General features: G+C 57.4%; 70 protein-coding genes (1 of these 70 only partly in view). 21 read left to right on the top strand and 49 right to left on the bottom strand.

All coding sequences use genetic code 11. From position 1 onward, the window contains the following. Both ABJH13_RS00545 and ABJH13_RS00540 read left to right on the top strand, forming a co-directional pair. Window positions 1-768, top strand: the 3' portion of a protein-coding gene (locus ABJH13_RS00545) for a TauD/TfdA family dioxygenase (RefSeq protein WP_348404259.1). Its footprint begins 501 nt before the window's first position; only the last 768 of its 1269 coding nucleotides appear in the window; the start codon falls outside the window, past its left edge; the stop codon is at window positions 766-768. A 61-nt stretch (window positions 769-829) separates the two neighbouring features. After that, entirely contained in the window at window positions 830-2020 is a 1191-nt protein-coding gene (locus ABJH13_RS00540) for an MFS transporter (protein WP_348404258.1), read from the top strand. Window positions 2021-2121: 101 nt separating this feature from the next. On the opposite strand, the gene ABJH13_RS00535 is transcribed toward ABJH13_RS00540, so the two are convergent. The 8 genes from ABJH13_RS00535 to crcB all read right to left on the bottom strand — a co-directional run bounded on the left by ABJH13_RS00535 (window position 2122) and on the right by crcB (window position 9607). Continuing rightward, entirely contained in the window at window positions 2122-2892 is a 771-nt protein-coding gene (locus tag ABJH13_RS00535; RefSeq protein WP_348404257.1) for an amino acid ABC transporter ATP-binding protein, read from the bottom strand. 49 nt (window positions 2893-2941) lie between these two features. Further along, the gene (locus tag ABJH13_RS00530; protein ID WP_348404256.1) at window positions 2942-4240 is read right to left on the bottom strand and encodes an amino acid ABC transporter permease; all 1299 of its coding nucleotides are present in this window, start codon (window positions 4238-4240) and stop codon (window positions 2942-2944) included. Between the two features lie 5 nt (window positions 4241-4245). Beyond that, a complete protein-coding gene (locus ABJH13_RS00525) occupies window positions 4246-5466 on the bottom strand; it encodes an ABC transporter permease subunit (RefSeq protein WP_348404255.1) in 1221 nt (406 codons plus the stop codon). A 132-nt stretch (window positions 5467-5598) separates the two neighbouring features. Further along, window positions 5599-6615 (bottom strand): amino acid ABC transporter substrate-binding protein, encoded by a 1017-nt coding sequence (locus tag ABJH13_RS00520; protein WP_348404254.1) that lies wholly within the window; start codon window positions 6613-6615, stop codon window positions 5599-5601. Window positions 6616-6805: 190 nt separating this feature from the next. After that, on the bottom strand, window positions 6806-7522 hold the full coding sequence (locus ABJH13_RS00515; protein ID WP_348404253.1) for an ATP12 family protein: 717 nt from the start codon (window positions 7520-7522) through the stop codon (window positions 6806-6808). After that, window positions 7519-8193 carry an HAD-IA family hydrolase gene (locus tag ABJH13_RS00510; RefSeq protein WP_348404252.1) on the bottom strand — a complete coding sequence of 225 codons (675 nt, stop codon included), beginning with the start codon at window positions 8191-8193 and terminating at the stop codon, window positions 7519-7521. The genes ABJH13_RS00515 and ABJH13_RS00510 overlap by 4 nt, the downstream gene beginning before the upstream one ends. After that, window positions 8193-9230, bottom strand: coding sequence for an RluA family pseudouridine synthase (locus ABJH13_RS00505; RefSeq protein WP_348404251.1), 1038 nt, complete (start codon window positions 9228-9230; stop codon window positions 8193-8195). The genes ABJH13_RS00510 and ABJH13_RS00505 overlap by 1 nt, the downstream gene beginning before the upstream one ends. Then, window positions 9227-9607, bottom strand: coding sequence for a fluoride efflux transporter CrcB (gene crcB / locus ABJH13_RS00500; RefSeq protein ID WP_348404250.1), 381 nt, complete (start codon window positions 9605-9607; stop codon window positions 9227-9229). Before crcB ends, ABJH13_RS00505 begins: the two co-directional genes overlap by 4 nt. Window positions 9608-9752: 145 nt before the next feature. Between crcB and ABJH13_RS00495 the strand changes: the two genes are divergently transcribed. Then, window positions 9753-11078 (top strand): replication-associated recombination protein A, encoded by a 1326-nt coding sequence (locus ABJH13_RS00495; RefSeq protein ID WP_348404249.1) that lies wholly within the window; start codon window positions 9753-9755, stop codon window positions 11076-11078. Window positions 11079-11221: 143 nt separating this feature from the next. Here ABJH13_RS00495 and rplQ read toward each other — a convergent pair whose 3' ends face one another. The 20 genes from rplQ to ABJH13_RS00395 form a co-directional block, all read right to left on the bottom strand. Beyond that, window positions 11222-11641, bottom strand: coding sequence for a 50S ribosomal protein L17 (gene rplQ / locus ABJH13_RS00490; RefSeq protein ID WP_348404248.1), 420 nt, complete (start codon window positions 11639-11641; stop codon window positions 11222-11224). Between the two features lie 132 nt (window positions 11642-11773). After that, a complete protein-coding gene (locus tag ABJH13_RS00485) occupies window positions 11774-12790 on the bottom strand; it encodes a DNA-directed RNA polymerase subunit alpha (RefSeq protein WP_348404247.1) in 1017 nt (338 codons plus the stop codon). Between the two features lie 113 nt (window positions 12791-12903). Further along, window positions 12904-13293, bottom strand: a complete 390-nt coding sequence (gene rpsK / locus ABJH13_RS00480; RefSeq protein ID WP_159974560.1) for a 30S ribosomal protein S11 — start codon at window positions 13291-13293, stop codon at window positions 12904-12906. 15 nt (window positions 13294-13308) lie between these two features. After that, a complete protein-coding gene (gene rpsM / locus ABJH13_RS00475; RefSeq protein ID WP_348404246.1) occupies window positions 13309-13677 on the bottom strand; it encodes a 30S ribosomal protein S13 in 369 nt (122 codons plus the stop codon). Between the two features lie 273 nt (window positions 13678-13950). Beyond that, on the bottom strand, window positions 13951-14595 hold the full coding sequence (locus ABJH13_RS00470) for an adenylate kinase (protein WP_348404245.1): 645 nt from the start codon (window positions 14593-14595) through the stop codon (window positions 13951-13953). Next, entirely contained in the window at window positions 14592-15959 is a 1368-nt protein-coding gene (gene secY / locus ABJH13_RS00465) for a preprotein translocase subunit SecY (RefSeq protein WP_348404244.1), read from the bottom strand. Before secY ends, ABJH13_RS00470 begins: the two co-directional genes overlap by 4 nt. 122 nt (window positions 15960-16081) lie before the next feature. Then, the gene (rplO, locus tag ABJH13_RS00460) at window positions 16082-16564 is read right to left on the bottom strand and encodes a 50S ribosomal protein L15 (RefSeq protein ID WP_348404243.1); all 483 of its coding nucleotides are present in this window, start codon (window positions 16562-16564) and stop codon (window positions 16082-16084) included. Window positions 16565-17151: 587 nt separating this feature from the next. Then, window positions 17152-17340 (bottom strand): 50S ribosomal protein L30, encoded by a 189-nt coding sequence (rpmD, locus tag ABJH13_RS00455; RefSeq protein ID WP_348404242.1) that lies wholly within the window; start codon window positions 17338-17340, stop codon window positions 17152-17154. 2 nt (window positions 17341-17342) lie between these two features. Continuing rightward, window positions 17343-17909 carry a 30S ribosomal protein S5 gene (gene rpsE / locus ABJH13_RS00450; RefSeq protein WP_348404241.1) on the bottom strand — a complete coding sequence of 189 codons (567 nt, stop codon included), beginning with the start codon at window positions 17907-17909 and terminating at the stop codon, window positions 17343-17345. 99 nt (window positions 17910-18008) lie between these two features. Further along, entirely contained in the window at window positions 18009-18368 is a 360-nt protein-coding gene (gene rplR, locus ABJH13_RS00445; RefSeq protein ID WP_348404240.1) for a 50S ribosomal protein L18, read from the bottom strand. 11 nt (window positions 18369-18379) lie between these two features. Further along, entirely contained in the window at window positions 18380-18913 is a 534-nt protein-coding gene (gene rplF, locus ABJH13_RS00440) for a 50S ribosomal protein L6 (protein WP_348404239.1), read from the bottom strand. A gap of 10 nt (window positions 18914-18923) precedes the next feature. Then, on the bottom strand, window positions 18924-19316 hold the full coding sequence (gene rpsH, locus ABJH13_RS00435; RefSeq protein ID WP_348404238.1) for a 30S ribosomal protein S8: 393 nt from the start codon (window positions 19314-19316) through the stop codon (window positions 18924-18926). Between the two features lie 11 nt (window positions 19317-19327). Further along, complete coding sequence (rpsN, locus tag ABJH13_RS00430) at window positions 19328-19633, bottom strand: 30S ribosomal protein S14 (protein ID WP_348404237.1); 306 nt, start codon at window positions 19631-19633, stop codon at window positions 19328-19330. A gap of 16 nt (window positions 19634-19649) precedes the next feature. Then, window positions 19650-20213, bottom strand: a complete 564-nt coding sequence (gene rplE / locus ABJH13_RS00425; protein WP_348404236.1) for a 50S ribosomal protein L5 — start codon at window positions 20211-20213, stop codon at window positions 19650-19652. Then, a complete protein-coding gene (gene rplX, locus ABJH13_RS00420) occupies window positions 20213-20518 on the bottom strand; it encodes a 50S ribosomal protein L24 (RefSeq protein WP_348404235.1) in 306 nt (101 codons plus the stop codon). Before rplX ends, rplE begins: the two co-directional genes overlap by 1 nt. Before the next feature lie 2 nt (window positions 20519-20520). Beyond that, window positions 20521-20889 carry a 50S ribosomal protein L14 gene (gene rplN, locus ABJH13_RS00415; RefSeq protein WP_007118848.1) on the bottom strand — a complete coding sequence of 123 codons (369 nt, stop codon included), beginning with the start codon at window positions 20887-20889 and terminating at the stop codon, window positions 20521-20523. Between the two features lie 69 nt (window positions 20890-20958). Further along, window positions 20959-21198, bottom strand: coding sequence for a 30S ribosomal protein S17 (rpsQ, locus tag ABJH13_RS00410; RefSeq protein WP_013963208.1), 240 nt, complete (start codon window positions 21196-21198; stop codon window positions 20959-20961). A gap of 11 nt (window positions 21199-21209) precedes the next feature. After that, window positions 21210-21416, bottom strand: coding sequence for a 50S ribosomal protein L29 (gene rpmC, locus ABJH13_RS00405; RefSeq protein ID WP_348404234.1), 207 nt, complete (start codon window positions 21414-21416; stop codon window positions 21210-21212). A 264-nt stretch (window positions 21417-21680) separates the two neighbouring features. Beyond that, entirely contained in the window at window positions 21681-22301 is a 621-nt protein-coding gene (locus ABJH13_RS00400; protein ID WP_348404233.1) for a TIGR02466 family protein, read from the bottom strand. A gap of 104 nt (window positions 22302-22405) precedes the next feature. Continuing rightward, window positions 22406-23296 carry a LysR family transcriptional regulator gene (locus ABJH13_RS00395; RefSeq protein ID WP_348404232.1) on the bottom strand — a complete coding sequence of 297 codons (891 nt, stop codon included), beginning with the start codon at window positions 23294-23296 and terminating at the stop codon, window positions 22406-22408. Window positions 23297-23397: 101 nt separating this feature from the next. Here ABJH13_RS00395 and ABJH13_RS00390 point away from each other — a divergent pair, with 101 nt between their 5' ends. After that, window positions 23398-24381 carry an aldo/keto reductase gene (locus ABJH13_RS00390; RefSeq protein WP_348404231.1) on the top strand — a complete coding sequence of 328 codons (984 nt, stop codon included), beginning with the start codon at window positions 23398-23400 and terminating at the stop codon, window positions 24379-24381. Continuing rightward, window positions 24378-24764, top strand: a complete 387-nt coding sequence (locus ABJH13_RS00385) for a carboxymuconolactone decarboxylase family protein (protein ID WP_348404230.1) — start codon at window positions 24378-24380, stop codon at window positions 24762-24764. The genes ABJH13_RS00390 and ABJH13_RS00385 overlap by 4 nt, the downstream gene beginning before the upstream one ends. A 7-nt stretch (window positions 24765-24771) precedes the next feature. Here ABJH13_RS00385 and ABJH13_RS00380 read toward each other — a convergent pair whose 3' ends face one another. The 7 genes from ABJH13_RS00380 to ABJH13_RS00350 all read right to left on the bottom strand — a co-directional run bounded on the left by ABJH13_RS00380 (window position 24772) and on the right by ABJH13_RS00350 (window position 30186). Beyond that, window positions 24772-25692 carry a lysophospholipid acyltransferase family protein gene (locus ABJH13_RS00380; protein ID WP_348404229.1) on the bottom strand — a complete coding sequence of 307 codons (921 nt, stop codon included), beginning with the start codon at window positions 25690-25692 and terminating at the stop codon, window positions 24772-24774. Window positions 25693-25735: 43 nt separating this feature from the next. Continuing rightward, window positions 25736-26005 (bottom strand): HPr family phosphocarrier protein, encoded by a 270-nt coding sequence (locus ABJH13_RS00375; protein WP_348404228.1) that lies wholly within the window; start codon window positions 26003-26005, stop codon window positions 25736-25738. Beyond that, the gene (locus ABJH13_RS00370; protein ID WP_348404261.1) at window positions 26002-26415 is read right to left on the bottom strand and encodes a PTS fructose transporter subunit IIA; all 414 of its coding nucleotides are present in this window, start codon (window positions 26413-26415) and stop codon (window positions 26002-26004) included. Before ABJH13_RS00370 ends, ABJH13_RS00375 begins: the two co-directional genes overlap by 4 nt. 5 nt (window positions 26416-26420) lie before the next feature. After that, the gene (gene rapZ / locus ABJH13_RS00365; protein ID WP_348404227.1) at window positions 26421-27308 is read right to left on the bottom strand and encodes an RNase adapter RapZ; all 888 of its coding nucleotides are present in this window, start codon (window positions 27306-27308) and stop codon (window positions 26421-26423) included. Beyond that, complete coding sequence (locus ABJH13_RS00360; RefSeq protein WP_348404226.1) at window positions 27308-27718, bottom strand: HPr kinase/phosphatase C-terminal domain-containing protein; 411 nt, start codon at window positions 27716-27718, stop codon at window positions 27308-27310. Before ABJH13_RS00360 ends, rapZ begins: the two co-directional genes overlap by 1 nt. Window positions 27719-27754: 36 nt before the next feature. Further along, window positions 27755-29332 (bottom strand): sensor histidine kinase, encoded by a 1578-nt coding sequence (locus tag ABJH13_RS00355; protein WP_348404225.1) that lies wholly within the window; start codon window positions 29330-29332, stop codon window positions 27755-27757. 152 nt (window positions 29333-29484) lie between these two features. Next, a complete protein-coding gene (locus ABJH13_RS00350) occupies window positions 29485-30186 on the bottom strand; it encodes a response regulator transcription factor (protein ID WP_348404224.1) in 702 nt (233 codons plus the stop codon). Window positions 30187-30506: 320 nt separating this feature from the next. Between ABJH13_RS00350 and ABJH13_RS00345 the strand changes: the two genes are divergently transcribed. Further along, a complete protein-coding gene (locus ABJH13_RS00345; protein ID WP_348404223.1) occupies window positions 30507-32105 on the top strand; it encodes a phosphoenolpyruvate carboxykinase in 1599 nt (532 codons plus the stop codon). Window positions 32106-32125: 20 nt separating this feature from the next. Here the strand turns inward: ABJH13_RS00345 and ABJH13_RS00340 are convergent, their stop codons facing one another. Together ABJH13_RS00340 and ABJH13_RS00335 are read right to left on the bottom strand one after the other, a co-directional pair. Then, the gene (locus ABJH13_RS00340) at window positions 32126-32857 is read right to left on the bottom strand and encodes a hypothetical protein (protein WP_348404222.1); all 732 of its coding nucleotides are present in this window, start codon (window positions 32855-32857) and stop codon (window positions 32126-32128) included. Between the two features lie 54 nt (window positions 32858-32911). Next, on the bottom strand, window positions 32912-33832 hold the full coding sequence (locus ABJH13_RS00335) for a LysR family transcriptional regulator (RefSeq protein ID WP_348404221.1): 921 nt from the start codon (window positions 33830-33832) through the stop codon (window positions 32912-32914). A 166-nt stretch (window positions 33833-33998) separates the two neighbouring features. On the opposite strand from ABJH13_RS00335, the gene ABJH13_RS00330 reads away from it, so the two are divergent. The 4 genes from ABJH13_RS00330 to ABJH13_RS00315 all read left to right on the top strand — a co-directional run bounded on the left by ABJH13_RS00330 (window position 33999) and on the right by ABJH13_RS00315 (window position 37393). Beyond that, window positions 33999-34358 carry a helix-turn-helix transcriptional regulator gene (locus ABJH13_RS00330; protein WP_348404220.1) on the top strand — a complete coding sequence of 120 codons (360 nt, stop codon included), beginning with the start codon at window positions 33999-34001 and terminating at the stop codon, window positions 34356-34358. Between the two features lie 298 nt (window positions 34359-34656). Then, complete coding sequence (locus ABJH13_RS00325) at window positions 34657-36342, top strand: acyl-CoA dehydrogenase family protein (RefSeq protein ID WP_348404219.1); 1686 nt, start codon at window positions 34657-34659, stop codon at window positions 36340-36342. Window positions 36343-36467: 125 nt separating this feature from the next. Then, complete coding sequence (locus ABJH13_RS00320; RefSeq protein WP_348404218.1) at window positions 36468-36989, top strand: TetR/AcrR family transcriptional regulator; 522 nt, start codon at window positions 36468-36470, stop codon at window positions 36987-36989. Further along, a complete protein-coding gene (locus tag ABJH13_RS00315; protein WP_348404217.1) occupies window positions 36986-37393 on the top strand; it encodes an META domain-containing protein in 408 nt (135 codons plus the stop codon). The genes ABJH13_RS00320 and ABJH13_RS00315 overlap by 4 nt, the downstream gene beginning before the upstream one ends. On the opposite strand, the gene recO is transcribed toward ABJH13_RS00315, so the two are convergent. From recO to rpoZ, 11 genes are all read right to left on the bottom strand, one after another. Continuing rightward, window positions 37368-38102, bottom strand: a complete 735-nt coding sequence (gene recO / locus ABJH13_RS00310; protein WP_348404216.1) for a DNA repair protein RecO — start codon at window positions 38100-38102, stop codon at window positions 37368-37370. The genes ABJH13_RS00315 and recO overlap by 26 nt on opposite strands. After that, window positions 38102-38431: a DUF1491 family protein gene (locus tag ABJH13_RS00305; protein WP_348404215.1), complete on the bottom strand. Its 330-nt coding sequence runs from the start codon at window positions 38429-38431 to the stop codon at window positions 38102-38104. Before ABJH13_RS00305 ends, recO begins: the two co-directional genes overlap by 1 nt. Before the next feature lie 62 nt (window positions 38432-38493). Further along, entirely contained in the window at window positions 38494-39402 is a 909-nt protein-coding gene (gene era / locus ABJH13_RS00300) for a GTPase Era (RefSeq protein WP_348404214.1), read from the bottom strand. After that, window positions 39399-40085 (bottom strand): ribonuclease III, encoded by a 687-nt coding sequence (gene rnc / locus ABJH13_RS00295; protein WP_348404213.1) that lies wholly within the window; start codon window positions 40083-40085, stop codon window positions 39399-39401. The genes era and rnc overlap by 4 nt, the downstream gene beginning before the upstream one ends. After that, window positions 40082-40921: a signal peptidase I gene (gene lepB / locus ABJH13_RS00290; RefSeq protein ID WP_348404212.1), complete on the bottom strand. Its 840-nt coding sequence runs from the start codon at window positions 40919-40921 to the stop codon at window positions 40082-40084. Before lepB ends, rnc begins: the two co-directional genes overlap by 4 nt. Window positions 40922-41082: 161 nt before the next feature. Then, on the bottom strand, window positions 41083-41484 hold the full coding sequence (gene acpS, locus ABJH13_RS00285) for a holo-ACP synthase (protein ID WP_348404211.1): 402 nt from the start codon (window positions 41482-41484) through the stop codon (window positions 41083-41085). Continuing rightward, window positions 41481-41621: a hypothetical protein gene (locus tag ABJH13_RS00280; protein ID WP_348404210.1), complete on the bottom strand. Its 141-nt coding sequence runs from the start codon at window positions 41619-41621 to the stop codon at window positions 41481-41483. The genes acpS and ABJH13_RS00280 overlap by 4 nt, the downstream gene beginning before the upstream one ends. Beyond that, entirely contained in the window at window positions 41618-42367 is a 750-nt protein-coding gene (locus ABJH13_RS00275; protein ID WP_348404209.1) for a pyridoxine 5'-phosphate synthase, read from the bottom strand. The genes ABJH13_RS00280 and ABJH13_RS00275 overlap by 4 nt, the downstream gene beginning before the upstream one ends. 13 nt (window positions 42368-42380) lie before the next feature. Then, on the bottom strand, window positions 42381-43052 hold the full coding sequence (locus ABJH13_RS00270) for a DUF2062 domain-containing protein (protein WP_348404208.1): 672 nt from the start codon (window positions 43050-43052) through the stop codon (window positions 42381-42383). A gap of 90 nt (window positions 43053-43142) precedes the next feature. Then, window positions 43143-45302, bottom strand: coding sequence for a bifunctional (p)ppGpp synthetase/guanosine-3',5'-bis(diphosphate) 3'-pyrophosphohydrolase (locus tag ABJH13_RS00265; protein WP_348404207.1), 2160 nt, complete (start codon window positions 45300-45302; stop codon window positions 43143-43145). A gap of 33 nt (window positions 45303-45335) precedes the next feature. Beyond that, window positions 45336-45689, bottom strand: coding sequence for a DNA-directed RNA polymerase subunit omega (gene rpoZ, locus ABJH13_RS00260; protein WP_348404206.1), 354 nt, complete (start codon window positions 45687-45689; stop codon window positions 45336-45338). Between the two features lie 184 nt (window positions 45690-45873). On the opposite strand from rpoZ, the gene ABJH13_RS00255 reads away from it, so the two are divergent. Continuing rightward, the gene (locus tag ABJH13_RS00255) at window positions 45874-46548 is read left to right on the top strand and encodes an SDR family NAD(P)-dependent oxidoreductase (protein ID WP_348404205.1); all 675 of its coding nucleotides are present in this window, start codon (window positions 45874-45876) and stop codon (window positions 46546-46548) included. On the opposite strand, the gene folK is transcribed toward ABJH13_RS00255, so the two are convergent. Further along, entirely contained in the window at window positions 46528-47151 is a 624-nt protein-coding gene (folK, locus tag ABJH13_RS00250; RefSeq protein WP_348404204.1) for a 2-amino-4-hydroxy-6-hydroxymethyldihydropteridine diphosphokinase, read from the bottom strand. The two genes, ABJH13_RS00255 and folK, sit on opposite strands and share 21 nt — an antisense overlap. Before the next feature lie 96 nt (window positions 47152-47247). On the opposite strand from folK, the gene ABJH13_RS00245 reads away from it, so the two are divergent. From ABJH13_RS00245 to ABJH13_RS00200, 10 genes are all read left to right on the top strand, one after another. After that, entirely contained in the window at window positions 47248-47802 is a 555-nt protein-coding gene (locus ABJH13_RS00245) for an NYN domain-containing protein (RefSeq protein ID WP_348404203.1), read from the top strand. Window positions 47803-47907: 105 nt separating this feature from the next. Further along, entirely contained in the window at window positions 47908-48858 is a 951-nt protein-coding gene (gene ispH, locus ABJH13_RS00240; RefSeq protein ID WP_348404202.1) for a 4-hydroxy-3-methylbut-2-enyl diphosphate reductase, read from the top strand. 118 nt (window positions 48859-48976) lie between these two features. Continuing rightward, complete coding sequence (locus ABJH13_RS00235) at window positions 48977-49429, top strand: DUF3429 domain-containing protein (protein ID WP_348404201.1); 453 nt, start codon at window positions 48977-48979, stop codon at window positions 49427-49429. After that, window positions 49426-50016 carry a class I SAM-dependent methyltransferase gene (locus ABJH13_RS00230; protein ID WP_348404200.1) on the top strand — a complete coding sequence of 197 codons (591 nt, stop codon included), beginning with the start codon at window positions 49426-49428 and terminating at the stop codon, window positions 50014-50016. The genes ABJH13_RS00235 and ABJH13_RS00230 overlap by 4 nt, the downstream gene beginning before the upstream one ends. After that, window positions 50009-50470 (top strand): ribonuclease HI, encoded by a 462-nt coding sequence (gene rnhA, locus ABJH13_RS00225; protein ID WP_348404199.1) that lies wholly within the window; start codon window positions 50009-50011, stop codon window positions 50468-50470. Before ABJH13_RS00230 ends, rnhA begins: the two co-directional genes overlap by 8 nt. Then, the gene (locus ABJH13_RS00220) at window positions 50463-50864 is read left to right on the top strand and encodes an NUDIX domain-containing protein (RefSeq protein WP_348404198.1); all 402 of its coding nucleotides are present in this window, start codon (window positions 50463-50465) and stop codon (window positions 50862-50864) included. Before rnhA ends, ABJH13_RS00220 begins: the two co-directional genes overlap by 8 nt. Next, window positions 50861-51484 (top strand): trimeric intracellular cation channel family protein, encoded by a 624-nt coding sequence (locus ABJH13_RS00215; RefSeq protein WP_348404197.1) that lies wholly within the window; start codon window positions 50861-50863, stop codon window positions 51482-51484. The genes ABJH13_RS00220 and ABJH13_RS00215 overlap by 4 nt, the downstream gene beginning before the upstream one ends. A gap of 198 nt (window positions 51485-51682) precedes the next feature. Beyond that, on the top strand, window positions 51683-52651 hold the full coding sequence (locus ABJH13_RS00210; protein WP_348404196.1) for a tripartite tricarboxylate transporter substrate-binding protein: 969 nt from the start codon (window positions 51683-51685) through the stop codon (window positions 52649-52651). Then, window positions 52651-53139: a tripartite tricarboxylate transporter TctB family protein gene (locus ABJH13_RS00205; RefSeq protein ID WP_348404195.1), complete on the top strand. Its 489-nt coding sequence runs from the start codon at window positions 52651-52653 to the stop codon at window positions 53137-53139. Before ABJH13_RS00210 ends, ABJH13_RS00205 begins: the two co-directional genes overlap by 1 nt. Before the next feature lies 1 nt (window position 53140). Continuing rightward, a complete protein-coding gene (locus ABJH13_RS00200; protein WP_348404194.1) occupies window positions 53141-54646 on the top strand; it encodes a tripartite tricarboxylate transporter permease in 1506 nt (501 codons plus the stop codon). The last annotated feature ends 65 nt before the right edge of the window (window positions 54647-54711 follow it).

The raw sequence follows: 54711 nt of genomic DNA, 5'->3' as shown, positions 1-54711 counted from the left end.
TTGCTTTCATCGCAAGACGCTCTTCGAAACTGGCTCGATAGTTACCTGTTGTCAGGCTGGTCCATTGTCGTTGGCGTGCCACATGAGGATGGCGCAGCTGTCAAGCTCGGCCAACGTATTGGCACCGTTCGGTCAAGCAATTTCGGCTTCAGTTTCGACGTCAAATCTAAGGCAGAACCAATTTCGAACGCCTACACATCGGGGTTCTTACCGCTGCATACTGACCTGCCGCACTATCAAATGCCGCCCGGTTTACAAATACTACACTGCCTTCAAAACGAAGCCGAAGGAGGTGAGTCGCTGCTTGCAGATGGCCTTGCAGTCGCCGATTTATTGGCCCGAGAAGAGCCCGAAACATTCAGGATTTTAACAAACACAACGGTGCCGTATCGCTTTCAGGACGCCGATAGCGACTACATCACGCGCCATCCGATCATTGAATGCGACGAGACCGGGCACCCCGTGTATATCAACTGGTCCAACAGTACGATCGCCCCGCTCGATACCCCCTTTGATGCGATGCCCGCACTACGGGCTGCAATTCGGCGATTTGTAACGCTGATCGAATCCCCCCGCTTTTTGATCGAGCGCAAATTGCGACCGGGGGAAGCGTTGGTTTTTGACAACCGGCGCATGTTGCATGGCCGGACGGCCTTTCAACCCGAAACGGGCGCGCGCCATCTACAAGGGTGCTACCTCGATACCTCCGAAGTTTTAAGCCGCCGCGAAGTCCTGACGCGTCGCAACTCAGACCTCGCGTTCGCATAATATCAACGGAAGCACCTTGCACTGGCAAGATGCTTCTCCCCTGCCATTGGAGGCAAATTCAATGTCCATGACATCAACATCAACGTCTGTCCCAGAACAGGCGAAACTGCCCGAAATCATCCGTGTTTTCAGCTTTATACTATTCGGCGTCCTCGCCTTTGGCCTCGCAACAGGTGGGCTATTTCCGATCATCGGACTGCGCCTTCAAGAAGACGGTGCAAGCGATCTTGTGATCGGCCTGATCACGTCTGTATTCTTTGCAGGCACATTCGCGGGATCAATCCTAACCGAACGCATCCTCGCCCGCATTCGACACATTCGCACATTCTCGCTCCTTGCGGCCACGGCTGGGATCAGCACAATCGCATTGGCGCTTACTGATCTTCCAGCTGCATGGATCGGCTTGCGGTTCGTAACAGGCTTTTGCCTCGGCGGTTACTACGTCGTTGTTGAAAGCTGGATCAACTACGCCTCAACCAATAAAACCCGCGCCCGTAGCATGTCTGTCTATGAGGCGACCCGCATGCTTGGCATCGCTATCAGCCCATTTATTCTTGGGTTCGGCCTTGGTGGACAACCTTACATTTTGGCCGGGCTGTTGTTCGTTATCGCCGTCGTTCCGCTTGTTTTGTGCCCCTTGGACGAACCGCACCAAAACCCACCCGGCACGTTGCCATTCATGCGGCTCATCGCAGGCGCACCCCTTGGTGTGTTGGCGTGCTTCGTCTCAGGAACCGTGAATGCAGCGTTCTATGGGATGTCAGGCGTCTATGGTGAAAGAGCAGGCCTATCCACGACCGAGATCGCGATCTTCATCGCCGCCATGCTTATCGGCCCAACCTTCGCACACCCGATCATGGGCGCAGCTGCGGATCGCATAGGCCGATTGCCAATGCTGTTTTTGGCATCTGCTGTGTCGGCAACGGCCGCAATTTGGATCGCCGTCGCAGGCCCGGGCTTTCTCGGCTTGGTCGTGTTCAGCTTCGTTTTAGGCGGGTTCAGCCACCCGGTCTATTCGATTGGCGTTGCATACGTGAATGACAGGCTCGACCCCGGCGATTTTGTGCGCGCAGGTGGCGCGCTCCTTATCGCCTTCTGTCTCGGGACAACCGTTGGTCCAACAGCGGCCGCCATAACGATGTCCATATTGGGTGACGCAGGGCTGTACATCTTTCTCGCGGCTATCTTGATAACTGTCGCCATAGGTGCCGCATTCGCGGTGGCAAAGTCAGACAACACCGTCAGAGCATAGCAGTGTACGACCGGTAAAAAAACTTCGGCTGGCGCAATGGCCAGCCGAATATTTGTATCCTACCACATGCCGAGCCAAGTTTCCCCCGGCTGCGCGCGCGGTTAGTGCCCCAAAATCTGGCTCAGGAACAATTGGGTCCGTGGGCTTTGTGGGTTGTTAAAGAACGCCTCTGGCTCGTTCTGCTCAACGATTTGGCCCGCATCCATAAAGATCACACGGTTGGCGACCTGACGGGCAAAGCCCATTTCGTGGGTCACACACAGCATCGTCATGCCTTCTTCGGCCAGCTCGATCATCGTATCGAGAACTTCCTTGATCATCTCCGGGTCCAAGGCCGACGTGGGTTCATCGAACAACATGATCCGTGGCTTCATGCACAGGCTGCGCGCGATGGCGACACGTTGCTGTTGGCCCCCCGACAACTGTCCGGGGTATTTGTTCGCCTGATCCGGGATCTTGACCTTTTCAAGGAAATGCATCGCCGTTTCTTCGGCCTCTTTCTTGGGTGTTTTACGTACCCAGATCGGCGCCAAAGTGCAGTTTTCCAAAATTGTCAGGTGCGGGAACAGGTTGAAGTGCTGAAAGCACATGCCCACCTCAGACCGGATCTTGTCGATGTTTTTCAGGTCCGACGACAACATCGTACCATCCACTTCGATAGAGCCCTGCTGGTGCTCTTCCAATGCGTTGATGCACCGGATCAACGTCGATTTCCCTGACCCCGACGGGCCACAGATCACGATACGTTCGCCTCGGTTTACGGTCAGATCAATGTCGCGCAGAACGTGGAACGTCCCGTACCACTTGTTCATCTTGTTGATCGTGATCGCGATCTCGTCCGAGACCTTCATTTGTGTTGCTTGTTCAGCCATTGGACTGGCCTCCTATATATGCCCGAGCGCTGTGCGCCCTAGGGAAATGTTAACGGTGATCTGTCGCGAGGCGACGTTCCAACCATTGCGAATATTGCGAGATGCCGTAGCAAACGATGAAGAACAGCAGGGCCGCAAAGCCAAAGAGTTCCCAGTAAACACCGTTCCATTCGGTCGAGGCCAAGATCGGCCCGCGGACCATGCCCACAAGATCAAACATCGAGATCACCGAGACCAATGTGGTGTCTTTGAACAGCCCCACGGCCACGTTTACGATCCCCGGAATGGAGATTTTCAACGCTTGCGGCAGGATGATCAGACGCATCGCTTGGGGGTAATCCAGGCCAAGGCTATCGGCGGCTTCGTACTGCCCCTTGGGCAAGGCTGCGAGACCACCGCGGATGACTTCGGCAATATAGGCCGCCGAGAACATCGTGATCATGATCACAACCCGCAAGAACAGATCCACGCCAGAACCGGGCGGGAAGAAATACGCCAGCATAACGTTTGCAACAAACAACAGTGTAATCAGCGGCACGCCCCGGATGAATTCGATGAAGACCACGCAAACCCATTTGATCAACGGCATGCTAGACTGACGCCCCAACGCCAACACGATCCCCAACGGCACCGACAGTGACACGCAGGTCACCCCCAACATCATGTTGAGCATAAAGCCCCCCATGTAGCGGCTGGGCACGGCTGTCAGCATCGCAGTGTCAGATGCCGTGTCTGGGATCAGCCAACCGCCGATCGTCCAGATGACAAAGGCCGCCACAATGCCCCCGAAAAAGCCCGCCGCAAAGCTGCCTTTGACCAGACGTTGGTAGACGACATAGCCGCCTGCCACCCCAACCAGCGCGAGGATCGGAACGAAAATCGTACCGCCCCACAGCAGATAATAGGCAATGAACGGATAAAGCGCCGTGAACGCCAGCAGCTTGCGCGGCAGGTCGAAAAACAAAACCGGGGCGATCGCGACGAACATCAGCACAAGCGCCAGTGTCGGACGCCAGTATTGGTCCTCGGGGTATTGGAACCCGAAAATCAACTGGTTCCAGCGTTCGGACAGTACGGCAAAACAAGCCGCAGATTCCCCGCCCAGGATCTCGCGGCAGGCTGCAAAGCTTGGCGCATCCCAGATGCCGCCTGCGATCCATGGCAGGACCGCCGATAGGACAGTATAGATAAGATACAGCGCGACCAACGTCAGCAGGCCGTTGAGCGGCGTGGAAAAGAGCTGATCTTTGATCCACTTGGTCACCCCTGCCGCGTCGTTGGGCGGTGGGGCTGTAGGGACCTCTTGGGTCCGCACGAAAGCGACGGAATTTGCATGTATATCTGACATGGTTCTCAGCGCTCCTTCAGCTTGACGGAGTTATTGTAGACATTCATCACCGCAGAAATCAGCAACGAGATTGTCAGATAGAATAGCATCATCAAAACGACGCATTCGATGGCCCGACCTGTCTGGTTCAAAGTGATCCCGCCCAATGTCGCCGTGACATCAGCGTAGCCCACCAAAATCGCCAGCGATGAGTTTTTGGTGATGTTGAGATATTGCGAAATCAGCGGCGGAATGATCACCCGCAACGCCTGTGGCAGCACCACAAGGCTCATGACTTTGCCAGACCGCAACCCCAGCGCCGAGGCCGCTTCGGATTGCCCACGTGACACCGCCTGAATACCCGCACGCACGTTTTCAGCGATAAAAGCACCGGTGTAGATCGACAGCGCGAACCAGATCGCGATCAACGGGGCGCCGATTTGGATCCCTCCACGCAGGTTGAACCGGTTGGCCAGCGGATCCGGCATATCCAACCCGATGGGTTGCCCCATCACGAAAAACGTAAGGATCGCAGGCACAAACAAGATCGCCAAAGACGGCCACCCCATGGGCAACAATTTACCCGTTCTATAGAGCAGTTTCGTCGCATAGCTCCGGTAGACAAACACCGCCGCAATCGACAAAAAGAACACCGCAACCACCACCTTCGATCCGGGGCCCCAGATCGGCGCGGGCGCGTAAACGCCACGGTTGGTAAAGGCGAACATCCCAAACAGCATGTCGATTTCTGGATCTTCGCCCAGATAGGGCCGCGCGCCCGGCATCGACACCGTCATGATGCCGAAGATAATCAAGATCCAGATCAGCACTGGAATATTGCGGAAAATCTCGACGTAAAACGCCATGACCTTGGACACCAACCAATTGTTGGACAATCTCAAGACACCGGCCAAAACCCCAAAGACCGTCGCCATCAAGCAAGCCAGAACCGCCACCAGCAACGTATTGAGAATACCGACCACAGCAGCACGCGCATTCGAATCCTGGCTGCCGTATTCGATCAGACGTTGGTTAATGTCGTAGCCTGCGGTCGACTGCAGGAACGAAAAGTCGATCCTTAGGCCTTGCGCCTGAAGGTTCGCGGCCACGTTGCTATACAGATAGCCAAATGAGAGCGCCAAAACGATGAAGGCGATCACCTGAAATGTCATCGATCGATAGCGTGTATCGTTGATCAACATAGACAGATGGAACGACGCCCGTGGTGGGTCGGTCAGTGTCGTCATTGAGATTTTCCCCGTGGTTCCGACCTTGAGTTAACGGGTGTTTTGCACACCTCGGTGGTCGGGATTTGGTTTTATTGGGTCGTCAAAAACTAAGGGCGCAGGAATGTCCCTGCGCCCTTGGCGGTGTGTATTTTAGCGGAAGGGCGGAGAGTAGATCAGCCCGCCGTCAGTCCACTGGCCGTTCAACCCGCGGGCCAGACCAATCGGCGTTTCTTCGCCGATGTTCTTGGCAAAGACTTCACCGTAGTTGCCGCCTGCCGCGATTGCGCGCATGGCCCAATCTGCGTCAAGGCCCAGCATCTCGCCCAAGGTGCCTTCGGTACCCAACAAGCGCGCAACTTCGGGGTTACCCGTATTGGCGGCCATTTCGGTGACGTTCGCAGAGGTCACGTCCAGCTCTTCGGCTGTCATCAGCGCGTTCATTGTCCAACGGACAACGTCAGCCCATTCATCATCGCCGTGGCGCACAAGCGGGCCGAGTGGCTCTTTTGAGATGATTTCAGGCAGCAGAACGTGATCACCTGGTGTTTCGAATGTGGCACGTGTAGACGCCAGACCCGATGCATCTGTTGTGTAGGTGTCGCATGCGCCGGCAAGGTACTGCTGCTGGCCTTCTGCGTTGGTTTCGATTGGCACGGGCTCATAGCTGATGTTGTTGGCACGGAAGAAATCCGCCAGGTTCAGCTCTGTTGTTGTGCCGGTCTGGATACAGACAGTCGCGCCGTCCAGTTCTTTTGCAGAAGACACGCCAAGCGATTTAGGAACCATAAAGCCCTGACCGTCATAGTAGTTCACACCAACAAAGGTGAACTTCAGGTCAACGTCGCGGCTAAACGTCCAGGTGGTGTTACGCGCCAACATGTCCAGTTCGCCGGACGCAAGCGCCGTGAACCGTGTTTTGGTGGTTGTCGGGATAAACTCAACCGCGGTTGGGTCGCCCAAAACGGCAGCTGCAACAGCGCGGCAAACCGCAACGTCAAAGCCTTTCCATTCGCCATTCGCATCTGGTGCCGCAAAGCCAACCAAGCCGGTGCTTACGCCACAGTTCAGTTTGCCACGTGTTTTCACATCGTCCAATGTGCCGGCAGCAGCCGCGGTGGCCGATAGGCCCGCAACGGTCAATGCGCCGAGAATTACTGTTTTTTTCATTTTTACCTCTTCCTGATTTTCCACGCAATTCACGCGGTTCAACCGGCAATCGTTAAGCCGGAGGCTACATGCAGAGTTAGCCCCTACAAGTGGCAAACATATTGGTCTCAATCAGTCAAAAAGGTCAAGTGCACGAAGCTGAAAATGGGGTCAGGTCAAAGGCGACGTAAAGGAATGCCCAATGCGGATGCTATAGGCCCACATTTGAGAGATCGAAAACAACCTTAGCGTGTTTAAAGTCTCCGAATTTCACAGCAACAGCGGCTTCTGCGTCGTCATCGCGCCCCCATTGCTCACTTTGCCATATTTCATCCAGACGGGAAATGTCCCAAATCCGCGCGATATCGTATAAATCTTGCGCGGCGGCAAAGCCTAGAATCAGCGATCCAGACAGGCTCACAAGATCGTGAAACGCCGTCAGTTGGAAAACGGGCAACGCCTGCACACGCGCCGATAGCCGCGCCAAGGCAGCCGCGTCTTGTGGCACATGCATCACCCCCGACCGGGCTGCCAGCCGCGCATCCAATTGCATCTCGGCCCAGTCCAAGATCGGGTCCCAGTGTTGGGCCTGCCGCGCGACCAATTCCACCGGCTGTTCCGCGCGATAACACAGCAAATCACTGTCGCCATATGCGGCCAACATCTCGGCAACTTCGGCGTGCTGAACGGTCACTTTATCCAGCGCCGCATTTGCGGTGCGGGTAAAGGGCATCGCCTGCGGGTCGATCGCATCGTCTTGCGCATCCCATTCGGCAGCCACAGCGTCTGCCAAGGGCCGAGTGGGCACGGTCAACGCGCGTTTGGCTGGTGTCTTGACGGCCCGGCCATCCAACGTGATCGCGAAACCGTCGGCCGTGTCCTCAATGGCCACGGTCGTCCAAAACCGCTTTGTTTTCCATTCGCTCATGCCGGGATCCCCCACTGTGCGTCCAACGCACCGTCCAAATCGTCAAAGTTATGCAAGATAGTTTGCGCGGCCCCCAAGGCGGTCACCGGGTGGTACCCCCAGCTGACCCCAAACCCCGTCACGCCCGCAGACGCCGCCATATCCATGTCAAAGCTGGTGTCCCCGATCATCACCGTTTGCGCAGGCGTCACGCCAGTTTCGGCCATCGCCTCAAGGATCATCGAGGGGTGCGGTTTGGAGGGGTGAAAATCCGCGACCTGCTGGGTCACGAATATGCCCTGCAGATCGTGGGCCTCGATCAGCTTGTCCAAACCGCGCTTGGATTTCCCCGTCGCCACCCCAAGCAACACATTGGGTTGCTGATGCACCCTGTCTAGTGCCGCGCGCGCACCGGGGTATAACGGCGAAGATTGCGCCGCGCCCGATTTGGCACGCAACGCCACATAGGCGTCTTTGTAGGCCTCAACCATGCGGCCGTGATCCGCACCGGGGGCTAGTCGGGCCATCGCAACATCCAGCGACAACCCAACAATCCCCAAAACGCGGGCCCGGTCGGGGGACGGCAAATCAACGGCTGCAAACGCGCCCGCCATCGCCGCTAATATATCAGCCTGACTGTCCACCAACGTGCCGTCCACATCGAAAATCACCAACCGCAAGTCGTTGGGCATCACAAGGCCTCGAACGGGTCTTCCGCAGCCAGATCTTCTGTCCAACCGAAGGTATCCCAACTACCCGCCATATGGTCGGGCAACGGCGCCGTGACCGTGATGATCTTGCCAGTTTCGGGCTGTTGAAACCGCATCATCCGCGCATGCAAGTGCAGCTTTTTGGAAATGATCCCGCCCAGCTGTGCGCCCCATCCGTCGCCAAGGTTTTCCTGGCCAGACCCACCGTATTTGCCATCGCCAATGATCGGATGCCCGATTTCGGCCATATGCGCACGTAGCTGATGCGTGCGTCCGGTGATTGGTTCCATCGCGACCCAAGAGGCGCGCGCGCCCACCCGGTAGAGCGTCGCATAAAGCGAATGCGCCCGTTTGGCCCCCGGCGTGCTGTCAATTTCGCGCGGATGAACCGCGATCATCTTTTCGCCTTCGCCGCCCGCACCACGGCCCGCTGCCTTGACCAACCCAAACCGAATCTCGCCCAAGTACGGCGTTGGCACACCTGCCACCAAAGCCCAATAGATCTTGCGCGTTTCTTTGTGGCGCATCGACGCCGTCAACGCTTTGGCCGCCAGCCGCGTGCGCGCCAACAGCAACACACCCGATGTATCCTTGTCCAACCGGTGCACAAGGCGCGGTTTTTCATCAAACCCAAAGGTCAATGCCTCGGCCATACCATCGACGTGACGCGTCTGTTTTGAGCCGCCTTGCGTCGGCAACCCCGGCGGTTTGTTGAGCGCAATCACATGATCATCGCGGTAAATCACGCAAGATTGGATAAGCTTGGTGTCCGCATCTGACAGGGTCTTCCGGTCTGGCATCGGCGCTGCGGTGTCGGGCAACGGCGGCACGCGCACCTCCTGCCCCGCCTCAAGACGTGTGGCCGCCTTGACGCGCCCGCCATTCACGCGGATCTCGCCTTTGCGACACATCTTTTCGACGCGCCCCTGCGGCACATGCGGAAACATCCGCCGAAACCAACGGTCCAACCGTTGATCTGCATCATCGGCCCCAACGGTCAGTGTCTGAACCCGGCTCATACCCATACCCCGCGCGCCAACCAGAGCCCCAGCATCAGCCCGCCAATCGACAGCCCAACAGAGGCCAGCACATAGAGCGTCGCCGCCCCGATATCGCCGCGTTCAATCAAGGTCACAGTCTCCAGTGAAAAGGTCGAGAACGTCGTGAACCCGCCCAGCATACCTGTCATCAAAAAGGGGCTCATGTGGGTCAGACCCTTGTGTGCAGCCAACACCACAAAGACCCCCATCAAGATCGACCCCAAAATATTCGCCATCATGATTGCCAGGGGAAATTCCGATGGCCCAACCAAACGAAACACGCCAACGCCCCACAGATATCGCAGGGACGCACCAAGCGCCCCACCGAGCGCGACAAAGATCACAGAATGCATCATGGGCGGTCTGTCCCGCACATACCCGTGATTGTCAAGTTTCGCGCCCGTATCCGCCTATCTACTGGGGTCGTCCAAAACACAGCTTCGCCATCATTTGTCATGATCGGAATTTCCATACATCAAAGTCTAGGCTACATATCTGCACATGACTGATCTTTTCGGCGCCCCGCCTGACCAACCCCAACCCGCAACGCCGCAACCCCGCGACCGTCCTTTGGCGGACCGCCTGCGCCCGGCCCAGCTGGCCGACGTCATTGGCCAAGACCACCTGTTGTCGCCGGACGCGCCACTGGGGGCCATGTTGGCGGCTAATGCGCTGTCGTCGCTGATATTTTGGGGGCCGCCCGGTGTCGGAAAAACGACGATCGCCCGGTTGCTTGCCGATGCGTCAGACCGAGCCTTTGTGCAAATCAGCGCGATTTTTTCAGGCGTGGCCGAACTGCGCAAGGTCTTTGAGGCCGCAAAAACGCGGGCGCGTATTGGGCAAGGCACCCTGCTGTTTGTCGACGAAATCCACCGGTTCAACAAAGCCCAGCAAGACGGCTTTCTGCCACACATGGAAGACGGCACCATCGTTTTGGTCGGCGCCACGACGGAAAATCCGTCATTCGAGTTGAATTCAGCTTTGTTGTCGCGGTCGCAGGTGTTGGTTTTGCGTCGTCTCGACAGCCCGGCATTGGCCGAATTGATGACGCGCGCAGAACATATGTTAGGGGTGGACCTGCCGCTGGCCCCCGACGCCCGCACCACGCTGCTGGATATGGCAGATGGCGATGGTCGCGCCTTGTTGAACCTGATCGAACAGGTCTCTACGATCACGACCGACACCCCGCTAAAGCCCAAAGAGCTCGCCGATCGGTTGCAGCGCCGTGCCGCCCAATATGACAAATCAGGCGACGGACATTACAATTTGATTTCGGCGTTGCACAAATCGGTTCGCGGGTCAGACCCGGATGCGGCCATGTATTGGTTGGCCCGGATGTTGACCGCGGGCGAAGACCCACGGTTTTTGGCGCGCCGCATCACACGCATGGCCGTCGAAGATATTGGTCTCGCAGATCCGCAAGCCAACCGTCTGTGTTTGGATGCGTGGGCCACCTATGAACGCCTCGGGTCGCCCGAAGGGGAATTGGCGCTGGGGCAGGCTGTCGTGTACCTTGCCTTGGCCCCCAAATCCAACGCGGCCTATGTTGCGTTCAAGCAAGCGATGAAATTGGCCAAACAAACGGGGTCTGAACCGCCCCCCAAACACATCCTAAACGCACCAACCTCGTTGATGAAAGACCAAGGCTATGGGGATGGCTATGCCTATGATCACGATGCCGAAGATGGGTTTTCTGGGCAGCACTACTTCCCCGATGATATGGAACGCCCGGTTTTGTATGCCCCGCCAGAACGTGGCTACGAACGGGAAATGAAAAAACGCGTGGAGTATTTCGAAAAGCTTCGAGACAAGCGCAAAGCAAAATGAGATCTCGCACGTGATTTATCGGGCGGTGTTTGCAAGGGGTGACACATGCCTTGCGAAAACGGCCAGTGCCCGCATATCTCCCCCGAAATGCAAAAGGCCCCCGCATCCGCGAGGGCCCTTTCACCACATCCAATGGACGGGTCTTATTCTTCGGCTGCGTCCTCGGCTGCCAGACGTGCTTTGTCAGCTGCACCTTTGGCATCGCGGTCACGATCAACAAATTCGATGATCGCCATAGGCGCCATGTCACCATACCGAAAGCCTGCTTTTAGCACGCGCACATAACCACCTTGGCGGTCCTTATAGCGTGGGCCAAGCACGTCAAACAATTTGGCAACGTATTGGTCTTGCTTCAATTTCGATGCGGCCTGACGACGGGCGTGCAGATCGCCACGTTTCGCCAATGTGATCATTTTTTCAATGATCGGGCGCAGTTCTTTTGCTTTTGGCAAGGTTGTTTTGATTTGCTCGTGCTCAATGAGCGAGCCCGCCATGTTCGCCCAAAGCGCCTTACGGTGCTCATGTGTGCGGTTTAGACGGCGGTATCCACGTGCGTGACGCATAGTATTTCTCCTAATGTGCCCTCTACGGGCGATTTTGCTTTGTCTGACCGGGTGATGCGTGTCACCCGGTTCTCCTTGGGGCCTGATGGCCCAATATGTCCCCGTTATGTGCGGGCATTCGAGAAGATCCCTTTAAAAGGAATCTTCGAATTTCTTGGCCAGATCTTCGATGTTGTCTGGCGGCCAGTCCTCGACGTCCATGCCAAGGTGCAAGCCCATACCCGACAGCACTTCTTTGATCTCGTTCAAAGACTTGCGGCCAAAGTTCGGCGTGCGCAGCATTTCGGCTTCGGTTTTCTGGATGAGATCGCCAATATATACGATATTGTCGTTCTTCAGGCAGTTCGCCGACCGGACAGACAGTTCCAGCTCGTCCACTTTCTTGAGCAGCAGTGGGTTGAACTCAAGACCGTCGTCTTCGTCCGCACGGGATGCGGATTCAGGCTCGTCAAAGTTCACAAAGATGCCCAGCTGGTCTTGCAAAATGCGCGCTGCAAAAGCGACCGCGTCATCCGGTGTGATCGACCCGTCTGTGTCCACTTTCATGGTCAGCTTGTCGTAATCCAAGACTTGACCTTCACGGGTCGGTTGCACGTCATAGCTGACCTTTTTGACCGGCGAATAGATCGCATCAATTGGAATCAGACCAATGGGCGCGTCTTCCGGCTTGTTCTTTTCAGCCGAAACATAACCTTTACCCTGGTTCACGGTCAGTTCCATGTAGAGGTCGGCGCCGTCATCCAAGTGGCAAATCACATGATCGCGATTCAATACCTCAATGCCTGCACTTTCGGCGATATCACCAGCCGTCACCACACCTGGACCCTTGGCAGAAATCGACACACGCTTGGGCCCTTCGACCTCCATGCGGATGCTCACACCTTTGAGGTTCAAGATGATGTCGGTGACGTCTTCGCGCACACCAGCAACAGAAGAAAATTCGTGCAGAACGTTGTCGATCTGTACGGATGTGATCGCAGCCCCCTGCAACGACGACATCAAAACGCGGCGCAGCGCGTTGCCCATCGTCAAACCAAAGCCGCGCTCCAGCGGTTCGGCTGTGACTGTCGCCTGACGTGCCGGATCGTTGCCCGGTTTAACGTCCAGCTGTTGTGGCTTGATCAATTCAGCCCAATTCTTATGGATCATGCGTCCCTCCATTCTTGTCCAAGCCCCATGTCCCAAAAGGCGAAGACTCTCGAGGTTTCAAAAAAGCGTGTTGGGGCCGCGAGAAAACCCGCAACCCCAGTCGTAAAATCAAATTAAACGCGGCGACGCTTTGGTGGGCGGCAGCCGTTGTGCGCCATTGGCGTCACGTCACGGATCGACGTGATGTTGAACCCGGCAGCCGCCAACGCGCGCAATGCGCTTTCACGGCCAGACCCTGGGCCCTGCACTTCAACTTCGAGCGTTTTTACGCCGTGCTCTTGTGCCTTACGGCCCGCATCTTCCGCAGCCATCTGTGCCGCGTAAGGTGTGGATTTCCGCGAGCCCTTAAAGCCCATGGTGCCCGCAGACGACCATGAGATCGCATTGCCTTGCACATCAGAAATCAGGATTTTTGTGTTGTTAAAGGAGCTGTTCACATGCGCCACACCTGCGGCGATGTTCTTGCTGGCCTTTTTCTTAACGCGTACTCTATCACGTGCCATTGGTCAGACCCTCCCTTATTTCTTCTTACCAGCAATGGCCTTTGCGGGGCCTTTGCGAGTGCGTGCGTTGGTGTGGGTACGCTGACCGCGGACCGGCAAGTTGCGACGGTGACGCAGGCCACGGTAGCAGCCCAAGTCCATCAGACGCTTGATGTTCATCTGCGTGTCACGACGCAGGTCACCTTCGACGGTGTAATTCGCGTCGATGTGCTCGCGGACGGCCAAAACTTCGGCGTCAGACAATTCATTGACCCGGCGGGTCGCGGCGATACCAACAGCTTCGCAAATCGCTTTTGCAGAAGTGTTGCCGATACCAGTGATATAAGTGAGGGCGATTGGGACCCGCTTTGCAGTCGGGATGTTTACGCCGGCGATACGTGCCACGTGTCATATTCCTTTTCGTTGCGGGTCCGTAGTTCCAGACCCTTTTTTCACAACATAAGCCCGGAGCATCGACAGCACCGGGCGTCAGCTGATCAGGTGATCGTGCGCAGCAGGAATATCCCGCCTTGCATCTTGATTCTCGTCAGAGATAGCGCGTGTTATGGGCTTTTGGGAACAACGTCAAGCCATCTCCCAAAGCCGCCTTCACCACGCCACCATCTGTGCGCATTTGATACGACGCGCGCCGCAAACCCACAACCCATGGCGGTGAATTCAGGCGTCCAAAACCGCCGCAATCTGGTTTTGCACATCATCAATCGCGGCCAGACCATTCACCCGCGACAGTTTCTCTTTGGCGTAATAGTAGCCAATCAGCGGTGACGTCTGTTTGTAGTATTCCATCAGACGCGTCTTGAGGCTTTCCTCATTGTCATCCGCACGGCGTTTGAATTCTGTGTGGCCGCAGTTCGCGCATCTGCCATCCAACGGGATCGGTTTGGTGTTGTCGTTGTAAACTTCACCACAACCGGCGCAGGTTGACCGGGCCACAATACGGGCGACCAACGCGCTGTCATCGACGCGCATTTCGATGACGTGATCCAACGTCTGACCTTCGTATTGCAGCAGCTCACCCAACGCATCCGCCTGCGCAAGCGTCCGTGGAAAACCGTCAAAGATAAAACCAGAAGGTTGTTCCGCCGCAAGCTTTTCACGAATGAGCCCAATAACGATGTCATCGGTGACCAAAGCGCCGCGCGCCATGACATCGGCAACAACCTTGCCCATCTCCGTGCCGCTGTCTTTGGCATCGCGCAGCATGTCGCCTGTGCTTAGCTGCATCATGCCGCGTGTCTCAACAAGGTGACGCGCTTGCGTCCCTTTGCCAGCCCCGGGAGGCCCCAGCAAAATAATATTCATCGGCGGACGGGGCTCCGTTTTTTGCGTGGTTTTCCGCCAGTTTTACCGCGCAGTTGCGACTTTTCAAGCAGACCTTCGTATTGGTGGGCCAACAAATGGCTTTGCACCTGTTGGATGGTATCCATGGTCACAGAAACCACGATCAATACCGATGTCCCACCAAAGTAAAACGGGATAGCGAACTGCCCGCGCAGGATCTCGGGCAACAGACAAACAGCGGCCAAATACGCAGCACCCAACACCAGAATGCGGTTCACAACGTATTCCAGATATTCGGCGGTCTTTTTACCGGGCCGGATACCGGGAACAAAGCCGTTTTGGTTTTTCAGGTTATCCGCAACATCATCGGGTTTGAACGAGACATTGAACGTGTAGAAATATGCGAAAAACACGATCATCGCGACAAAGAACAACAGGTAAAGCGGCTGTCCCGGACCGAAGTTTGCCAGCAACCACGACATGATCGGATTGGTCGAATTTCCCGAGAACGTGCTGATGGTCACAGGCAGCAACAGCAGCGACGATGCAAAGATCGCGGGGATAACGCCGGCTGGGTTGACCTTGACGGGCAAGTGGCTGGAGCCGCCGTCATAGACCTTCATCCCAACCTGTCGGCGCGGATACTGAATATGGATCTTACGCAACGCGCGTTCCATGAACACCACAAACATAATGGTCGCGATCACCATCAAGATCACGCCAATGATCACAGCGGGGCTAAGCGCGCCCGACCGACCAGATGCGAGGAATTGCGCCAGTGCGGCCGGCAGTTCGGCGATGATGCCCACAAAGATGATCAGCGAAATACCGTTGCCGATGCCGCGTGCGGTGATCTGTTCACCCAACCACATCAGGAACATCGTACCGCCCACCAGCGTGATCACGCAGGCCGCCCGGAAGAACATGCCCGGATCCGTGACGATATCGCCTGCTTCTAGGCTGACGGCCAAGCCATAGGCCTGCAACGTCGCCAACAACACAGTGCCGTACCGTGTGTATTGGTTGATCTTCTTGCGCCCTTGTTCGCCCTCTTTCTTGAGCTGCTCAAATTTGGGCACCATCGAGGTCAACAACTGCACGATGATCGACGCGGAAATATACGGCATGATGCCGAGGGCAAAAATACCCATCCGCCCAAGCGCGCCACCGGTGAACATGCTGACCATGCCGCCGATCCCCTGCCCCGCCTGATCCATGAATTGGCGCAATGCGACGCCGTCAATACCGGGCACAGGGATAAACGTCCCCAGACGGTAGACGATCAACAGACCAAGCGTGAAAAGAATACGGTTACGAAGGTCCGTCGCCTTACCCAGCGCAGACCAGCTGGTGTTGGCGGCCATATTTTCGACGGCAGATACCATGGACGGGGCTCTCTTTTTATACAAATACGCCGCCCGTGCCGTTTTCCGGCGGGCGGCGTCTGGGAAAACTCAAGTGACTGTGTAAGCGGCGCGGACGCCGCCCACAAGCCTGAAGTCAGGTCTTAAGCTTCTGACGTTTCCGCGACCGCCGCAGTGACGGTCAAAGACCCACCTGCTTTTGCGACTGCATCAACCGCAGATTTGGACGCACCTGTCACAGACAGGTCCAATTTCGACGTGACATCGCCCTTTGCGAGCACACGGATACCGTCGCGCTTGCGACGTACCAAACCGCTTTCGATCAAAACGTCTTCGGTGATCGCAGTTTTCGCGTCGATTTTACCAGCATCGATGAATTTCTGGATCAGGCCCAGGTTCACAACGGCAAATTCTTTGCGGTTCGGCTTGTTAAAGCCACGCTTTGGCAGACGTTGGTACAAGGGCATTTGGCCGCCTTCGTATCCATTGATCGCCACACCCGAGCGGGATTTTTGACCTTTGATACCACGGCCACCCATTTTACCGGTGCCGGAACCCGGACCACGGCCAACGCGCTTGCGTTTTTTGGTGGCGCCTGCGTTGTCAGACAGTTCATTCAGTTTCATTGTCGCTTCTCCTTTTGCCGGATGTACCCCCCAGCGACGGGAGCGGGTAAACGCGGCGTTTCGATTCGATATCACCCTTGGGATGATCGTGGGCGTATAGACGGACGCAGGCACGGGATCAAGTACCCAGTGCCCCCGAGTTAACATCTGGGGTCAATGGAAGTGACACGGCTTCTTGCCACCGTGTGCAATCACGCGCCCAGTACCAGAACCGAAAATGGGGCTTGCAGCGACTGGCGGGGCGCCCGTCGTAACAACAAAAACAAGCGCTATTCTTAGCAAAGTCATATTATTTCCAATTTAAAAAGCCCATGCATCCGATCCTAAATCCTGTGTCGCGCTTCAAATAATTAGCACGGCGCAAACATCCCACACAGATAATTGATTAAGAAACTCTACCGTTTCACCGCATGCTGAACCCTCTAAGACGCAGTACGTTCAGGTTTCCATTGCCGTTGTCGAGCCCTTCTTCAAGGCGCAAAAAACCGCCCCACAGTCATCTGTGGAGCGGTTTCGGAATTCTTAAAAAGAGCGTCATTCGCACCCTAGTCAAACGCAAGATCTATTCGTTTTCCTAGGGTAAGACTTTAGCCCTTTTCTTCGACGATCTCGACCATGTGGCTGATCGAGTTGATCATGCCGCGGACGGAAGGTGTGTCTTCCAGTTCACGGGTTTTGTTCATTTTATTGAGGCCCAAACCAATCAGCGTCGCGCGTTGCTTGGCGGGGCGGCGGATCGGCGAACCGACCTGCTTGATCACAAGTGTCTTGGCCATGCTTATGCCTCCTCAGCCGCGGGTGCAGCTTCTTCGCGCTTGGGCAGAATGTCCGCCACTTTTTTACCGCGACGTTGTGCGACAGACCGTGGGCTAGACTCTTTACGAAGCCCGTCCATGGTCGCGCGGATCATGTTGTAAGGGTTCTGCGAACCGATGGATTTGGACACAACGTCCTTCACACCCAACATTTCGAACACAGCACGCATTGGACCACCGGCGATGATACCAGTCCCCTCTGGGGCTGCGCGCATAACCACTTTACCGGCACCGTGACGGCCTTCCATGTCGTGGTGCAACGTCCGACCTTCGCGCAATTGTACACGGATCATCTGACGTTTTGCTTGCTCGGTGGCTTTGCGAATGGCCTCGGGGACCTCTTTCGCTTTACCTTTGCCAAAGCCAACGCGGCCTTTTTGGTCACCAACAACCACGAGGGCCGCGAAGCCAAAGCGCTTACCACCTTTAACGGTCTTGGACACGCGGTTGATCGCGACCAGACGGTCAGCAAATTCCGGTGTTTCGTCACGATCACGGCCACGGCCGCGACGGTTTTCACGTTCTGCCATTGAGAACATCCTTTGTTATCTGGGCAAGCGCCCGTTTGTCTCAATCCTGGTGGGCACATTGCCCCCGGATCATCGGGAGGGCCCGAAGGCCCACCACAATTAGATTTTCAAACCGCCTTCGCGGGCCGCTTCGGCCACGGCTTTGACTTTCCCATGAAACAGGAAGCCGCCACGGTCGAAATACGCCTCGGAAACACCGGCTTTCTTGGCGCGTTCCGCGATCGCCGCACCCACTTTTGTGGCCGCTTCGATGTTGTTCTTGCCAACCATACCCAGCGCTTTTTCCAACGTCGATGCGGACGCTAGCGTTGTGCCTGCGACATCGTCGATCAGCTGAACGCTGATGTTTTTGTTGGAGCGGTGCACAGAAAGGCGCGCACGCCCCACGTTTACCTTGCGCAGTTTGTTCCGAACGCGAAGACGGCGCTTGAGGAACAGATCTCTTTTGCTGTTTGCCATTTTTGCGGTCCTTACTTCTTCTTGCCTTCTTTGCGGAAGATGAACTCGCCTTTGTAGCGGATACCTTTGCCCTTGTAGGGCTCGGGCTTACGCCACTGACGGATGTTCGCAGCGACTTGACCAACAAGCTGTTCGTCAATGCCTTCTACCACAATCTCGGTCTGTTTCGGAGCTGTTACGGTCACACCCTCGGGCGCTACGTAATCCACGTCGTGAGACAGGCCCAGGTTCAACTTCAGGGTTTTGCCCTGAATGTTGGCCCGGTAACCCACACCTTGGATTTCCAGCTCTTTTTTGAAGCCCTCGGTCACGCCGGTGACAAGGTTCGCAACCATCGTGCGGGACATGCCCCACTGCTGCCGCGCGCGCTTGGATTTGCCGCGTGGCTCGATGGTGACAACATTGTCTTCGACTTTCAGGGTCACGTCATCTGTGGCCTTGAAAGTCCGCGTGCCCTTTGGGCCTTTTACTTCGATGGTCTGACCGCTCACGGAGGCGGAAACGCCGCTGGGCAGATCGACCGGTTTTTTACCAATACGAGACATCAGCCCCTCCTTAGAAGACGGTGCAAAGCACTTCGCCACCAACGTTGGCGCTGCGTGCTGCTTGGTCAGACATCACACCCTTGGGGGTGGAGACAATCGACACGCCCAGGCCCTGACGGACAACGGGGATGTCATTGACGCCCATGTAAACGCGACGACCGGGCTTAGACACCCGCTTCAGTTCGCGAATAACAGGTTCGCCTTCATAGTACTTGAGGCTGATCTCGATGGCCGGATGGCCGTCGATACCAGTCGTTTTCTCATAGCCGCGGATATAGCCTTCGTCCGCCAGCACGTCCAACACCCATGCCCGCAGCTTGGATGCTGGGGTAGAAACGGTGGACTTGCCGCGCAACTGGCTGTTCCGGATACGAGTAAGCATGTCTGCGATAGGATCGTTCATCTATACTCTCCTTACCAGCTCGACTTGACCATACCGGGGATCTGGCCGTTCGAGCCAAGGTCCCGCAGTGCGATCCGCGAAATTTTCAGTTTACGATAGTACGCGTGTGGACGGCCGGTCAGCTGGCAACGGTTGTGCAAACGCACAGCCGAAGAGTTGCGCGGCAGTTTGGCCAGTTTCAGAGACGCACGAAAACGCTCTTCCATCGGCTTTTCTTGGTCGCTCACAATCGCCTTCAACTCGGCACGTTTAGCGGCATATTTCGCCACCAGACGCTCGCGCTTTTTCTCGCGCGCAATCATTGATTTTTTAGCCATATCAATTCCCTCCCGATCAGCTGTTGAAGGGCATGTTGAAGGCTTTCAACAGGCTCTTTGCTTCAGCGTCGGTTTCCGCCGTTGTGGCGATCACGATGTCCATTCCCCAGTTCTCATCGATTTTATCGAAGTCGATCTCAGGGAACACCAGATGCTCTTTCAAACCCATGGCATAGTTGCCACGGCCATCAAAAGATTTGCCCGAAACGCCGCGGAAGTCGCGGACGCGTGGCATCGCAATGGTGATCAAACGGTCGAGGAATTCATACATACGGTCGCCACGCAGGGTCACTTTCGCGCCCATTGGCATGTCTTCACGTACGCGGAAACCCGCGATGGATTTCTTGGCCGTTGTGGTCAGCGCTTTTTGACCAGCAATCAACGTCAAATCGCCGACGGCTGATTTGGCTTTTTTGCTGTCGCGCACGGCGGCTGCACCGCAACCGATGTTCAGAACGATTTTATCCAGACGCGGGATCTGCATGTCGTTCTTGTAACCGAACTCTTCTTTCATAGCCGCACGAACGGTGTCTTTGTACGCGGCCTTCAAACGGGGGGTATAATTCGCTGTATCGAGCATTAGATCACATCCCCTGTTGTCTTGGCGAAACGCACTTTTTTGTCACCGTCCATCTTGAACCCAACGCGCGTCGCTTTGCCGTTGGCGTCCACATAGGCGAGGTTGCTCAAGTCGATCGGCATCGCTTTGGGGATGCGGCCGCCTTGGCTTTCCTGAGACTGACGTGTGGCGCGAATAGAGATATTCACGCCGTCCACGATGGCCTTACCGGTCTTGGGCGCCACGGACGAGATCGTCCCTGTTTTGCCTTTGTCCTTGCCAGCCAATACGATGACCTTGTCACCTTTTTTCAACTTAGCAGCCATGATTACAGCACCTCCGGAGCGAGCGAGATGATTTTCATGAAGTTTTTCGCACGCAGCTCACGCACAACTGGGCCAAAGATACGTGTACCTACGGGCTCGTTGTTGTTGTTGAGGATGACAGCAGCGTTGCGATCAAAGCGGATCGCGGTACCGTCGTCGCGGCGAACTTCCTTGGCGGTGCGAACAACAACGGCCTTCCGGACGTCACCTTTCTTCACACGACCGCGGGGGATGGCTTCCTTGACCGACACGACAATAATGTCGCCGACGGATGCGTATTTACGCTTGGAACCACCCAATACCTTGATGCACTGAACACGGCGCGCGCCGCTGTTGTCAGCAACATCCAGGTTGGTCTGCATCTGGATCATTTGGTTTCTCCCGACCTGTAGGGGGCGATGCGTGCCTGATCCCTAGGGTTTCGATTAAGCAGGGGTGCTTCAGGCCTCAGCGGCTTGCAACACTTCCCAACGTTTGGTCTTCGACTTTGGTGCACATTCAACGATGCGAACAGCGTCGCCCGTTTTGAATGTGTTGTTCTCATCGTGCGCCCGGTATTTTTTGGACTTACGGATGGTTTTCTTCAGAACCGGGTGCGTAAAGCGGCGCTCCACGGAAACGGTTACTGTTTGTGCGTTCGCGTCAGAGGTCACGACGCCGGACAGAATACGCTTTGGCATGGGTGCTCTCCTTACTCAGACGCTGCGGCCGAAGCCGCTTTTTGGTTCAACACAGTTTTCACACGGGCCGCATTGCGACGCGCTGTGCGCAGCTGCGATGCGTTTTCCAGCTGGCCAGTGGCCTGTTGGAAGCGCAGGTTAAACTGTTCTTTTTTCAGGTTGGCCAGCTCTTCGCGCAGCTGGTCAGGGGTCTTATCGTGTAGTTCCTTGGCGTTCATCGCCTTATTCCTTTCAACATCACAGGCAGGCCCAATGCGCATCGTTTTGTCCAATGCAATTGGTCACCCTGATTCCCGTGGAGTTCATGATGAAGGGGCCGTATAGGAGGGTTGCGGGCACATAGCAACCCCCTTCGGGGCCTGCGCAAACGTCGATATCGCCCCGCGATACCCCGCCGACCTTTACGCCCCGGCGCGATCACGCCCGCAGCGCATCACCACACCATCAAGGCCACAGCCGGCCCGGCGCAGCGGTGTCCGAAATCACGCCCAACTGTAGTTAAAACTGACCGAAATCCGCTCTTCTTCGGCCATATTCAACGGCACTTCGTGGCGCAGCCAGCTTTCCCACAAAAGGACTTCGCCGACCTTGGGTGTAATATAGTTAAAACTCCGCAGATCTTGCGGGGCGTCTTTCATCCGTGGGGGCGCCGACATCATCATCGCCAACCGCGGGTCTTCGAATTTGATCGCGCTGGCGCCATCGGGCACGGCCACGTAGGTGGTGCCACTGATCGCAGAATGCGGGTGGATGTGTCCCGTATGGATACCGCCGGGTGGCAGGATATTGATCCACAGATCTTCAAGCTTTAACGGCCGGTCGCCCAGATCAAACGCCAGTTCCTTGGCAAAGGCTTTGACGTGTTTGTCGAGCGTCTTGACCAGATCTTTAAAAATCGGGAACCGATAGGGCAGATCCGTCAACGACGCATAACTGGTGTAGCCGGGAAAGCCGTTTTCGTCGCACCAATCCTGCCCCGCCTCGTCATCCTGCGCGATAGACCAACACGAGGCCTCCAGTTCAGCGGCGTCAATAGGGGGCGTCTTCTCGGAGAGATCGGCGCGGTACAGGCGGGTCACAAAGAGGGAATCTACGGTGCTCATACCCCCTATTAACCGAGCCCGCGATCAGTGGCGAGACCGGCAGGCACGATCTTTTGCATGCCCCCACCGGTTGGCCACGACGACGCAACGCCTAAACGCACGTGTCACCCACTAAGGGCAGCCCGGTGCGTCTTGACCAGATCACGCAGAAAGTCCGCCACCACGCCCACACGACGTGAATGCACCATATCAGATTGCGTCACGAGCCAGATCGGCTGATCGACCCCAAGATCCGCATCCAAGCACACCAGATCGCGTCCCCGCGCGAGAAAATGCGGCACCACCGCCAAACCCAAACCGTGTTCGCACGCGACCAACTGCCCCGCCAATGACGTGGTCACCAGCACAGGCGCACGGCCCTGCAAGGCGCGTTCGATCCATTGTGCGGCTGGCAGATGCGCGTAGTTGTCTGACCACGCAATGATATCATCGGTGTCCAGCGCGCCCGCATCCGGCACCCTGCGCCGCGCAGACACATAGGCAGGCGCGCCGTACAAGCCGTAGCCAAGCGCGCCCAACCTTTGCAACGACACGTTCCCCCGGTCAGGTTTGACCATCCGCAGCGCAATATCCGCGTCGCGGCGGTGCAGATTGGCCGTCGCGATATCGGTTATGATCTCTAACGATAGCCGTGGATATTGCGCTTTCAATGACCCAAGTGCTGGCAAAATCAACCCCGTCGCCAGGTTTTCGGCCGTCGCGAGCCGCACGGTGCCCGACACCGCTGCTTCATGTCGCGACCCAGTCGCGAGCGCCAAGGCATTTGCCTCCATCTCTTCGGCCCGCTCAATCAGGGACGATCCATCCTCGGTCAACCGGTACCCCGAATGATGCCGCGCAAAAAGCGGCTGGCCAATCGCCCGTTCCAACCGTTCTACACGCCGTGAAACCGTCGCGATCCCCACACCCAACGCCGCGGCCGCACCGCTCAACGTGCCAGCACGGGCAACGGCCAAGAACGCGCGGATATCATCCCAAATGATTTCGGTGTTCATACGCTTTCCATTTTTGGAAACCTGATTGCCATTTGCTGCGGTTTTCCTTTCGAAATGGAAATGCCAGTTTTGACGTCAACGCACAAGGCAAGGAGATCCGCATGGACTATCGAACACTCGGGCAAGGCTTCAAAGTTTCGGCTATCGGTCTGGGCTGCATGGGTATGAGCGAATTCTACGGCCCCCGAGACGACGACATATCCATGCGCGTACTGCACGAAGCCATCGACCTTGGTATCGACTTTTTCGACACCGCAGATATGTACGGCCCCTATCACAACGAAGACTTAATCGGCAGTTTTCTGGCGCAATCGAGCGCCAAACCCAAGGTCGCGACCAAATTTGGCATCGTCCGCCAACCCGGTGAATACAGCCGCAGCCTGAACAACAGCGCCGACTACGCCCGCACCGCCTGCGAAGGGTCGCTCAAACGGCTCGGCGTTGACCGTGTTGATCTGTTTTATGTACACCGGATCAACCCGTACCAAGACATCGAAGACACGATGGGCGGCCTGTCGCGGTTGGTGGACGCGGGCAAAATCGACCGGATCGGTCTGTGCGAGGTCAGCCCCGAAACCCTGCGCCGCGCCCATGCCGTTCACCCCGTGACGGCGGTGCAAACCGAATATTCCCTGTGGACACGTGGTGTTGAAGCCGACGTGCTGCCAACTTGCCGCGAACTGGGAGTTGGCTTTGTGCCATATTCACCATTGGGGCGCGGCTTTCTGACCGGGCGTTTCGCGGATACGGCTGCCTTCGAAGACGGGGATTTTCGCCCCCTGCTGCCGCGCTTTCAATCAGATGCCCTGGCGTCAAACCAAAACATCGCAAACCTTGTGGCCCGCGCTGCACACCGCGCCGGATGCACCCCCGCGCAACTGGCTTTGGCGTGGTTGTTGGCGCAGGGCGACGATATCGTGCCCATCCCCGGCACCAAGAAAATCGGATATTTGCGCGACAATACCGCCGCAGTTGACGTCACCCTGACCAATGCCGATCTGCGCAAGATCGAAGGCGAGCTTGCAGACCTAACCGTGTTCGGGGATCGCTATACCGCCGAAGGTATGAAAGGGGTCGACGCATGAGCCGCAGCGCGACACCTCTCCCCGATGCGCTGAGTTTGCTCGAAACACTCGAACCCGGTGCCGCGGCAAAAGTAGCGGCCAATCTCGACGGTTTCGCGCCGGGCGTGGCAGAGTTGATCTTGGGCCATGCCTTCACGGATATCATCGGGCGAGACGGCATAGACCTGCGCACACGCGAAATGCTCACCGTCGCGATGTTATCCGCGATGGGCACCGCGCCCGCACAGTTGGAATTCCACATAGGGGCCGCGTTAAACACCGGCGTCACACGGGACGAGATCGTTGAAATTGTGCTGCAAGTGTCAGTTTATGCCGGTGTGCCTGCCTGCATAAATGCGATTTCGGCGGCAAAAAACGCGTTTCAGGCGGCAACAGCCACCTGAAAACGGGTCATTCGGCGTCAGGTTTGGGCATCTCGGCAGTCGCCCCATCCGGTGTCAATGACAGCGTATGCGCCCGCAGCCACGCCATGAAACCGCGCGGATCATCATCCCATTTGCGCAGTTCATCCTGATCCAGCGGTTCGCCCACAATCGGCGCTTGCGATTTATTCAACGAATAAACGATCTCGTGCAGCAACAGGCCCTGCCGCAACATAGGAGATAATTTGTTGGCGATCTGGTAGGCGCGCGAATTCTGCCCGGGGAATTTGATCGGCACGACTGTCGCACCAGAACGCCGGATCAATTTGGCGGTAAAGACGTTCCATTCAGCCTCGATCGCGGGGCCAAAGAACGTCTCGGACGCGGCGACCCCACCCGATGGAAACAACGCAACCACGCCACCATCTTTGAGATACTGCATCGCCTTGGCGCGCATTTCGACGCCTTTGCGTTGCGCATTCGGGTCGTGTGGAAACGGCACCGGGATCATGTACGACCCCGCCACCTCGTCGATCACGGTGAGCAAAGAGCGCGTCAAAATCCGGTAATCAGGCCGTACACGGCCAATCAGATCCGCAAAAATCATACCGTCCACCATCCCATGTGGATGATTAGACACCACAATGACGGGCCCAGTTTTGGGGATGCGCGCCAGCTGGTCTTGGGGGGTCAAAAGATCGATCCCCATGACGTCAAGCGCCGCGCGCCAAAACGCCTGCCCCTGCGGCGCGCCGGCCTGTTCGAACTTGCGCACCAAACGCAGGATCGTCAGTTTGCCGGTCAGGGCTTCCATGATCCGAATAACCGTAGATTTCCAAGGATCTTCGAACGTCGAGGCATAGGATAAGCTACTGCGGTCATATTGATTGAAATTGACCGGCTCCGCTGTGCCTTGGGACACGTCGATGTCTTGCGAGCTTTCTACCAAGACTTGTTTTCCCGTTCTGCAACTCTCTGAGTGCTTCGTTTCTCTACTGACCTTCGCCAAATTTGTCCGCCACCAGAGCCTTGAGCGCCTCTGCCAACGCCTCAGCATCTGGCCCCGAGGTCCGTATGTCAATAAAGCTTCCCTTAGACGCTGCCAACATCAAAAGTCCCATAATACTGTCGCCCGTTGCCGATTGGCCGTCCTTTGACACGTCTGCCGTGGCGTCAAACCCCTCGACAACCTCTACCAATTTGGCAGAGGCCCGCGCGTGGAGCCCTTTTTCGTTAACGATTTCAAGCGTGCATTTGGTCATGGTGTTGGTCGAACTTCCTGCTCTGGGCTTACGTTCTGACTATCGATGTATTTTTTCCCGGCCTCCAAGGCCAGATCCACCGCATCCGATACTGGTTTGTGACGGCTTTTCGCCAATTTGATCAACATCGGCAGGTTTGCACCATATAGAATGCGCCGGTCACAGGGGCGACAGGCCAGCAGGCTCAGGTTTGACGGGGACCCGCCGTACAAATCCGTCACCAACACCACACCACCGCCGGTATCGACATCATCCGCCGCCTCGCAAATCTCGCGCTCCTTGGCGCGCCGGTCATGATCAGCCGCGATGGAAATCGCGTGTATGCCCGGTTGCCGACCCACGACATGCTCGACCGCGGCAAGATATTCCCGCGCCAAGCCGCCATGTGCAACGATTACAATACCAATCACAGGCTTCACGCCTCTTCCTTTTTACGCAGGTCCAATTCGCGGTGTCTTATTGACACTTGCCAACCGTCTTCCGCAAGCCGCAAAGCATGCCTTTCGGCCATGACAACAGACCTATGCTGCCCTCCAGTACACCCAAAGGCGATTGACAGGTACGACTTTCCCTCCTCGCGATACGCCGGAAGCAACAGCAAGCTAAGTTCGCGCACCTGAGTCTCAAAGGCGGCAAATCGCGGATCACTGGCAACATGCGCGGCAACGGCGTCTTGCATACCCGTCATTTTCCGCAGATCCGGGACCCAATACGGGTTTGTCAGGAACCGGCAATCATAGACCATATCAACGCTGCGTGGCAGCCCGCGTTTGTAGGAAAACGATTGCACCGACACGCTAAGCCTGCGCTGGCCGCCCGGCGCGAACCAATGTTCAACCTCCGCACGCAGTTGGTGCACATTTAGGTCACTGGTATCGATCAAAACGTCCGCGCGCCCGCGCAAAGGGCCCAAAATTTCCAATTCGCGCATAATGCCATCCGAGGGGCGATCATCAGGCGCCAATGGGTGGCGGCGCCGGGTCTCGGAAAACCGCCGCAGCAACACATCTGTATGGCAGTCCAAATATAACAATTCCGGGGCGAGCCCGGGCACCCCGGTCAGCTGCCCCAAAAGGTCAATAATTGCGGTTGTCGAGAAATCACGATTGCGTGGGTCGATCCCCAGCGCCAGCGGCTGATTGCCGTCTGCCCCTTCGAACAACGCAGACAGCAAACGCAGCGGCAAATTATCAACCGCTTCGAAACCCGCATCTTCCAGCACATTCAGCGCACTGGATCTGCCAGCACCCGATGGCCCCGTCACAAACACAATGCGCCGCGCTGTTGGTTCCGTATCCGACATTAAACTTGTGCTCTCCCGCATTTGAGATATTGCAAAATGGCAGCAGGGAAAGAGGGGCTGTCCACTTTGTGAAGACAAGGCAATTCAACGCCGAGCAGATCTCTTGTGTGTTCGGCCGGTAGTCGCGCAGCTTCACGTTGCCCCATATCGATCACCAAATGCAAACGCGTCTCGGGCTGATGGGCGGCGTGCAGCAATCCGACACCGCGCGCCTCTATCAACCCTGAAATCCGCAGCGGAGCGCTGGCCAATACTTGCGATCCACGGCGTCGAACTTGTGTTTGATCATCCGCAACAAGGTCACAGCCGAATGCCATAAGCTGCAACGCCAACCCCGACTTTCCCTGCCCCGACGCGCCAGTAATTAAGACGCCGATCTTATCCAGTGATACGCAACTGGCATGCACCATTTCATGAGGTTCTATGGGGCCAGGTGCGGACATATGTCAGATCGGCAACCCTACAACAAACCGCGCGCCAAGCGGTTCTGATGTGATATCGGCTTCTGTCGGGCGGATGTTTTCAGCCCACACCACACCGCCATGGGCTTCGATAATTTGTTTGGAAATCGCGAGGCCCAAACCAGAGTTATTCCCGAAATGCTCGTCAGGACGTTGGGAATAGAACCGTTTGAAGATTTTCAAAAGCGCCTGATCGGGAATTCCGGGCCCTGTATCTTCAACCACAATCAAAACCCTGTTTTCCTTTTTGCGCGCCCAAACACGTATCGCATCGCCACTTTCACAGAATGAAATAGCGTTTGTGATTAAATTCACAAAAACCTGCGCCAGTCGAGCCTCGAGACCGTGCACAATGACAGGCTGTTCGGGCAGATCAGAAATAAAGTCGATACCTTCGGCCCGCGCCTCTTCACCAAGAAATTGATCAAGGTTGCGCAATGTCGTCAGGACATCAAATGGTTCCTCATCCTCTTTGACCAGCTCGCTATCAAGCCGGGACGCGTTGGAAATATCACTGACCAAACGATCCAACCGCCGGACATCGTGGTCAATGACATCGAGCAGTTTTTCACGCTGATCATCGCGCTTGATCATCCGCAAGGTCCCCACTGCAGACCGCAACGAGGCCAGCGGGTTCTTGATTTCGTGGGCCACATCTGCGGCGAACTGTTCGTTTCCATCAATCCGATTATAGAGTGCCGAAATCATGCCGCGCAGAGCACCGCTCAGACGCCCGATTTCATCAGGACGGGCCGTGAGATCGGGGATACGAATACGCCCCGGGTTCATTTCACGCGCTTTCTTATCGCGGCCAAGTTCGGCGGCTGCCGATAGCTCGGCTAAGGGTGTCGCAATTGTTGAGGCAAGCACTAAGCTCAGCCCCACAGACACCAGAATCGCAATGGCAAACATCTGTAGCACGCGTTCCCGCTCAATGCGGACAAGGTGGTCAATTTCGCCGGTTGCCGTCGTCACAGCGACAACGCCAACCGCGCGCCCATTCTGCACAATTGGGGTCGCAGCGGTAAATAGCTTGCCGCCAGCGAGATCCAGTTCGTTTCGAATTTGGGTGCCATCTTCAAGGCTACGCCCGATCAGCGACTTGAGCCGTTCGCTTAGCGGCGTCTGAACCGTCTCGCCGGGGGGGGAGAACGTGGCAACGACTGCCGACCACAGCCAATCAAGACCATCGGTTAAATATGTATTCCCGCCAAGTTCATTTGCGGATTTTCGCGTCACCAACTGACCTTCCACGGTCGTGATCAACATTTCGGTGCGGTCGAACACGAAAACATCGACACCATTGCGCAGATCTAACCCGCTCAGCGCATCCGCAACGTTAATCCCGTCGCCTGTTGCCAGATTAACAGGTGCCTCTTTTGGCAGTTGCGCTTCGATCACATCCGCAATCAATTCGGCCTCAGACACCAGCGAGGCCGCACGTTGCAAGGCAAGGCTGTCGCGAGATGAATTCAAGTTCAGTATGCCTATGACAAGAACGCACAACGCAACAAGGTTGAACGTCACGATCTTGCGGGTCAGCGGCGAGGTGCGTAAAGACATGCGCCCACGCTTTTCTCTCACACCAGACGCTTCGGCCTCCCCGAAGCTATCTGACGCCACGCTCCCGTCATTTTGCACACCTGTGCTGTCCTCGTGGGGAGGAGGGGTCATGTCACGCACGAAGGTCCTCTCGGCCAAGGCCATCTGCTCAATCAGTCTTCGTTGTATCGGTATCCGATACCATAAAGGGTCTCAATTGCTGAGAATTCTTCGTCTGCCGTGCGCATCTTCTTTCTCAGACGCTTGATGTGGCTGTCGATGGTGCGATCATCAACGTAGACTTGATCATCATAGGCTACATCCATCAATTGATCGCGCGACTTCACGAAACCGGGCCTTTGCGCCAACGCCTGAAGCAACAGAAATTCGGTTACCGTCAAAGACACGTCCCGGCCCTTCCAGCTGACCGCGTGGCGCAATGGATCCATGCGCAATTCACCGCGCTCCATGACTTTAGTCTCTTCGCTATCCGCGGCAACATCCCCAGATACCGCATCCTGACGCCGCAAAAGCGCACGGATCCGCTCTACTAGCAAACGTTGCGAAAAGGGCTTTTTGACGTAATCATCCGCGCCCATCCGAAGGCCAAGGACCTCGTCAATCTCGTCGTCTTTGGACGTAAGGAAAATCACCGGCATCGCCGTTTTCTGACGCAACCGTTGCAACAGATCCATACCATCCATGCGCGGCATCTTGATATCCAACACCGCCATGTCAGGCAGTTTCTTGTTGAAGGCATCCAATGCGGCCTGCCCGTCATTGTAGGTTTCAACCTCAAAACCCTCTGCCTCAAGGGTCATTGAAACCGATGTTAAAATGTTCCTGTCATCATCCACCAAAGCGATTTTAGACATCAGCTCGTTCCTTGTCCCGCTCGTTTCTTTGTTCGTTATACCCGGCGCGTAAAGTCTGCGGTCTAGACCAGTGGTGACTGCGAATCAGTGCAGCGCACTTAGGAATACCGCCACAATTTCATTACGAATGACTGAATTTCGGCATAATATTGGACGATCATCGCCACAGTCGCCCCCTCTGAACCGCGGCAAAACCGCCAGATCAAACAAAGTTGCAAATGGTGGCGCTAACGTCTCCGACGCCGTCTGTTCAACAATAAAAACCCCATGTTAAGACCCAATGGCGCCGAATTTCAGGTTCGAAAACAGGAGAACGACAGATGACACATGGACGGGTAAACCCCGACTTCACGCTCGAAGATCAAGGGATCAAAGGGGCGGGAACCATCTATTATAACCTGATCGAACCCGATTTGATCGAACATGCTCTGGCCCGCGGCGAAGGCAATCTGGGCAAGGGCGGCGCCTTTCTGGTGACCACGGGGAAATTCACCGGGCGGTCCCCAAAAGACAAACATGTCGTCAAAACCGCCGACGTGGCCGACACCATTTGGTGGGAAAACAACGCCGCCATGTCCCCAGAGGGGTTTGATGCGCTGCACGCTGACATGCTTAAACACATGGAAGGGCGCGATTATTTTGTACAAGATCTAACAGGTGGCGCCGACCCAAAACACGCCATCAACGTCCGCATGATCGCCGAACTGGCCTGGCACGGGCTGTTCATTCGCCACATGCTGCGCCGCCCCGATCGCGAAGACCTCGATCACTTTCTGGCCGATTTCACTGTCATCAACTGCCCCAGCTTTCAAGCGGACCCGGCCAAACACAACTGCCGGTCTGAAACCGTCATCGCGATGAATTTCACCAAAAAGCTCATCCTGATCGGCGGCACCGAATACGCCGGTGAAAACAAAAAATCCGTATTTACGTTGCTCAACTACCTGCTGCCGGAAAAGGGCGTCATGCCCATGCACTGCTCGGCCAACCACGCGACAGGCAACCCTGTCGACACGGCCGTGTTCTTCGGGCTGTCTGGCACCGGCAAAACGACGCTTTCTGCGGAACCAACCCGCACCCTGATCGGCGATGACGAACACGGCTGGTCCGACACCGGCACGTTCAACTTCGAAGGTGGCTGCTACGCCAAAACAATCAGCCTGAGCCCAGACGCCGAACCCGAGATCTACGCGACAACGGAAAAATTCGGCACCGTGATCGAAAACATGGTCTACGACCAAGACACCAAAGATCTCGATTTTGAAGATGACAGTCTGACGGCAAATATGCGCTGTGCCTATCCGCTGCACTATATCTCGAATGCGTCAGCTGCCGCGCGGGGCGGGCACCCCAAGAACATCATCATGTTGACCTGCGATGCCTTTGGCGTTTTGCCGCCCATTTCGCGCCTGACCCCGGCGCAGGCAATGTATCATTTCCTATCGGGCTTTACCTCTAAAGTGGCGGGCACCGAACGGGGCGTGACCGAACCCGAGCCCACGTTTTCGACCTGCTTTGGCGCGCCCTTCATGCCGCGTCGTCCCGAGGTCTATGGCAACCTGCTGCGTGACAAAATCGCCACCCATGGCGCGACCTGTTGGTTGGTCAACACCGGCTGGACGGGGGGCGCCTATGGCACCGGCAGCAGAATGCCGATCAAGGCGACACGCGGGTTGCTGACGGCTGCTTTGGACGGGTCACTCGCGGACGTCCTCTTTCGCAAAGACCCCAACTTTGGGTTTGACGTGCCGGTAGATGTCACAGGGGTGCCCACGATCTTGCTGGATCCGCGCCGCACATGGGACGACGCGGATGCCTATGATCGCCAAGCCGCTAAGTTGGTCAAGATGTTCTCGGACAACTTCGGCCAGTATCTGCCGTTCATCGACGACGAGGTAAGGGCAGCGGCGATCAGTTAATCCAACCGCCGCGCACAGGGTCAGGCCGCTTGGCGGTCTGGCTGCGAGGTGTTGACCACATCGATAATCGGCATCTCCAGCAGGTACCGCGTGTCCTCGTTGGTGAGGTAGCTCAGGAACCCTTCCATCGGTCGGTCTGAGCCCTTGCGGTACCACCGCAGGGCGCCGGGTTCGTTGTGCATATACCCCATCCGTTCTGCGAACCCCTTGAACGCAACGGTCCGCGCCATAAAGCCGAAAATATGATCCGGGTTCCACCGGCACATCGCCTCGTGGATTCCATAACGTGCCAGCACCGTGGACAACCCCGTGCCACGATAGGGGCCGGTGTCGCCCATCCAGACTTCGCCGTGATAGACGACCTGCCCTGTCATGCGGTCAGCACCCGGACTGGACCGAAACCGGGACCGTTGCAGATCAAGATCCGGGATCGCCGGTGGGAAGTCGCGGAACCGTTTCAGCATGTAGCCGCCCAGTGATTTTTCCTGCAGATCAATCAGCCGGGATGCCTGAGTGTGCATCAACGCTCCGTCCACATCGCGCGCGATCAGCCAAAAAGAATTGGTGTCGTTAAGGTCATGTACTTCGGGATCAAACGGCGCCCCTAATACCTGCTGGGGCCGTTCTCGTTTCAGCATCGTGTGATAGGTGGTAAAATTTGAGCCGACGGTCACGGTAATCTGGTTTTGGTGTAATATATCGCGGCTTGTGGCCACAAATTGGGCCCCCGCGTTCAAACTTTGAAAAGACATAGCAAAACTCCTTTGCACGAGCATCCTCATGCAAAGGTTAGCCTAACGGCGTGCTTAACGCTCGAACTTTGCGTCAGCGGGGTCCAGATTCACGACAATATCGGCGGAAGGTTGCACAATTTTGCTCGGATCGAGCCCAAGTATCTCAATATCGGACGACGGCTCCACAAGCGAATAGAGCGCCAGGCTGCCGTCAGGGAATCGCCCCCCCAACATAAGACGGTGATAATTGACCGGTTTCAGGATCCCATCGGGATGGGACGGAACCAGCGTGTAAACATGGTCCAAACGCAAACTTTGGGTCGATTGAACCTCATGGAAAGGTTCATCCAACATGCGCGCGAAATCCTCGCCACCGGGCATGCGGCCCAAGGACCGCCCGACGCTGCTGCGGGCTTTGGCCAGCCCAAACCACTTGACGAAAAAGGACTGCGCGCCGAATTCAACACAGATCCAGCCCGCGCTGGTATGGCGGTACACAATCAGATAAGGGCGCACGTGCTCCATATGGGGGGACTCAATGTCCCCCGCCGCCATGCACCAACTGCGCACCATTTCACGCTGCAGGCAGGACGACGACGCCCAGATCCGCCCCAACGAATGTTGTTGCTGCCAAAAGCACCACCCATCCGGCAGCGTTGAACTGAACACCTGCAGGCCGTCGATGTGCCCAAGGGAATTGTTCAACCATGCATTCCCGCGCGCCAAAATGCTCAACGCCTCGGGCAGGGCGCGGGCGCCAGCCTCTGTCAGCCGGTACTGACGATCTTCCACAACAAACAACGCCTCACCCTTTGCCTCTTCCAGCTGCGTGATGTGGCGGCGCACAGTTTGCCGGGTGCTGCCCAGCTCTTTGACGGCGTGGCTCAGGTTCAGCGTTTGGGCCAGCGTCGTGAACGACCTGATCATCTCATGCAACAACCCATGAGACTCGACAGGTCTCAGCGCGGCGTTCGTGGTTTCGGAAGGATCCATGACCCGGTTCATAACGCCAACGGTAAATTAATCATCCAGCAATGCAACATTTTTCACCCATCACCCGTATATTTATCATCAGAAAAGGAAAAAACGTACTCAATTGCGCTAGCCGTCGATTCCCGGAAGAAGTGTACCCAGTCACAACCAGAGGTGTTAAATAGTTATGTCCCATCCCGTTGATGTTCACGTCGGTCGCAAATTGAAACAAATTCGCACTATGCGCCGGCTCTCCCAAACAGATGTTGCCAAGGAACTGAGTCTCTCGTTTCAGCAGATCCAAAAATACGAAATCGGATCCAATCGTATCGCTGCCAGTCGGTTGTATGAACTGTCGCGGATCCTTGATGTACCCACATCTTATTTCTTCGAAGGCATTGATGCTGAACTAGAAAATTCAGAACGCCGCGATCCGGGGCTCGAGATTGTGACCGCATTGGCCGCGATCCGTGACGAGACAGTAAAGACACGAATCGTGACGTTCATAGAAGATGTCTCAGGCGTAACCGTCGCGCGTCAGAGCTGATCCTGCGCCAACGATGCGGTGCTGGGCAGATCTGTCTGGCGCTCTAAATATCGTCAATACAGTTTTAATTTTAATGAGTTTGTGACTGACAAGCGCCGCACCTGCGGCGCTTTTTTCTCGACCATTGCCGCCTATTTTGACTGTGAACACAGTGTTGCGGCTTTCGAAACAATCAGAAGGTGTGATCTATAAATTTCATTGGGAAATTTTAATATGAAAAAATGCACCTTCACGTATTTTTATTGCGCCTCCACTGTGATCGGTCTACATCATCACACAACCGACAAAGGATGTACCGATGCCCCATGACGGACAGACGCCGCCGACCCAAAACACAATTGTGCTGGGCAATCTATTGGAATTAACCGCCGCTGCGTTGCCGCCGATTGATGCGCTCCTTCACACGGCGACCGAGCGGGTCAAAGCAGTTGTCACAACCGATGGCCGCGTGTCAGGGGCGCTCATCGAAGCGCATCAAACGGCGACGCATGGGCTCGCTTGGTTGGCGACCTATGTCCAAGCCTTGCACCAAATGCATGCTTGGGCCGAACGTCTGAGCACCGCAGGCACCTTCGGCGAAACCGAACAGTTGATCCACCAAATCGCGTTTGGCGAATACCTGTCGCAGATCAGCGGCGGCCTGCAAATGAACCAAGGCGAGATGCTGCGGCTTCAGGATCTGGGGATCGGCCCGGCGGATAGCGGCGCTCTCACCAACCCTGCGATTGCGACATTGACCCAACACGGCAACACCCAAGCCGCCCGCACACGACTGGTCGCGTTGATGCAAGAGCACGCCGCGCATGTTATCATCGGCGCATCGGGGTTGGATGATGAATTGGAAATGATACGTGACCAATTCCGGCGTTACGCTATCGAAAAGGTCGAGCCCTACGCCCACGACTGGCACCTCAAAGATGAGCTGATCCCGCTAAACGTGATAGACGAACTGGCCGAAATGGGGGTCTTTGGGTTGACCATTCCCGAAGAATTCGGCGGGTTTGGCCTGTCCAAGGCATCTATGTGCGTGGTGTCCGAGGAACTGTCGCGCGGGTATATCGGGGTCGGCAGTCTGGGCACGCGATCCGAGATCGCCGCGGAACTAATTCTGGCAGGCGGCACGCAAGCCCAAAAAGAAAAATGGCTCCCGCGGTTGGCCCGTGCCGAAACACTGCCAACCGCCGTCTTTACTGAACCAAACACCGGGTCAGATTTAGGCAGCCTACGCACTCGTGCGGTCAAAAATGGCGACGACTATAAGGTCACCGGCAATAAAACTTGGATCACCCACGCCGCCCGCACGCATATGATGACCCTGTTGGCCAGAACCGACCCCGGCACGACAGACTACAAAGGCCTGTCGATGTTTCTGGCCGAAAAGACCCCCGGCACCGATGACGCCCCCTTTCCGACGGCTGGCATGACCGGCGGCGAGATCAAAGTCTTGGGATATCGCGGGATGAAAGAATACGAACTGGCCTTTGATAATTTCCACGTGGATGGCGGCAATTTACTGGGAGGCGAAGAGGGTAAGGGGTTCAAACAACTGATGGAAACCTTTGAATCCGCGCGCATCCAAACCGCCGCCCGTGCGGTGGGTGTGGCGCAATCTGCGTTGGATCTGTCGATGCAATACGCCCAAGACCGCAAGCAATTCGGCAAACCGTTGATCGCCTTCCCACGGGTGTCGGGCAAGTTGGCGATGATGGCCGTAGAGCTGACCATCGCACGGCAACTCACGTATTTCTCGGCCTTCCAAAAGGACCAAGGGCACCGCTGCGACGTCGAGGCTGGCATGGCCAAACTGCTGGGCGCGCGGGTGGCATGGGCTGCGGCAGACAACGGGCTACAGATCCATGGCGGCAACGGTTTTGCCTTGGAATACAAGATCAGCCGCGTGTTGTGTGACGCCCGCATCCTGAACATCTTTGAGGGCGCCGCCGAAATTCAGGCGCAGGTCATTGCGCGCCGGCTGCTAAACTAAACCGGGTGCCAAAATGGCAAGCATCCGCCGACCCATTGGCCCGTAGCGCTGTGCTTTGCCTATGTTAGGTGCAAAATGACGCCTTCGCACTTGCAGCATCACAGCCACCTGCGTATGGCTGAATCATGGCAGCACAACGACTCACCCGACAAAAGTGGATCGATGCAGGGCTTGACGCGCTGGTCGCCCATGGCCCTGTGGCACTTGCGGCCGAACCTTTGGCCCGCGGACTTGGCGCGACAAAAGGGTCCTTCTACTGGCATTTCAAAGACGTCCCCGCCCTACATGATGCGGTCGTCCGGGACTGGCAATCCCGCGCACTGTCGCAGATCGCAGAGGCCCTGTCTCAAACCGGCAATGTCGAAAAACGCCTGCGCGCCTTCGGAAAGCAGTTCCTGTCAGATCGTCAGGACCCCGCGTTTCGAGCGTGGGCGCAAAGCGCACCTGTGGTGGCCCGTGCCGTCGGCGATGTAGATGCCGAGCGTCTGACCTATCTGGTCAACCTTTTGGCACATCTGGGGGTCACGAACCCCGCCTTTGCGCAAAGTTGTTTGGGCGCGCTGATCGGGTTGCCGCAGATACAAGGCAAAACCAAACCGGCGCAGGCGTTTGAAACCATGATTGATCTGGTTCTCGCGCTGAAATGACCCGCGCCACGCTTGCGGGCATCGCCTTTCTCGCAACGTTTGGCGCATTGGCCGCCTGCAAAAACGACGAAACCGTATCTGCCTATGGGGCCGCCGACCGGGTCTGGCACTTGGTCGAGATTGACGAAATCGATGTAACCTATGCGGCAACCCTGCGGTTTCCCGAACCGGGCCAAATCGACGGGGACGGGCCATGCAATCGCTTTCGTGGGGCGATGACAGTACCCTACCCTTGGTTTGACGCCAAAGGCTTGATCGCGACGCGCACCGCGTGCCCAGAGTTGGCAGGCGAAACCCAATATCTGGCAGCTTTGGCCCATATGACGTTGTCAGAAGTGCTGGGTGATACGTTGATCCTGTCTACCCCCGAAGGCCGGACTATGGTGTTTGTAGCCGCCGATTAAACGCCTCGACAAACCGCGCCCGTGCTTCGGGCAAGGGTTTATGACCGCGATCCAACGCAAGATGCCGGCCCAGAAAATACCCCGTGGTATTTAGCGCCACGGCCACTTCGTAGTCATCCCCGTCACCGATACCGCGCAAAATATCCGGCAATGGCAACAGCCGGTCTGCCCACTCTCCCGCTGCATCGCGCGACACGGCCCGCCCTGATTTGGGCGACACATACGCCAGATCATGTTGTTGCCCTGTCACCGCACACGCATCCAGCGCAAGCCCGTACCCCAGTTCGTCCAACAGGCTCAGCTCCCACCGCAGGTAGGCCAACGGCCACAGGTCGGTCTGTTCCAGCAGATCCAAAAGATGTTCTGACTGCACATACAACCGGTGATGCGGTTCCCGTTCTGGCAGACAAAACCCCAGCAACGCCGTCACTGTGTTGAGCCCGGCCAACATCAACCGGTCGGCCATCGCCACCACCGCTCGGCTGCGCACGGGTTCAACCTGAAAACTACCGATATGATCTTCGAGCCGCGCCCGCCAGATGACATCCAGCTGCGCGCCCGGCTGCAAGATCGGGGCAATCTTGCGGCTGGTGCCCCCCCGGACCACGCCTGCATGGCGGCCACGGTCGGGCGTGAACATCTCAATGATCGCAGAGGTTTCGCCGTGACGCCGGGTGCTTAGCAAAATCCCCTGATCACGCCATTCCATCAGGCCAAACCCGGTTGATCCAACATATGGCGGCCCTGCCTGTCTTCGACTTCGACCACCCAGATATCAGGGTCATACCCACGTTGGCGGGCGATGCTATCGTCGACTTCGGCCTCAGCGCCTTGTTGCAAGATCGACCAACTGCGGGTGTCATCCAGCAGGTTGTAAGTGCGTTGGTACACAACGGCCTGCCCATCCAGCCGGTTCAGCTTGACCAACACGCTGCCCGCATTGTCGTCGCCATGGGTCACGATAAAGGCCGGTATATCCTGCCCGCGCAACCGCATCAGATAGGCGTCAATCCAGAACCGCGCGGTCAGCCGAGACATAGCACCCCCATCATTCGCCCCCGCCCATCATTCGTCCACGGCCCACACGGACGGCACCGTGATCACGCATTGCCATCCTTGAATTCCAACCCCATCTGGGAATACCGCTCGGCCTCATCCAGCCAATTGGGGCGCACCTTCACCTGCAAAAACAAATGCACTTTGCGGCCCAGAAATTCTTCTAATTCTTCGCGCGCGGCTTTGGACACCGCCTTGATGGTTTCGCCCTTGTGGCCCAGCACGATGCCCTTGTGGCCATCCCGGATCACATAGATCAGCTGATCAATCTTGGCGGACCCATCTTTGCGCTCTTCCCAACCTTCGGTCTCGACGGTCAACTGATACGGCAGTTCCTGATGCAACCGCAGGGTCAGCTTTTCGCGGGTCATTTCGGCGGCAATCATGCGCATCGGCAGATCAGCGATCTGGTCTTCGGGGTACAGCCACGGGCCCTGCGGGACCTCATTGGCCAACCACCCGCGCAAGGTCTCGATCCCGTGGCCGCGTTCCGCCGAAATAAGGAACGTCTCAACAAAAGCATAACGGTCGTTCAGGTCTTTGGTCAGCCCCAACAGAACCTCAGACTGCACCCGGTCGATCTTGTTAATCGCCAGCGCAACCTTGCGGCCCTGCCCAATGTCGCCCAACCCCTCAAGGATACGTTCGACCCCTTCGGTCACACCGCGCTGCGCCTCGATCAGCAACACGATCACATCCGCATCCGCAGCCCCGCCCCACGCGGCCGCAACCATCGCACGGTCCAACCTGCGGCGCGGCTGAAACAGCCCCGGCGTATCGACAAACACAATCTGCGATTGGCCTTCCATGGCCACGCCACGAATGCGCGCACGCGTGGTTTGGACCTTGTGGGTCACAATCGACACCTTCGCGCCGACCATACGGTTCAGCAACGTGGATTTGCCCGCGTTGGGCTCTCCGATCAGCGCGACAAATCCCGCACGGGTGGTCATTTTGTGTTCTCCAACTCTGACAAGAGATTTCCGGCTGCGGCCTGTTCTGCCTGGCGTTTAGACCCCGCCGTGGCGTGACGGGATTCGCCGGTTTCCAATTGGGCCGCGATGGTGAAAACCGGCGCATGATCAGGCCCCGTACGCGACACCTCGACATAGGCGGGTGGTGGCAACCCCCGCGCCTGCGCCCATTCCTGCAACGCGGTTTTGGCATCGCGCGCGTCGTCTTCGACGTTGTGCAACCGGTCCCCCCAAAGCCGCAAGATCAGCGCCTTGGCGACCTCAAAGCCTCCGTCCATATAGACCGCGGCAAGCACCGCTTCGATCCCGTCGCCCAGCAACGCCTGTTTGCGCCGCCCGCCTGATAGCATCTCGGACCGGCCCAAACGCAACACCGCGCCCAGGTCGATCTGGCGCGCCACGTCGGCGCAGGTCTCTTTACGCACCAACGCATTGAACCGCGGGGCCAGTTGCCCTTCGCTGGCGCCCTTGTCGGACATCAACAGCGCCTCGGCCATCACCAAGCCCAACACCCGGTCACCCAAAAATTCGAGCCGTTGATTGTCGTCGCGGTTGGCCGACGACATCGACGCATGGGTCACCGCCTGCGACAGCAACGCAGGTTGGGCAAACTGATGCCCCAACCTGTCCTGAAAGGACTTTAGTTCAGCCGAGAGCTTCACTCGACAGCCTTAAAGAACCGATCCGCGCGCCATGTCCAGAAGAACAACATGGACCGCCCGGCGGATGAAAACATGATGCGATCTGCCCGGCCAATCAGGTTTGCGTAGGGTACAAACCCGACGCCCTGCACCTGCTGTGCCAACCGGCTGTCCGCAGAATTGTCGCGGTTGTCTCCCATGAAAAAGAAATGCCCTTCGGGAACGCGGTACACGCCCGTGCTGTCCGACGCCTGACGGCCAATGTCCAGCACCGGGTGCTTTACGCCGCCGGGCAGGGTTTCAATTGCGCGCGCTTTGCGGCAAACCCCGCCGTCGCCCACAGCGCCGTTGCTACACCGAGGCCGCCGACCTTCGGGGCCTTGCGGTTCCATGGTTTCTTCGAAAAATCCAGCAGGTTCCTGCGGGGCAGCTTTGTCGTTGATAAAAACAATCCCCTCGCGCATCTGGATGCTATCGCCCGGCAGACCAACCAACCGTTTGATATAATCACGCCCCGAAACCGGATGGCGGAACACCACAACATCGCCGCGTTCGGGTTCGCCCCCAAACAGGCGACCATTCCCACGGTCAAAGACACCACAGATATCTTTGGCATCCACGTTGACGCCAAAGCGCGGCATCACCAAGCTGGGACAAGATGCGTAGGAATATCCATAGGCCATTTTGTTCACAAACAGGAAATCACCCACCAGCAGCGTTTCTTTCATGGACCCAGACGGAATCCAGAATGGTTGGAAGAACAATGTGCGAAACACACCTGCAATCAGCAGAGCATAGACGACGGTCTTGATCGTCTCGACAATTGCATTTTGCTTCTTTTCTTCTTTGGCGGCCATTGGGCGCTCCCATGTATTGCTTTGGGTCTAAATGCGGGGGCGGCGGGGGCGAGTCAAGGTGGGCGCGCGCAGCAGCATCGGCCCCACCCAGACAGTTGGGCAAAATTCACCGGTCAACGCCACGATTTCACCGACATACACTGCCTACAATCACAGGGACGTTACGGCTTGGGGCGGGCTTCGATCACCACAAAGGCCTGCGCCCACGGGTGGTCATCGGTCAGGGTCACGTGGATCACCGCGTCGTGCCCCGCCGGGGTCATCGCGTCGAGCCGGTCTTTGGCCCAACCGGTCACATGCATGACGGGTTGCCCGGTTTTAAGGTTGGTCACCGACATGTCTTTCCACGCGATCCCCATCGCCAATCCGGTCCCCAGCGCCTTGGAACAGGCCTCCTTTGCCGCCCAACGCTTGGCATAGGTGCCGGCCACATCCTTGCGCCGCTCTGCTTTGCGTTGTTCGGTGTCGGTGAAAACCCGGTTGCGGAACCGGTCACCAAACCGATCCAACGTCCCTTGGATACGGTCGATATTCGCCAAATCGGTGCCGATGCCCAGAATCATTGCAACCGCGCGGTCAAGATTTTCACGCTGGCAAATCCGAAGCCCCCTGCAAAGGCCAGATCAAACCACTGGTGCGCGCGTGCGTAGGTCTGCACCACCCACGCGCACCAGATTGCGGCGAACTGCGCCGTGATCATGACCGCGCCTCGTCCATCAGGCGGCGCATCTCAGTGATCGCAGGTTCCAGCCCACGGAAAATGCTCTCGCCGATCAGGAAATGCCCGATATTGAGCTCCATCACCTGCGGGAAGGCCGCGATGGGCTGCACCGTGTCATAGGTCAGCCCGTGACCTGCGTGCACTTCGAGCCCCAGATCATGCGCAAACGCCGACATCTCGCGTAGGCTGGCCAGTTCGCGCGCGTGCGTTTCCATGTCACCTTCTGCAAAGGCATCACAATACGCACCCGTATGCAGCTCAATCACCTGCGCGCCGATACGATGCGCCGCCTCGATCTGCCGTTTGTCGGCCGCGATGAAAATCGACACCCGGCACCCGACATCCCGCAAGGGCGCGATGAAATGCGCCAGCTTATTTTCCTCGCGGGCGACCTCAAGACCGCCCTCGGTGGTGCGCTCTTCGCGTTTTTCCGGCACGATACACACCGCATGCGGTTTGTGGCGCAGCGCAATCGCCTGCATTTCTTCGGTGGCGGCCATTTCAAAGTTCAGGGGCACCGTCAGCACCTCCATCAACCCTTCGATATCCGCATCAGATATGTGGCGACGGTCTTCGCGCAAATGCGCGGTGATCCCATCGGCGCCCGCCTCTTGGGCAATACGCGCCGCGCGCAATGGGTCGGGATAGACCCCACCGCGTGCATTTCGCACCGTTGCCACGTGATCAATATTTACGCCAAGGCGCAGTTTTTCCTGATTGGCCATAAGACAGCCCTCTCTACTCCCCGGTTGGGTTTTCCGCTTTGCGTTTTGCGTCTGCTTTTGCAGCAGCCTTGGCCTTTAGGGCATCAAACTTTGCTTTGATAATACCCTTCCGGCGTTTTTGGTAAACCCGGATCAGCGGAACCGCGATGTAATAACACAGGGTCGCAAAGACGATCCCGGATACGACCCCGCCCACGAAATAGGGAAAGAAGACTTCGTCGTAAAAGACGCTCAACCTTGACCAATCCACCTGCGCATCTGTGAACATCGCAATGAAGTTGTCTTTTAGATCTGCCGCGGCATCCGCAAACTTGCCAACGAAGGACCGGTGCATCCTGTCATCGATCTGATCCCCCAGTATCCAATGCCCGGTGGACAGCGCTGCGACGCCGATCGGCACATATGTCAGTGGGTTGCCAAAAAACGTCCCCATCAGCGAGGCCAACACATTGCCGCGCAAGATAATGGCAACCCCGGCCGCGATGAAAAAATGGAACCCGTAGAATGGCGAAAAGGCTGCGAACACCCCCGCCCAAATGCCCCGTGCGATGCGTTCTGGGCTGCCGGGCAACCGCCGCATCCGGTGTTTGACGTAGTGAAACGCGCGCGTCCACCCCCCGCGTGGCCAGAGAAACTCTGCCACGGCGCGAGGCCAGCTTTTGGGGTCGCGGCGTTTAAAAACCACCCGGTAAGGTCCCTTTCGAGCGTATTGCGGAGTGTTCGAGCGGCAGCAGAACACGTTGAAACAACGGCCAATATCGGCCAAAAAGTAGCGCTATTCCTGTGCCTCCGCCGGATCCTGCGGCAAATTGCGAGAGCGCGAAATCGCAGCCACATCGCCTTCTGCCTCCAGGGTCAGCATCAGCGAATGCAAATGCGCCGCGTCTCTGAGTTCCACATAAATCAGAAGACGGTAAAAGTCAGGTTTCCGATCCACAAATTGTAGGTCTGCGATATTCGCGCCGCTTTCCCCGATCAACGTGCAGATACGTCCCAACGTACCCGAATCGTTGTTCAGCGTCACATTTAGCGTCGCCCCGTAGATAGCCGCGTGCGTGCCTTCGTGCCAGCGCAGATCAAGCCAGCGGTCCAGTTGATCCTCATAAACGCTCAACCTGTCGCAATCGATGGCATGCACCACCACGCCGCGCCCTTTAAAGGTGATGCCGACGATCCGTTCACCCGGCAGCGGCTGACAGCAAAACGCCCGCTCAAACGACTGGCCGGGGGACAGGCCAACAACCGCGCGCCCGGCCTCGATGCCATCACCCGGCGTTGGCGTCAGGTCCGGATAGACAGCCTGCACCACATCCCGGCCCGCAATCTCGGCACTGCCGAGACGCGCCAACAGATCATCCTGATCGCGAAACCGCATATGACGGGCAGCGGTGCTTAGCGCCTTGTCGGTGGCCGTGCGCCCCACATTTTCAAACGCGGATCGCGCCAGTTCCCGGCCAAGCTTCACGAACCGCGCATTGTCTTCGTCGCGCAGCGCCCGGCGAATGGCAGACCGCGCCTTGCCGGTGGTCGCGATATCCAGCCACGTCGCCTGCGGGCTTTGGCCTTCTGCCGTCAAGATTTCAACGTTTTGTCCGTTTTTTAACCGGGTCCACAGCGGCACGCGCATATGGTCGACCTTGGCGCCCACACAGGCGATGCCAATACGCGTATGGATGGCAAAGGCAAAATCAATAGGGGTCGCACCGCGCGGCAGTTTGACCACCTCGCCCTTGGGCGTAAAGCAAAACACCTGGTCCGAATACATCTCGAGCTTGACCGCTTCGAGAAAATCCTGGTGGTCTTCTTCGGCGTCGAACTGTTCGGACAGCTGGGTGATCCATTTGGCCGGGTCGACCGCAAAGGGGTTCTGGCTGCGCACGCCGTCACGATAAGACCAATGCGCCGCAACGCCCGTTTCGGCCACATCATGCATCTGGGTGGTGCGAATCTGCACTTCGACGCGCTTGCCATCCCGTCCCGACACCGTGGTGTGGATAGACCGGTAGCCGTTGGATTTGGGCTGGCTGATGTAGTCCTTGAACCGCCCCGGCACCGCCCGCCACCGTTGGTGAATGGCGCCCAACGTCCGGTAACAGTCTTCTTCGGTGGCGGTCACAACCCGGAACCCGTAAATATCGGACAGGCGCGAAAAGCTCTGTTCTTTTTCTTCCATCTTGCGCCAGATCGAATAGGGCTTTTTGGCGCGACCAAAGACGTCGGCCTCCACGCCCGCCTTGTCCAGTTCCAACCGCATATCGCCAGTGATGCGTTCGATCACATCGCCAGTTTCCTTTTGCAGGTTGATAAAACGGCGGATGATGCTGGCGCGCCCTTCGGGGTTAAGCACCCGGAACGCCAGATCTTCGAGCTCTTCGCGCATCCACTGCATCCCCATCCGGCCAGCAAGGGGGGCGAAGATCTCCATGGTTTCACGGGCTTTTTGCGCCTGTTTCTCAGAACGCATCGCCTTGATCGTGCGCATATTGTGCAGCCGGTCCGACAGCTTGACCAAGATCACCCGCAGATCTTTGGACATCGCCATGAACAGCTTGCGGAAGTTTTCGGCTTGTTTGGTTTCGGTAGAATTCAGCTGCAAATTGGTCAGCTTGGTCACCCCGTCGACCAGCTCAGCCACCTCGACGCCAAACCGGTCTGACACCTCGGCATAGGACGCTTTGGTATCTTCGATGGTATCGTGCAGCAACGCGGTGATGATCGTCGCATCATCCAACCGCTGTTCTGTCAGGATAGCGGCAACCGCCACGGGGTGCGTAAAATACGGCTCGCCCGAGTGGCGCATCTGCCCCTCGTGCATGTCCAGCCCATACGCGTAAGCCGCGCGAATCAGAGATTCATTCGTCTTTGGGTTGTATTCCTTGACGAGGCCGACCAGATCATCCGCAGAAATTTCGAACTGGTCGAGCGTCGTGGTCATCCATCAGCCTCTCGGGCCGGGGTCAGGCTGATATCAGCCTTGCCCTTGCGCTGCCATCAATTGCCGCAAAAGCATCTCTTCGGACATGGTGTCCTCTTCGGGCTTGTCTTGCTCGGCGCCCATCAACAACGCCATCGAATCTTCTTCGGCCTCGTCGACTTCGATCTGGTTCTGGTTGCTTTCAACCAGACGTTCGCGCAACGCATCCGCGCTTTGGGTCTCGTCCGCGATCTCACGCAGGGACACAACAGGGTTTTTGTCGTTGTCACGGTTCACCGTTACCGCCGACCCCGAAGAGATTTCGCGCGCGCGATGTGCCGCCAACATGACCAGTTCAAACCGGTTTGGAACTTTATCGACGCAATCTTCAACAGTGACGCGGGCCATGGAACACTCCATAAAACGGGGGATTTGTCAGAAGGCGCTTGTCTAGGCCCCTTTGGCGAGAATTACAAGGGCATATTGCAACACCCCCGCCGCCGCACGTCCAAACTCGCACAGGCGCCGCCCACTTGGCAAAACGCCCGCCAACTGGAAGACTGCGCAACCAGACAAACGTGGGCACCACAGTATGAAAAAGAACTTTTTGATCACAGGCGCGATTTCCGGCGTCGGCCGGGCATTGGCCAAACATTACATAAAAACCGGGCACACCGTTTGTGTCGCGGGGGATCAAGACCCCCAACTGCCCGCAGTCACGTTTCACCCCTTTCTGGGCTGCGCCAACCCGCAGGCCGTCGATACGGTGCTGGACCAGATCGACCCGGTGCATACGGTGATACATCTGGCCAGTGGCGTGCAGGACGGCCCCATCGACACATTGGATGACGGCACGCTTGAGACAGCCGTGCATATGAACATTCTCGTGCCTATGCTCCTGATCCAACGGCTGAGGCGGCGGTCAAACTGGCCGCTCAAAACCATGCTCGTGACCTCTGGCCTGCGCGACACGCCAAACGCCCAAAGCGCCGTTCAATACGCAACACACTGTGGTCTGGCGTCTCTGGGCGCATCGCTGGTCAGGGACCCGGCCTTGGGCAAGGTTTTGGTCGCCGCAATCCGCCAGCCTCAGACAAAAGACACAGAGGATGCGACTTGGGTCTCGGATCAGATCGTCGCGCTTTCGGGGGGTGCGTTTAAATACAAGGTGGCAGAAGTTTCGACCGCCCCGCCCTATGTCGACGTCATCGAATGCCTTGATGCGGATATGACCCCAATCGCACCTTCAGGCGGGCCCGTCCTCTAGGCGTTGCACCTCTGCGAGGCTCTCGGGTGGTAGCGCCTGCACCATCTGCCGCACCGACACCCCCAACACCGGGTGCACCCAGCCGGGGGCAACATCCGCAAAGGGCACCAAAACAAACGCCCGGTCCTGCACGCGCGGATGCGGCAAGATCAACGTCTCGGGGGCGATGCGCATTTGGTCTTCTAGCGACAAGCCCCGCCAACGCGCATGGGTCGCCGCATCAGGCAAAACCACGTCACCCAAACCGATCAGATCCAGATCAAGCGTGCGCGCCGCCCACCGCTTTTTCCGGGTCCGACCCATACGGGCCTCGACGTCGTGCAGCGCCGTTATCACCGCCTGCGGGGTCATGGTGGTTTCAACGCCAACCACGCCATTGACGTAATCTGCACCGTTGCCCGGCGGGAAGGCTGGCGTCCGATAAAGCGGACTTTCGCACCGAATCACCCCGACGGTCTGGGCGATCGCCGCGATACCCTTTTTTACCGCCTCAAGGGGCGTTCCATGGCCACCTGTCCGGTTTGACCCTAGGGCAACCCACGCAATTGCCCGGATTTGTGGCGGTTTTTCGCCGGATTGGGGGGTGTCGGACTCTTGCAGCAAGATCAAAAAACCCTATTTTTGGCGCATCGGTTTGCGCGTTCAGTACTGAAAATGTTCTGAGACCGCCAGCGACTGTCTCCATCGGAAGGACCAAAAATGTTTTACAAGGACGAACGGCTTGCGCTGTTCATCGACGGCTCGAATCTCTACGCGGCCGCAAAGTCACTGGGCTTTGACATCGACTACAAACTGCTGCGTCAAGAATTCATGCGTCGGGGCAAGCTGCTGCGCGCCTTCTACTACACCGCTCTTTTGGAAAACGATGAATATTCGCCCATCCGTCCACTGGTGGACTGGCTGAATTACAACGGCTTCACGATGGTGACGAAACCCGCCAAAGAATACACCGACAGCATGGGCCGCCGAAAGGTGAAGGGCAACATGGACATCGAGCTGGCCGTCGACGCGATGGAACTGGCCCCCCGGATTGACCACATCGTGTTGTTTTCCGGTGATGGCGATTTCCGCCCACTGATCGAAAGCCTGCAACGGTCTGGCGTGCGGGTTTCGGTGGTCTCTACGATCCGCAGCCAACCGCCCATGATCTCTGATGACCTGCGCCGTCAGGCCGATAACTTCATCGAGCTCGACGAACTCAAAGACGTGATCGGGCGCCCGCCGCGCGATATACCTGACGCAGTCCACGACTGATCTCTTTTGGTGCGGCATGTCACGCTGGACGCTGCCGCGCCAAAGCCTTAACTCTGGTTTCGTGATACAGTGCGCACCCACCAGCGCGACCAGCGGAGCACAGACATGACCAAGCCACCCCTGACCTTATATCTCGCCGCGCCCCGTGGGTTTTGTGCGGGCGTGGATCGGGCCATCAAGATCGTGGAAATGGCATTGGAAAAATGGGGTGCGCCTGTCTATGTGCGCCACGAAATCGTACATAATAAATTCGTCGTTGATGGGTTGCGTGACAAAGGTGCTGTGTTTGTCGAAGAACTCGACGATTGCCCAGATGACCGGCCCGTCATTTTTTCGGCCCACGGTGTGCCCAAAGCAGTGCCCGCCGCCGCCGCCGCGCGCGAGATGATCTATGTGGATGCCACCTGCCCGTTGGTCAGCAAGGTCCATATCGAAGCCCAACGGCATGCGGACGCAGGTTTGCAGATGATTATGATCGGCCACGCGGGGCATCCTGAAACCGTTGGCACCATGGGCCAGTTGCCCCCCGGAGAAGTCCTGCTGGTTGAAACCCCGCAGGATGTCGCCACGGTACCGGTGCGCGACCCTGCGCGGCTGGCCTATGTCACGCAAACCACGCTCAGCGTCGATGACACCGCTGATGTGGTCGCGGCCTTGCAAGACCGGTTCCCCGATATCGTCGGCCCGCACAAAGAAGACATCTGCTATGCCACTACCAACCGCCAAGAGGCCGTCAAGGCGATCGCCCCTAAATGCGATGCGATGTTGGTTGTGGGCGCGCCCAATTCCAGCAACTCCAAACGGTTGGTCGAGGTCGGCGCCCGCGCCGGGTGCCAATACGCCCAGCTGGTGCAACGGGCCACCGACATCGATTGGCGCGCGCTGGATGGCATTCGCAGCATTGGCATCACGGCGGGGGCTTCTGCGCCTGAGGTCTTGATCAACGAAGTCGTCGATGCATTTTCCCAACATTACGACGTCACCCGCGAGATCGTAGAAACCGCCGTCGAAAACGTCGAATTCAAAGTCCCACGGGTGCTGCGAGTGCCCGCATGATACTCGCCCATTGCCGCTCGGCACACCGCACAGGCGCATCAAACACCACCCGGTTTCATACGCGGGTTTTGCGCCACACCGCCCGCCACCAAACAAACCACCCCGTACGGGAACACCCATGAAACGCATCCCCACAGCGCCTCTTGTCCTTGGCCTTGCTGGTCTGATCCCGTTTATCTGGGGCGCCGTCACCTACCTCAACACCCCGCTGGCGAATTGGGGCGCGCAGGCTTTGGGCGCGCGGTTCATTGGCCCCTACGTGCAGTTGTTTTACGGGTCCGTCATCTTGTCTTTCATGTCGGGCGTGCTGTGGGGGTTCGCCACCAAAACATCCGGGGCACGTGCGGCCACAGGGTACGGGCTGGCCGTGGTGCCTGCGCTTTGGGCATTTTTCATGACGGGTGGAGGGCCGACCACCGCAGGGCTAAACCTGATCTTTGGGTTCGCCGGGGTGCTGGTGCTGGATTTTGCGTTTTACAAATGGGGGCTGACACCGCGTTGGTGGATGTCACTGCGGGTCTTGTTGACGGGCATCGTCATCGCTTGTCTGGCCGTTGGGGTCTACCTATGAGCGATGCAGAAACGCTTCGGGTTTACGCGCAACGCGCACAGGACTACGCAGATCGCTTTACCTCCAACACCACGCCCCCGCTGCTGCGCGCCTTTATCGCAGACCTGCCCGCCGGTGGTCATGCGCTTGATCTGGGCTGCGGGCCGGGGCACGCGGCGGCCGCAATGGCGGGCGCGGGGTTGCGCGTTACCGCGCTTGATCCGGTGGCCGAAATGGTGGCTCTTGCGAGCGCACACGCAGGTGTCGACACCCAAATAGCCGGGTTCGACGACATCGCAGGCACCAATATCTACGATGGCATCTGGGCGAATTTTTCGCTGCTGCATGCGCCACGGCCAGATATGCCGCGCCACCTTGCCGCGTTGGTCGCGGCGCTAAAACCCGGCGGGCGGTTCCATATTGGCCTGAAAACCGGCACCGGATCGCGACGCGACCCCATTGGGCGGCTTTATACCTACTACACTGATGTCGAATTGACCCAGCTGCTGCAAAACGCCGGGCTGACGATCACCGATAGGACCACCGGGAGTGGAAAGGGTCTTGACGGTGTCGAAGCGCCATGGATATGCGTCGCGGCACATGGCTAGATTATTTGCATATACAGATGGCGCCTGTTCAGGCAATCCGGGGCCCGGCGGCTGGGGCGCATTGCTGCGCGCAATGGACGGCGACACCGTCAAGAAAGAGCGCGAGCTAAAGGGCGGCGAACCTCACACCACCAACAACCGGATGGAATTGCTGGCCGCGATCAACGCGTTAGAATCGCTGCAACGGCGCAGCACCATCACCATCGTGACCGACAGCAACTATGTGAAAAACGGGATCACCTCGTGGATCTTCGGCTGGAAGAAAAACGGCTGGAAAAACGCAGCGAAAAAACCGGTGGCCAATGCAGAACTGTGGCAACGTCTGGACATCGCCAACGCGCGCCATGATGTGACCTGGGAATGGGTCAAAGGCCACGCGGGCCACCCCGAAAACGAACGCGCCGACCAGTTGGCGCGCGATGGCATGGCACCCTTCAAAACATCCAATGCGTGATGTGGCCTGCCCCGTTGCGGTGCATCTTGATGGGGTGCCGCGGCGGATTGCGGCGTTTGAACACCCCCAAGCCGGATTGCAGATCGTCAAGGGCGGCGTGCGTCCTGACGAACGCCCAGACCAAGCCGCCGCGCGCGAATTGTTCGAGGAAACCGGCCTTGAAACCCGCGCCGCCGTCTATCTGGGGCACAGCGACGATATCGTCGATCAACAGCGCTGGCATTTCACCCTATGCCGGCTGGCGGGCCCGCTCCGGGATCAATGGCAACATTTATGCGCAGACGATGGCGGGCATCTGTTGCGCTGTTTTTGGGTGCCGCTAGATCAGCCCCTGCCAACAGGGTTTGCCCCGCAATATGACCGGGCGCTGCACTGGATGAGAGCAGCCCTATGACGTTGATCGCGTTCCTCGACTATACATCGGTGTTTATCTTTGCCCTGACGGGCGCGTTGGTGGCCAGCCGCCAACAGCTGGACCTTGTGGGGTTTGCATTCGTGGCCTGCCTGACGGCTGTGGGCGGGGGCACCGTGCGCGATGTGCTGTTAGACCGCAATCCTATCTTTTGGATCGCCCAACCGGCGTATATCGGGGTGGCCTGCGCCGCCGCGCTGCTGGTCTTTGTGACCGCTCATTTGTTTGAGAGCCGGTTAAAGGCGCTCATTTGGCTCGATAGTTTTGCACTGGCTGTAGCGGTGCCTGCGGGGACCGGTGCCGCCATCGCCATGGGCCAGCCCATGCCCGTGGTGGTGTTGATGGGCACAATCACCGGATGCATGGGCGGGCTGCTGCGCGATGTGGTGCTGGATGATGTGCCCTTGGTCTTGCGGCAGGGTGAGCTTTACGTCACCGCAGCCTTTGCAGGGTCCGCCGCCGCGGCATTTGCCCAGCCGCATTTTGCCGGTGTGCTGGTTCCCTTGATGATCTGCGCGGGTGTTACTTGGGCGTTACGCGCGGGCTCATTGGCCTTTGGCTGGCGCCTACCCGTCTACAAAAGCCGCCCGCCCCGCAGCTAACGGCACACACCTAAACGCGCCCATTTCCCTACACGACCCCAGACAAACTCCGCGCACAGATCGCCCTCTCCCAAAAGCGCTCCTCAACATCGAACGTAAAAAAGCTGCTTATCGTGCGTGACACGACCGCATTCCGCTCTTAGTGTCGGTCCACTACACAAGCGGGTGGAGACCCGTAACGTCAAATGGGAGGTTCCAATGACACAATCTTTTTTCAAGGCCTTGATGGCAGGTGCCGTCTTGTCTGCCGGCATGACTGGCGGCGCTTATGCGGCAGAATGCATCGCCCCAGCAAACCCCGGTGGTGGCTGGGATTTCACCTGCCGTCAAATCGGCAAAATCATGTATGACATCGGTGCCGTAGAAAAGCCCGTGCAGGTCACCAACATGCCCGGCGCTGGCGGTGGTTTGGCCTATAACCACGTCGTAGCAGAACGCACAGATGACGCAGATGTGATCATCGCGGCCTCCTCGGCGACAACAACACGGTTGGCCCAAAACGCATATGCCGGGATGACCGCCGATCAGGTCCGTTTTGTCGGGGCCATTGGTGCCGATCCGGGCGTGATCGTTGTTGCGGCTGACAGCGAATACAAATCGCTGGGCGATCTGGTAGAGGCCATCAAGGCAGACCCCGGTTCTGTTGCCTTTGCTGGCGGGTCCGCGGTTGGTGGGTTTGATCACCTCAAACCCCTGATGGTTCTCAAAGAAGGCGGGTTCACCGACATCGCCAAGGTCAAATACATCGGCGTTGATGGCGGCGCAGATGCAATCACCCAAACGGTTGGTGGCTTTACCCAAGCGATGACGGGCGACATGTCTGAAATCATATCGTTCTTGTCGAACGGCGACATCCGCGTGGTCGCAGTGCTCACCGACGAGCGCGTGCCTGGCTTTGACGACATCCCCACAGCCAAAGAGCAAGGCTTTGACGTGGTCGCCGTAAACTGGCGCGGCCTCTATGTACCCAAAGACATCCCGGACGCCAAGTTCGATGAATGGGCCGGTAAACTGCAGCAGGTCGCGGACAGCCCCGAATGGGCACAAGCCATGTCAGACAACGGTCTGGCGCCTTTCACCAAAGTGGGCGGTGATTTCCAGGCCTACGTGGACGGCCTTGTGGCTGACATCAACGCGATGTCAAAAGAGCTGGGAGTGATCCAGTAATGGCATCTGACCGGATTTTTGGTCTGGTCTGTCTGATGACGGCGGTCGCTTATATCGCGGCCGCCACCCAGATCCAGACGAACTTTTTCTCGGGCGAGCTCTTGCCCAAGTTATTCCCCCTGATGATCGGCACAATTGCCGCGCTGTGTTCGCTGAGCATTATGTTCAAACCGGACCCGGACCCAGATTGGCCAATCGGGCGCACGTGGATCGCAATGGGCCTCGCCGTTTTGGTGCTTTGCGTCTACGCCGTGTTGATCACACCGCTAGGGTTCATCGGGCCCACAGCCATCGCCGCGGGCATCCTGAGCTATCAGATCTCGCCGCGTGTAAAGCCGGCAATTCTGGCCGGGGTTGGCCTGTCGCTAGGGTTATTTGTGCTCTTTAGGTTCGCTTTGGGGCTCGGCAACATCATCGCATATAAAATCCCGACCCCAGCCAAACTGTGGGACGCGATCACAATACTCATTCCGTTCGTGGGGCACTAAAATGGATATCCTTGCCAACCTCGCGCTGGGGTTTTCCGTAGCGCTTTCACCCTTCACACTGTTTCTGGCCGTCTGTGGCTGCTTTTTAGGGACGATCATCGGTGCATTGCCGGGTTTGGGCCCATCCAACGGCGTGGCCATCCTAATCCCGATCACATTTACCCTTGGCCTCGATGCAACCTCAGCACTGGTGCTGATGACATCAGTTTACTACGGCGCAATGTACGGCGGCCGGATCAGTTCGATCTTGCTGAACATTCCCGGCGATGAACCGGCCCTTATGACCACGCTTGATGGGTACCCTATGGCCAAACAGGGCCGCGCAGGCGACGCGCTGGTGTTGTCAGGTGTCGCGTCTTTCGTCGGCGCGCTGCTGGCCACCATCGCACTGATGTTTCTGGCACCGTCTTTGGCGCGAGTTGCGTTTTATTTTGGCCCTGCTGAATATTTCGCACTGTATCTTTTGGCCTTCTGCACCTTGGGTGGAATGGCGTCGAACAACCAAGCCAAAGCGGCGCTGGCCGCCTGCATAGGGTTGGGCATCGCCATGATCGGCGTTGATTCGTCGTCAGGTCTGCCGCGGTTGACCGGCGGGAACCTCCACCTGTTTGACGGGATCGATTTCCTGGTCGCGATTGTTGGCCTGTTCGCCATCGCCGAGGTGTTCTTTTTCATCGAAAGCCACGGCAAAGGGTCATCCATTGGTGTGAAACTCGACAAGGTGCGCATCCCATGGAAAGACATCATGGAGACCAAATGGACCATGCTGCGCGCCTCTGCGGTCGGGTTCATCGCGGGCGTTCTGCCGGGTGCAGGCGCGTCACTGGGGTCGTTCCTTGCGTATATGACAGAAAAATCGATCGCAGGTGAAAAGGGCGGCTTCGGGACCGGTGTGCCAAAGGGCATCGCAGCCCCCGAAGCAGGCAATAACTCCGCCGCTGGCGGGGCGCTGGTGCCTATGTTGACGCTGGGCGTGCCGGGGTCGGGGACGACAGCCGTGTTGCTGGCGCTGCTGATGACGTTGAACATCACACCGGGGCCCACGCTATTCACCGAACGGGCGGACGTTGTCTGGGGCCTGATCGCATCATTGCTGATTGCGAACGTGGTGCTTTTGCTGATGAACGTGCCGATGGTGAAGATATTCGTCAAAATCCTGTCGGTGCCTGCATGGGTGCTGCTGCCCGGCGTCACGATGATTTCCTTTGTCGGGATCTACTCGCTCTCTGGCAGCTACTTTGACCTGATGCTGATGGTTGGATTTGGCGTGTTAGGTTACACCCTGCGCAAACTGGATGTCCCCACCGTTCCGGTGATCTTGGGCATCTTGCTGGGTGGAAACATGGAAGACGCCCTGCGGCGCGCCATGACCCTATCAGATGGCGACCCCACCTATCTGTTCTCAAGCCCTATCGCGATTACGCTCTGGGTTGCAGCTATAGCTGGGTTTGTCGCGCCGATATTCCTGCGCAAGATCCTCAAAAAACCTGCACGGGTCGCGGACTGATGGGCGGCGACGCCGCCCAGCCCGGCAAAGCCGGGCATCGCCGGGGGGGCGGGGGGGGGGGGGCG

It is taken from the genome of Roseobacter sp. (genome assembly GCF_039970775.1).
Lineage (GTDB): Bacteria > Pseudomonadota > Alphaproteobacteria > Rhodobacterales > Rhodobacteraceae > Roseobacter.
Note: the sequence above shows the minus strand (reverse complement) of the source record. Positions and strands in the feature narration are given on the sequence as shown.

Coding starts and splice junctions, on each gene's coding strand:
- ABJH13_RS00535 (WP_348404257.1), bottom strand. CDS start 2,892: ATGGCTGAACAAGCAACACAAATGAAGGTCTCGGACGAGATCGCGATC.
- rpsE (WP_348404241.1), bottom strand. CDS start 17,909: ATGGCAGAACGTGAAAACCGTCGCGGCCGTGGCCGTGATCGTGACGAA.
- rplQ (WP_348404248.1), bottom strand. CDS start 11,641: ATGCGTCACGCACGTGGATACCGCCGTCTAAACCGCACACATGAGCAC.
- ABJH13_RS00390 (WP_348404231.1), top strand. CDS start 23,398: ATGGACTATCGAACACTCGGGCAAGGCTTCAAAGTTTCGGCTATCGGT.
- ABJH13_RS00350 (WP_348404224.1), bottom strand. CDS start 30,186: ATGTCTAAAATCGCTTTGGTGGATGATGACAGGAACATTTTAACATCG.
- rplX (WP_348404235.1), bottom strand. CDS start 20,518: ATGGCTGCTAAGTTGAAAAAAGGTGACAAGGTCATCGTATTGGCTGGC.
- rpsH (WP_348404238.1), bottom strand. CDS start 19,316: ATGAACGATCCTATCGCAGACATGCTTACTCGTATCCGGAACAGCCAG.
- ABJH13_RS00395 (WP_348404232.1), bottom strand. CDS start 23,296: ATGAACACCGAAATCATTTGGGATGATATCCGCGCGTTCTTGGCCGTT.
- ABJH13_RS00210 (WP_348404196.1), top strand. CDS start 51,683: ATGACACAATCTTTTTTCAAGGCCTTGATGGCAGGTGCCGTCTTGTCT.
- ABJH13_RS00205 (WP_348404195.1), top strand. CDS start 52,651: ATGGCATCTGACCGGATTTTTGGTCTGGTCTGTCTGATGACGGCGGTC.
- ABJH13_RS00340 (WP_348404222.1), bottom strand. CDS start 32,857: ATGTCTTTTCAAAGTTTGAACGCGGGGGCCCAATTTGTGGCCACAAGC.
- ABJH13_RS00345 (WP_348404223.1), top strand. CDS start 30,507: ATGACACATGGACGGGTAAACCCCGACTTCACGCTCGAAGATCAAGGG.
- ABJH13_RS00525 (WP_348404255.1), bottom strand. CDS start 5,466: ATGACGACACTGACCGACCCACCACGGGCGTCGTTCCATCTGTCTATG.
- rplO (WP_348404243.1), bottom strand. CDS start 16,564: ATGAAACTGAATGAACTGTCTGACAACGCAGGCGCCACCAAAAAACGC.
- ABJH13_RS00265 (WP_348404207.1), bottom strand. CDS start 45,302: ATGACCACGACGCTCGACCAGTTCGAAATTTCTGCGGATGATCTGGTC.
- ABJH13_RS00510 (WP_348404252.1), bottom strand. CDS start 8,193: ATGCCCAACGACTTGCGGTTGGTGATTTTCGATGTGGACGGCACGTTG.
- ABJH13_RS00230 (WP_348404200.1), top strand. CDS start 49,426: ATGAGCGATGCAGAAACGCTTCGGGTTTACGCGCAACGCGCACAGGAC.
- crcB (WP_348404250.1), bottom strand. CDS start 9,607: ATGATGCATTCTGTGATCTTTGTCGCGCTCGGTGGGGCGCTTGGTGCG.
- rpmC (WP_348404234.1), bottom strand. CDS start 21,416: ATGAACGCCAAGGAACTACACGATAAGACCCCTGACCAGCTGCGCGAA.
- ABJH13_RS00505 (WP_348404251.1), bottom strand. CDS start 9,230: ATGAGCCGGGTTCAGACACTGACCGTTGGGGCCGATGATGCAGATCAA.
- era (WP_348404214.1), bottom strand. CDS start 39,402: ATGACCACCCGTGCGGGATTTGTCGCGCTGATCGGAGAGCCCAACGCG.
- recO (WP_348404216.1), bottom strand. CDS start 38,102: ATGGAATGGCGTGATCAGGGGATTTTGCTAAGCACCCGGCGTCACGGC.
- ABJH13_RS00360 (WP_348404226.1), bottom strand. CDS start 27,718: ATGGTGCATGCCAGTTGCGTATCACTGGATAAGATCGGCGTCTTAATT.
- rpsQ (WP_013963208.1), bottom strand. CDS start 21,198: ATGCCAAAGCGTATTCTGTCCGGCGTCGTGACCTCTGACGCGAACGCA.
- ABJH13_RS00385 (WP_348404230.1), top strand. CDS start 24,378: ATGAGCCGCAGCGCGACACCTCTCCCCGATGCGCTGAGTTTGCTCGAA.
- lepB (WP_348404212.1), bottom strand. CDS start 40,921: ATGGCCGCCAAAGAAGAAAAGAAGCAAAATGCAATTGTCGAGACGATC.
- ABJH13_RS00255 (WP_348404205.1), top strand. CDS start 45,874: ATGAAAAAGAACTTTTTGATCACAGGCGCGATTTCCGGCGTCGGCCGG.
- ABJH13_RS00495 (WP_348404249.1), top strand. CDS start 9,753: ATGACTGATCTTTTCGGCGCCCCGCCTGACCAACCCCAACCCGCAACG.
- rpoZ (WP_348404206.1), bottom strand. CDS start 45,689: ATGGCCCGCGTCACTGTTGAAGATTGCGTCGATAAAGTTCCAAACCGG.
- rplR (WP_348404240.1), bottom strand. CDS start 18,368: ATGGCAAACAGCAAAAGAGATCTGTTCCTCAAGCGCCGTCTTCGCGTT.
- ABJH13_RS00315 (WP_348404217.1), top strand. CDS start 36,986: ATGACCCGCGCCACGCTTGCGGGCATCGCCTTTCTCGCAACGTTTGGC.
- acpS (WP_348404211.1), bottom strand. CDS start 41,484: ATGATTCTGGGCATCGGCACCGATTTGGCGAATATCGACCGTATCCAA.
- ABJH13_RS00215 (WP_348404197.1), top strand. CDS start 50,861: ATGACGTTGATCGCGTTCCTCGACTATACATCGGTGTTTATCTTTGCC.
- ABJH13_RS00200 (WP_348404194.1), top strand. CDS start 53,141: ATGGATATCCTTGCCAACCTCGCGCTGGGGTTTTCCGTAGCGCTTTCA.
- ABJH13_RS00325 (WP_348404219.1), top strand. CDS start 34,657: ATGCCCCATGACGGACAGACGCCGCCGACCCAAAACACAATTGTGCTG.
- ABJH13_RS00335 (WP_348404221.1), bottom strand. CDS start 33,832: ATGGATCCTTCCGAAACCACGAACGCCGCGCTGAGACCTGTCGAGTCT.
- ABJH13_RS00540 (WP_348404258.1), top strand. CDS start 830: ATGTCCATGACATCAACATCAACGTCTGTCCCAGAACAGGCGAAACTG.
- rpsK (WP_159974560.1), bottom strand. CDS start 13,293: ATGGCACGTGATAGAGTACGCGTTAAGAAAAAGGCCAGCAAGAACATC.
- rapZ (WP_348404227.1), bottom strand. CDS start 27,308: ATGTCGGATACGGAACCAACAGCGCGGCGCATTGTGTTTGTGACGGGG.
- ABJH13_RS00235 (WP_348404201.1), top strand. CDS start 48,977: ATGAAACGCATCCCCACAGCGCCTCTTGTCCTTGGCCTTGCTGGTCTG.
- rpsN (WP_348404237.1), bottom strand. CDS start 19,633: ATGGCTAAAAAATCAATGATTGCGCGCGAGAAAAAGCGCGAGCGTCTG.
- ABJH13_RS00520 (WP_348404254.1), bottom strand. CDS start 6,615: ATGAAAAAAACAGTAATTCTCGGCGCATTGACCGTTGCGGGCCTATCG.
- ABJH13_RS00515 (WP_348404253.1), bottom strand. CDS start 7,522: ATGAGCGAATGGAAAACAAAGCGGTTTTGGACGACCGTGGCCATTGAG.
- rnhA (WP_348404199.1), top strand. CDS start 50,009: ATGGCTAGATTATTTGCATATACAGATGGCGCCTGTTCAGGCAATCCG.
- rplN (WP_007118848.1), bottom strand. CDS start 20,889: ATGATCCAGATGCAGACCAACCTGGATGTTGCTGACAACAGCGGCGCG.
- ABJH13_RS00355 (WP_348404225.1), bottom strand. CDS start 29,332: ATGTCTTTACGCACCTCGCCGCTGACCCGCAAGATCGTGACGTTCAAC.
- ABJH13_RS00400 (WP_348404233.1), bottom strand. CDS start 22,301: ATGAGCACCGTAGATTCCCTCTTTGTGACCCGCCTGTACCGCGCCGAT.
- ABJH13_RS00485 (WP_348404247.1), bottom strand. CDS start 12,790: ATGATCCATAAGAATTGGGCTGAATTGATCAAGCCACAACAGCTGGAC.
- ABJH13_RS00275 (WP_348404209.1), bottom strand. CDS start 42,367: ATGGCCAATCAGGAAAAACTGCGCCTTGGCGTAAATATTGATCACGTG.
- rplF (WP_348404239.1), bottom strand. CDS start 18,913: ATGTCTCGTATTGGTAAAAAACCGGTCGATCTGCCCAGCGGCGTTTCC.
- ABJH13_RS00280 (WP_348404210.1), bottom strand. CDS start 41,621: ATGATCACGGCGCAGTTCGCCGCAATCTGGTGCGCGTGGGTGGTGCAG.
- ispH (WP_348404202.1), top strand. CDS start 47,908: ATGACCAAGCCACCCCTGACCTTATATCTCGCCGCGCCCCGTGGGTTT.
- secY (WP_348404244.1), bottom strand. CDS start 15,959: ATGGTATCTGCCGTCGAAAATATGGCCGCCAACACCAGCTGGTCTGCG.
- ABJH13_RS00305 (WP_348404215.1), bottom strand. CDS start 38,431: ATGTCTCGGCTGACCGCGCGGTTCTGGATTGACGCCTATCTGATGCGG.
- ABJH13_RS00245 (WP_348404203.1), top strand. CDS start 47,248: ATGTTTTACAAGGACGAACGGCTTGCGCTGTTCATCGACGGCTCGAAT.
- ABJH13_RS00470 (WP_348404245.1), bottom strand. CDS start 14,595: ATGAATATTATTTTGCTGGGGCCTCCCGGGGCTGGCAAAGGGACGCAA.
- rpmD (WP_348404242.1), bottom strand. CDS start 17,340: ATGGCCAAGACACTTGTGATCAAGCAGGTCGGTTCGCCGATCCGCCGC.
- ABJH13_RS00375 (WP_348404228.1), bottom strand. CDS start 26,005: ATGACCAAATGCACGCTTGAAATCGTTAACGAAAAAGGGCTCCACGCG.
- ABJH13_RS00530 (WP_348404256.1), bottom strand. CDS start 4,240: ATGTCAGATATACATGCAAATTCCGTCGCTTTCGTGCGGACCCAAGAG.
- ABJH13_RS00220 (WP_348404198.1), top strand. CDS start 50,463: ATGCGTGATGTGGCCTGCCCCGTTGCGGTGCATCTTGATGGGGTGCCG.
- rplE (WP_348404236.1), bottom strand. CDS start 20,213: ATGCTCGATACAGCGAATTATACCCCCCGTTTGAAGGCCGCGTACAAA.
- ABJH13_RS00320 (WP_348404218.1), top strand. CDS start 36,468: ATGGCAGCACAACGACTCACCCGACAAAAGTGGATCGATGCAGGGCTT.
- ABJH13_RS00330 (WP_348404220.1), top strand. CDS start 33,999: ATGTCCCATCCCGTTGATGTTCACGTCGGTCGCAAATTGAAACAAATT.